The organism is Rhodococcus sp. H36-A4 (genome assembly GCF_027158005.1).
Lineage (GTDB): Bacteria > Actinomycetota > Actinomycetes > Mycobacteriales > Mycobacteriaceae > Rhodococcoides.
In genome coordinates this window covers 572,344-630,014 of sequence record NZ_JAPVLQ010000002.1, presented here as the reverse complement: position 1 = coordinate 630,014, position 57,671 = coordinate 572,344, and the positions used below count along the sequence as shown (strand labels likewise).

At 61.6% G+C, this 57,671-nt stretch carries 57 protein-coding genes, 1 tRNA gene and 1 pseudogene (1 of these 59 running past the window's edge); 15 read left to right on the top strand and 44 right to left on the bottom strand.

Annotation, left to right across the window (positions count from 1 at the left end; translation table 11 throughout):
• Window positions 1-49 precede the first annotated feature (49 nt).
• From O1W68_RS07880 to O1W68_RS07870, 3 genes are all read right to left on the bottom strand, one after another.
• Window positions 50-364, bottom strand: a complete 315-nt coding sequence (locus tag O1W68_RS07880; protein WP_269302426.1) for a hypothetical protein — start codon at window positions 362-364, stop codon at window positions 50-52.
• Between the two features lie 169 nt (window positions 365-533).
• Complete coding sequence (locus O1W68_RS07875) at window positions 534-800, bottom strand: ADP-ribosyltransferase (RefSeq protein WP_269302881.1); 267 nt, start codon at window positions 798-800, stop codon at window positions 534-536.
• Window positions 801-884: 84 nt separating this feature from the next.
• A complete protein-coding gene (locus O1W68_RS07870) occupies window positions 885-1,172 on the bottom strand; it encodes a hypothetical protein (RefSeq protein ID WP_269302425.1) in 288 nt (95 codons plus the stop codon).
• 64 nt (window positions 1,173-1,236) lie between these two features.
• Between O1W68_RS07870 and O1W68_RS07865 the strand changes: the two genes are divergently transcribed.
• Window positions 1,237-2,199, top strand: coding sequence for a site-specific integrase (locus O1W68_RS07865; RefSeq protein WP_269302424.1), 963 nt, complete (start codon window positions 1,237-1,239; stop codon window positions 2,197-2,199).
• A 68-nt stretch (window positions 2,200-2,267) separates the two neighbouring features.
• On the opposite strand, the gene O1W68_RS07860 is transcribed toward O1W68_RS07865, so the two are convergent.
• The 7 genes from O1W68_RS07860 to O1W68_RS07830 form a co-directional block, all read right to left on the bottom strand.
• Window positions 2,268-2,340 (bottom strand) — tRNA-Thr (locus tag O1W68_RS07860).
• A gap of 120 nt (window positions 2,341-2,460) precedes the next feature.
• On the bottom strand, window positions 2,461-3,639 hold the full coding sequence (locus O1W68_RS07855) for an IS30 family transposase (RefSeq protein ID WP_269302423.1): 1,179 nt from the start codon (window positions 3,637-3,639) through the stop codon (window positions 2,461-2,463).
• Window positions 3,640-3,729: 90 nt separating this feature from the next.
• A complete protein-coding gene (locus tag O1W68_RS07850; RefSeq protein ID WP_269302422.1) occupies window positions 3,730-4,917 on the bottom strand; it encodes a DNA polymerase III subunit delta' in 1,188 nt (395 codons plus the stop codon).
• Between the two features lie 73 nt (window positions 4,918-4,990).
• Window positions 4,991-5,512: a hypothetical protein gene (locus tag O1W68_RS07845; protein WP_269302421.1), complete on the bottom strand. Its 522-nt coding sequence runs from the start codon at window positions 5,510-5,512 to the stop codon at window positions 4,991-4,993.
• A gap of 161 nt (window positions 5,513-5,673) precedes the next feature.
• Window positions 5,674-8,673: a type I DNA topoisomerase gene (gene topA / locus O1W68_RS07840; RefSeq protein ID WP_269302420.1), complete on the bottom strand. Its 3,000-nt coding sequence runs from the start codon at window positions 8,671-8,673 to the stop codon at window positions 5,674-5,676.
• Window positions 8,674-8,817: 144 nt separating this feature from the next.
• Window positions 8,818-9,405: a hypothetical protein gene (locus O1W68_RS07835; RefSeq protein WP_269302419.1), complete on the bottom strand. Its 588-nt coding sequence runs from the start codon at window positions 9,403-9,405 to the stop codon at window positions 8,818-8,820.
• 177 nt (window positions 9,406-9,582) lie between these two features.
• On the bottom strand, window positions 9,583-9,786 hold the full coding sequence (locus O1W68_RS07830) for a cold-shock protein (RefSeq protein WP_084345600.1): 204 nt from the start codon (window positions 9,784-9,786) through the stop codon (window positions 9,583-9,585).
• Window positions 9,787-10,218: 432 nt separating this feature from the next.
• On the opposite strand from O1W68_RS07830, the gene O1W68_RS07825 reads away from it, so the two are divergent.
• The 6 genes from O1W68_RS07825 (at window position 10,219) to O1W68_RS07800 (ending at window position 17,574) form a co-directional block, all read left to right on the top strand.
• Window positions 10,219-12,576 (top strand): DEAD/DEAH box helicase, encoded by a 2,358-nt coding sequence (locus tag O1W68_RS07825; protein ID WP_269302418.1) that lies wholly within the window; start codon window positions 10,219-10,221, stop codon window positions 12,574-12,576.
• A 209-nt stretch (window positions 12,577-12,785) separates the two neighbouring features.
• The gene (locus tag O1W68_RS07820) at window positions 12,786-13,922 is read left to right on the top strand and encodes an ABC transporter substrate-binding protein (protein WP_269302417.1); all 1,137 of its coding nucleotides are present in this window, start codon (window positions 12,786-12,788) and stop codon (window positions 13,920-13,922) included.
• Window positions 13,922-14,830 carry an ABC transporter permease gene (locus O1W68_RS07815; protein WP_269302416.1) on the top strand — a complete coding sequence of 303 codons (909 nt, stop codon included), beginning with the start codon at window positions 13,922-13,924 and terminating at the stop codon, window positions 14,828-14,830. The genes O1W68_RS07820 and O1W68_RS07815 overlap by 1 nt, the downstream gene beginning before the upstream one ends.
• Window positions 14,818-15,714 (top strand): ABC transporter permease, encoded by an 897-nt coding sequence (locus tag O1W68_RS07810; RefSeq protein ID WP_269302415.1) that lies wholly within the window; start codon window positions 14,818-14,820, stop codon window positions 15,712-15,714. Before O1W68_RS07815 ends, O1W68_RS07810 begins: the two co-directional genes overlap by 13 nt.
• Window positions 15,715-15,716: 2 nt before the next feature.
• Window positions 15,717-16,793: an ABC transporter ATP-binding protein gene (locus O1W68_RS07805; RefSeq protein ID WP_269302414.1), complete on the top strand. Its 1,077-nt coding sequence runs from the start codon at window positions 15,717-15,719 to the stop codon at window positions 16,791-16,793.
• A 16-nt stretch (window positions 16,794-16,809) separates the two neighbouring features.
• Window positions 16,810-17,574, top strand: a complete 765-nt coding sequence (locus tag O1W68_RS07800; protein WP_269302413.1) for a GntR family transcriptional regulator — start codon at window positions 16,810-16,812, stop codon at window positions 17,572-17,574.
• A gap of 82 nt (window positions 17,575-17,656) precedes the next feature.
• Here O1W68_RS07800 and O1W68_RS07795 read toward each other — a convergent pair whose 3' ends face one another.
• Both O1W68_RS07795 and tmpA read right to left on the bottom strand, forming a co-directional pair.
• Window positions 17,657-18,214 carry an HD domain-containing protein gene (locus O1W68_RS07795; RefSeq protein WP_269302412.1) on the bottom strand — a complete coding sequence of 186 codons (558 nt, stop codon included), beginning with the start codon at window positions 18,212-18,214 and terminating at the stop codon, window positions 17,657-17,659.
• Window positions 18,214-19,338 carry a 2-trimethylaminoethylphosphonate dioxygenase gene (gene tmpA / locus O1W68_RS07790; RefSeq protein WP_269302411.1) on the bottom strand — a complete coding sequence of 375 codons (1,125 nt, stop codon included), beginning with the start codon at window positions 19,336-19,338 and terminating at the stop codon, window positions 18,214-18,216. The genes O1W68_RS07795 and tmpA overlap by 1 nt, the downstream gene beginning before the upstream one ends.
• A gap of 451 nt (window positions 19,339-19,789) precedes the next feature.
• Between tmpA and O1W68_RS07785 the strand changes: the two genes are divergently transcribed.
• On the top strand, window positions 19,790-21,394 hold the full coding sequence (locus O1W68_RS07785) for an ABC transporter substrate-binding protein (protein ID WP_269302410.1): 1,605 nt from the start codon (window positions 19,790-19,792) through the stop codon (window positions 21,392-21,394).
• A gap of 1,383 nt (window positions 21,395-22,777) precedes the next feature.
• On the opposite strand, the gene O1W68_RS07780 is transcribed toward O1W68_RS07785, so the two are convergent.
• The 7 genes from O1W68_RS07780 to O1W68_RS07750 form a co-directional block, all read right to left on the bottom strand.
• Window positions 22,778-24,400 (bottom strand): ABC transporter substrate-binding protein, encoded by a 1,623-nt coding sequence (locus O1W68_RS07780; protein ID WP_269302409.1) that lies wholly within the window; start codon window positions 24,398-24,400, stop codon window positions 22,778-22,780.
• 97 nt (window positions 24,401-24,497) lie between these two features.
• A complete protein-coding gene (locus O1W68_RS07775; RefSeq protein WP_269302408.1) occupies window positions 24,498-25,484 on the bottom strand; it encodes an ABC transporter ATP-binding protein in 987 nt (328 codons plus the stop codon).
• Window positions 25,484-26,602, bottom strand: coding sequence for an ABC transporter ATP-binding protein (locus O1W68_RS07770; protein ID WP_269302879.1), 1,119 nt, complete (start codon window positions 26,600-26,602; stop codon window positions 25,484-25,486). The genes O1W68_RS07775 and O1W68_RS07770 overlap by 1 nt, the downstream gene beginning before the upstream one ends.
• A gap of 91 nt (window positions 26,603-26,693) precedes the next feature.
• Window positions 26,694-27,836, bottom strand: a complete 1,143-nt coding sequence (locus tag O1W68_RS07765) for an ABC transporter permease (protein WP_269302407.1) — start codon at window positions 27,834-27,836, stop codon at window positions 26,694-26,696.
• Window positions 27,829-28,785 carry an ABC transporter permease gene (locus O1W68_RS07760; RefSeq protein WP_269302406.1) on the bottom strand — a complete coding sequence of 319 codons (957 nt, stop codon included), beginning with the start codon at window positions 28,783-28,785 and terminating at the stop codon, window positions 27,829-27,831. The genes O1W68_RS07765 and O1W68_RS07760 overlap by 8 nt, the downstream gene beginning before the upstream one ends.
• Before the next feature lie 323 nt (window positions 28,786-29,108).
• Window positions 29,109-29,456 (bottom strand): Rv3654c family TadE-like protein, encoded by a 348-nt coding sequence (locus tag O1W68_RS07755; protein ID WP_269302403.1) that lies wholly within the window; start codon window positions 29,454-29,456, stop codon window positions 29,109-29,111.
• A complete protein-coding gene (locus O1W68_RS07750) occupies window positions 29,453-29,749 on the bottom strand; it encodes a TadE family type IV pilus minor pilin (RefSeq protein ID WP_269302877.1) in 297 nt (98 codons plus the stop codon). The genes O1W68_RS07755 and O1W68_RS07750 overlap by 4 nt, the downstream gene beginning before the upstream one ends.
• A 183-nt stretch (window positions 29,750-29,932) precedes the next feature.
• On the opposite strand from O1W68_RS07750, the gene O1W68_RS07745 reads away from it, so the two are divergent.
• From O1W68_RS07745 to O1W68_RS07735, 3 genes are all read left to right on the top strand, one after another.
• On the top strand, window positions 29,933-30,079 hold the full coding sequence (locus O1W68_RS07745; protein WP_269302402.1) for a hypothetical protein: 147 nt from the start codon (window positions 29,933-29,935) through the stop codon (window positions 30,077-30,079).
• 153 nt (window positions 30,080-30,232) lie between these two features.
• Window positions 30,233-30,478 (top strand): hypothetical protein, encoded by a 246-nt coding sequence (locus O1W68_RS07740; protein WP_269302400.1) that lies wholly within the window; start codon window positions 30,233-30,235, stop codon window positions 30,476-30,478.
• A 571-nt stretch (window positions 30,479-31,049) separates the two neighbouring features.
• A complete protein-coding gene (locus O1W68_RS07735; RefSeq protein ID WP_269302398.1) occupies window positions 31,050-31,352 on the top strand; it encodes a hypothetical protein in 303 nt (100 codons plus the stop codon).
• Here O1W68_RS07735 and O1W68_RS21530 read toward each other — a convergent pair.
• Window positions 31,299-31,664, bottom strand: a complete 366-nt coding sequence (locus O1W68_RS21530) for a hypothetical protein (RefSeq protein WP_442972299.1) — start codon at window positions 31,662-31,664, stop codon at window positions 31,299-31,301. The genes O1W68_RS07735 and O1W68_RS21530 overlap by 54 nt on opposite strands.
• Window positions 31,665-32,681: 1,017 nt before the next feature.
• Between O1W68_RS21530 and O1W68_RS21595 the strand changes: the two genes are divergently transcribed.
• The gene (locus O1W68_RS21595) at window positions 32,682-32,852 is read left to right on the top strand and encodes a helix-turn-helix domain-containing protein (RefSeq protein ID WP_442972298.1); all 171 of its coding nucleotides are present in this window, start codon (window positions 32,682-32,684) and stop codon (window positions 32,850-32,852) included.
• Window positions 32,853-34,384: 1,532 nt separating this feature from the next.
• Window positions 34,385-34,747: a hypothetical protein gene (locus O1W68_RS07730; protein WP_269302397.1), complete on the top strand. Its 363-nt coding sequence runs from the start codon at window positions 34,385-34,387 to the stop codon at window positions 34,745-34,747.
• 44 nt (window positions 34,748-34,791) lie between these two features.
• Here the strand turns inward: O1W68_RS07730 and O1W68_RS07725 are convergent, their stop codons facing one another.
• The 19 genes and pseudogenes from O1W68_RS07725 to ssd all read right to left on the bottom strand — a co-directional run bounded on the left by O1W68_RS07725 (window position 34,792) and on the right by ssd (window position 48,548).
• Window positions 34,792-35,298 (bottom strand): hypothetical protein, encoded by a 507-nt coding sequence (locus O1W68_RS07725; RefSeq protein ID WP_269302394.1) that lies wholly within the window; start codon window positions 35,296-35,298, stop codon window positions 34,792-34,794.
• 20 nt (window positions 35,299-35,318) lie between these two features.
• Window positions 35,319-36,269 carry a hypothetical protein gene (locus O1W68_RS07720; RefSeq protein WP_269302392.1) on the bottom strand — a complete coding sequence of 317 codons (951 nt, stop codon included), beginning with the start codon at window positions 36,267-36,269 and terminating at the stop codon, window positions 35,319-35,321.
• 1,879 nt (window positions 36,270-38,148) lie between these two features.
• On the bottom strand, window positions 38,149-38,796 hold the full coding sequence (locus O1W68_RS07715) for a hypothetical protein (protein ID WP_269302391.1): 648 nt from the start codon (window positions 38,794-38,796) through the stop codon (window positions 38,149-38,151).
• A gap of 32 nt (window positions 38,797-38,828) precedes the next feature.
• Window positions 38,829-39,218, bottom strand: a complete 390-nt coding sequence (locus tag O1W68_RS07710; protein ID WP_269302389.1) for a hypothetical protein — start codon at window positions 39,216-39,218, stop codon at window positions 38,829-38,831.
• Window positions 39,215-39,430: a hypothetical protein gene (locus tag O1W68_RS07705; RefSeq protein ID WP_269302387.1), complete on the bottom strand. Its 216-nt coding sequence runs from the start codon at window positions 39,428-39,430 to the stop codon at window positions 39,215-39,217. The genes O1W68_RS07710 and O1W68_RS07705 overlap by 4 nt, the downstream gene beginning before the upstream one ends.
• Before the next feature lie 458 nt (window positions 39,431-39,888).
• Window positions 39,889-40,053 (bottom strand): hypothetical protein, encoded by a 165-nt coding sequence (locus tag O1W68_RS07700; protein WP_269302386.1) that lies wholly within the window; start codon window positions 40,051-40,053, stop codon window positions 39,889-39,891.
• Window positions 40,053-40,358 carry a hypothetical protein gene (locus O1W68_RS07695; protein WP_269302384.1) on the bottom strand — a complete coding sequence of 102 codons (306 nt, stop codon included), beginning with the start codon at window positions 40,356-40,358 and terminating at the stop codon, window positions 40,053-40,055. Before O1W68_RS07695 ends, O1W68_RS07700 begins: the two co-directional genes overlap by 1 nt.
• 150 nt (window positions 40,359-40,508) lie before the next feature.
• Window positions 40,509-40,685, bottom strand: a pseudogene (locus O1W68_RS21590) (hypothetical protein); the annotation flags it as partial.
• A gap of 204 nt (window positions 40,686-40,889) precedes the next feature.
• Window positions 40,890-41,105, bottom strand: coding sequence for a helix-turn-helix domain-containing protein (locus O1W68_RS07690; protein ID WP_269302382.1), 216 nt, complete (start codon window positions 41,103-41,105; stop codon window positions 40,890-40,892).
• A 158-nt stretch (window positions 41,106-41,263) separates the two neighbouring features.
• A complete protein-coding gene (locus O1W68_RS21585; protein WP_442972297.1) occupies window positions 41,264-41,515 on the bottom strand; it encodes a MerR family transcriptional regulator in 252 nt (83 codons plus the stop codon).
• Complete coding sequence (locus O1W68_RS07685; RefSeq protein WP_269302380.1) at window positions 41,515-42,510, bottom strand: hypothetical protein; 996 nt, start codon at window positions 42,508-42,510, stop codon at window positions 41,515-41,517. Before O1W68_RS07685 ends, O1W68_RS21585 begins: the two co-directional genes overlap by 1 nt.
• On the bottom strand, window positions 42,488-42,700 hold the full coding sequence (locus tag O1W68_RS07680) for a hypothetical protein (RefSeq protein ID WP_269302378.1): 213 nt from the start codon (window positions 42,698-42,700) through the stop codon (window positions 42,488-42,490). The genes O1W68_RS07685 and O1W68_RS07680 overlap by 23 nt, the downstream gene beginning before the upstream one ends.
• Entirely contained in the window at window positions 42,700-42,999 is a 300-nt protein-coding gene (locus O1W68_RS07675; RefSeq protein WP_269302376.1) for a hypothetical protein, read from the bottom strand. The genes O1W68_RS07680 and O1W68_RS07675 overlap by 1 nt, the downstream gene beginning before the upstream one ends.
• Window positions 43,000-43,227: 228 nt before the next feature.
• Entirely contained in the window at window positions 43,228-44,616 is a 1,389-nt protein-coding gene (locus O1W68_RS07670) for a recombinase family protein (protein WP_269302375.1), read from the bottom strand.
• Window positions 44,617-44,634: 18 nt separating this feature from the next.
• Window positions 44,635-44,796: a DUF4244 domain-containing protein gene (locus tag O1W68_RS07665; protein WP_269302373.1), complete on the bottom strand. Its 162-nt coding sequence runs from the start codon at window positions 44,794-44,796 to the stop codon at window positions 44,635-44,637.
• A gap of 80 nt (window positions 44,797-44,876) precedes the next feature.
• Window positions 44,877-45,458: a type II secretion system F family protein gene (locus tag O1W68_RS07660; protein WP_269302371.1), complete on the bottom strand. Its 582-nt coding sequence runs from the start codon at window positions 45,456-45,458 to the stop codon at window positions 44,877-44,879.
• Window positions 45,449-46,249: a type II secretion system F family protein gene (locus O1W68_RS07655; protein WP_442972310.1), complete on the bottom strand. Its 801-nt coding sequence runs from the start codon at window positions 46,247-46,249 to the stop codon at window positions 45,449-45,451. Before O1W68_RS07655 ends, O1W68_RS07660 begins: the two co-directional genes overlap by 10 nt.
• Window positions 46,243-47,424 carry a TadA family conjugal transfer-associated ATPase gene (locus tag O1W68_RS07650; protein WP_269302367.1) on the bottom strand — a complete coding sequence of 394 codons (1,182 nt, stop codon included), beginning with the start codon at window positions 47,422-47,424 and terminating at the stop codon, window positions 46,243-46,245. The genes O1W68_RS07655 and O1W68_RS07650 overlap by 7 nt, the downstream gene beginning before the upstream one ends.
• A complete protein-coding gene (gene ssd / locus O1W68_RS07645; protein WP_269302365.1) occupies window positions 47,421-48,548 on the bottom strand; it encodes a septum site-determining protein Ssd in 1,128 nt (375 codons plus the stop codon). The genes O1W68_RS07650 and ssd overlap by 4 nt, the downstream gene beginning before the upstream one ends.
• 321 nt (window positions 48,549-48,869) lie before the next feature.
• Here ssd and O1W68_RS07640 point away from each other — a divergent pair, with 321 nt between their 5' ends.
• On the top strand, window positions 48,870-49,703 hold the full coding sequence (locus O1W68_RS07640) for an HAD-IB family hydrolase (protein WP_269302363.1): 834 nt from the start codon (window positions 48,870-48,872) through the stop codon (window positions 49,701-49,703).
• A gap of 394 nt (window positions 49,704-50,097) precedes the next feature.
• Here the strand turns inward: O1W68_RS07640 and O1W68_RS07635 are convergent, their stop codons facing one another.
• The 5 genes from O1W68_RS07635 to O1W68_RS07615 all read right to left on the bottom strand — a co-directional run bounded on the left by O1W68_RS07635 (window position 50,098) and on the right by O1W68_RS07615 (window position 56,301).
• Window positions 50,098-50,853, bottom strand: a complete 756-nt coding sequence (locus tag O1W68_RS07635) for an oxidoreductase (protein ID WP_269302361.1) — start codon at window positions 50,851-50,853, stop codon at window positions 50,098-50,100.
• Window positions 50,854-50,914: 61 nt separating this feature from the next.
• On the bottom strand, window positions 50,915-52,624 hold the full coding sequence (locus tag O1W68_RS07630) for a dipeptide ABC transporter ATP-binding protein (RefSeq protein ID WP_269302359.1): 1,710 nt from the start codon (window positions 52,622-52,624) through the stop codon (window positions 50,915-50,917).
• 23 nt (window positions 52,625-52,647) lie between these two features.
• A complete protein-coding gene (locus O1W68_RS07625) occupies window positions 52,648-53,607 on the bottom strand; it encodes an ABC transporter permease (protein ID WP_269302357.1) in 960 nt (319 codons plus the stop codon).
• Entirely contained in the window at window positions 53,600-54,526 is a 927-nt protein-coding gene (locus tag O1W68_RS07620) for an ABC transporter permease (protein WP_269302355.1), read from the bottom strand. The genes O1W68_RS07625 and O1W68_RS07620 overlap by 8 nt, the downstream gene beginning before the upstream one ends.
• 146 nt (window positions 54,527-54,672) lie before the next feature.
• Window positions 54,673-56,301 (bottom strand): peptide ABC transporter substrate-binding protein, encoded by a 1,629-nt coding sequence (locus O1W68_RS07615; protein WP_269302354.1) that lies wholly within the window; start codon window positions 56,299-56,301, stop codon window positions 54,673-54,675.
• Between the two features lie 482 nt (window positions 56,302-56,783).
• Between O1W68_RS07615 and acs the strand changes: the two genes are divergently transcribed.
• Window positions 56,784-57,671 carry the start of an acetate--CoA ligase gene (acs, locus tag O1W68_RS07610; RefSeq protein ID WP_269302352.1) on the top strand. It continues 1,086 nt past the right edge of the window, so the window shows 888 of its 1,974 coding nt (coding positions 1-888); its start codon is at window positions 56,784-56,786; the stop codon falls past the right edge of the window.

Below are 57,671 nucleotides of genomic sequence, written 5' to 3'. Positions count from 1 at the left end.
TCACCGGTCAATTCACCTTCACCCCGGTGGGCGGCGAGTTCTTGGTGGGTCAGATCAACTCGCCGCGGTCACCCGTCGTCACTGGCGGGTTGCCATGCTCGGCGACCACAGTGTCGAATGCGGTGGTTGCAGTGATCCCGCGGCGGCAGGCGTCGATCAGCCGGTAGCGCAAAGCATTCGCGGCGGCGTTGTCTGTTGTTGCCTGGGTCGACGAGAGCTGCAGAACGTCGGCGTCGTCGGTCCAGAGCAGGCCGAGGTCATCAAGCGTTGCCCATCGTCCTGCCCCGACCCGCTCGCCTCCGTAGAAGCGCTGGTCGCCGATCGGTGTGGCACCGACGTCCGAGGGGTCCGAAAGACTTCCCATTTACCTGACCTCCGTGAGTGTGCGTCCTGGCCGATAAGACGAGCGAGCAGTATCCGGCGACTATCTTCGCCGATCTGCGAGCCATAGATTTCGTATTCGATTCCGCGGCCGACGATGAGCTCGTTCTCCTCGGGACCGTACGTGGTGAGTCCGCGCTCGTTGAGCCTCGTCACTTGCTCGACGACACGTACAGGGCTTCGGTGTTTGCCGGCAGATCGAGCCGCAATTCGATCAGATGCCGATCGAGCGGTAACGTCAGCTCTGATTGCAACGCCGTCGACAGATGAGCGTTGTCGCGGAAGCGACGACCCACCAGTGACTCGACGTCTGTCGATCCACCTCCGAGACCGTAGACAGTCGCATCGACGTCGCGAGCTACGGTCATCGCGGTCGGCGTTCGTGGTGCGTTCTCGATCGCAGTGTCGAGGCCCCGGATCGCGTCGGTCGCACGGAGAGTGCCGACTGTGGTGTCGCCGAACTCGATGCCGTTGCGTAGGCCGGCGTTCGTGGTCTGGAAGCCCTAGACGGTGTAGACGCGGACAGGTTCGGCGGTGGCCTTGTCGAGTGAGCGCGCGTAGTCGTGCCACACGTTGTAGCCGAGCTCGCGTCCGTCGTCCTCGGTGAGTCGTTGAAACGTTGCAGTCGGCGCTGGCGGAACATAGGCATCCTCGGCAGCCAGCCAGCCGGGCGTCGTCGTTGTAATTGGCTTCGGCTGCGAGCCACCCTGCAGTGTTGTCGGATTCGTCCCCGGCCGCGGCCTTCGCAGTAGTTGCGTGCTCGAGCTCGTCCATCTTCGCCAGGACCGCATTGAGGTTGATCGGGCCACCGTCGGACGTCGCACGGACGGCCTCGTTGTACTGCTCGTCCCACTCGTGGGCGAACTCCTCGCGCTCTGGATCGCAACACCACCACCGAGGGGTACGCGCTCACCGCAGACCCTCGCCGGCTACCAGCGCTGCATCGACAAAGTCATCGCGCCAGAATTGAGCAAGGTCCGATTACACGAGGCCACCACCGGCCGAATCGAGACGTTTCTTCAGGCTGTGCGGACCGTGTCGGGGAAGCGAGACGCACGCGGGATTCTCAGCCAGGCGTTCGCCCTCGCGGCCCGACTCGATGCGGTCGACTACAACCCGGCAGCCGATACCAGCCGTGCACCGACCTCGAGTAACTCCGCGCGGGCGCTCACTGTCGCGGACGTGCACGAGCTGCGCCGCAGAGTGCTCGCATGGCAGGACCGAGACTTGGGTGACGGCACGAAGCGATTCGGCCCGGACCGTGCGCACGACCTCGCCGAGATCGTCGACGTAATGATCGGCAGCGGGACTCGGATTGGCGAATGCCTTGCGCTGAGATGGCAGGACATCGACGGCCTGGACGGTGATGGCCCGGTCGCCGTTACCATCTCGGGAACACTCGTCGAGCTTGCCGGCACCGGAGTGTTCCGCCAGGACCATCCGAAGACAAAGAGCGGACATCGGACAGTGACGATCCCCAGCTTTTCAGCCGATGCACTGAGGCAGCGGGACCGCGGTATCCCCTCACCCGAGGGTCTGGTGTTCCCGTCGCGGCTTGGCACCCCTCGGTGGCCGGGGAATGTGCGGACGTCGTGGCGTCAGGTGCGCGGCGACGATTACACGTGGGTGAAGCCGCACTCGTTCCGCAAGACGGTCGGCGCGATGGTCGAGCGAGAGCTTGGCCTGTCGGCCCCGTCAGCACAGTTAGGTCACTCGGGTAGTGCGGTGACGGAAAAGCACTACATTCAGCGCGCGAGCATGGCACCGGACGTCAGTAGCGTGCTGGAAAAGCTGGCGCCGATTCAATCCGTGCCATAAACGTGCGCTGGGTACGAAAAAGGGCAGGACCGAGGTTGTGAAAACTACCTCTGACCTGCCCTCTTGTGAGCCGCCTAAGAGAATCGAACTCTTGACCTTTTCATTACGAGTGAAATGCTCTACCGACTGAGCTAAGGCGGCGTGCCTTTCGGCGTTCGTGAGTCTAACGGAGCATCCCGCTCAAATGAAAATCGCCTGCTTGAACGGCCACTTCACGCTATCTGTCAGCCTGAATGAACCGTTGAAGCGATGGGGGCGGTTTCAAGTGGTTGTTGCAACGACTAACTCGTTGATCACTTTTGCTGGTGATTTCCAGCCTAGTGTTTTTCGGGGGCGGTCGTTGAGTTCAGCGGCGACCGCTTGGAGTCGTTCGGCGGTATGTACGGACAGGTCGGTGCCTTTTTTGAAGTATTGCCGCAGGAGTCCGTTGGTGTTTTCGTTTGTTCCGCGCTGCCAGGGACTGTGGGGGTCGCAGAAGTAGATTGCCATGTCGGTAGCCATGGTGATTTCTGCATGCCGACGCATTTCGAGTCCTTGATCCCAGGTCACCGACTGTTTGAGTACCGCAGGCATCGACTGGATTGCCTCGATCATCGCGTCTCGGACGGCGTTGAGATTGTGTGAGTGCGGTAGGTGCAGCAGCATAGTGAACCGTGACGTGCGCTCGACGAGGGTGCCGATCGCCGATTTGTTGCCGGCACCGAGGATCAGGTCGCCTTCCCAATGGCCGGGTACTTTGCGGTCTTCGACATCGTCGGGTCGTTCGGAGATCAGCGTTTTGTCGGGGATGTGATGAGCGTTGCTGGGTACTCGGCCGTGTTTGCGGCGATGCGCCCGGCCGGTCCGTAGTGCATCGGCGACTTCGGCTTTGAGTTCGCCTTTGGCTTGGACGTAGATGGCGTTGTAGATCGTTTCGTGCGACACGTGCATCTCCGGTCGATCGGGGTAGTCGATCTTCAGTGTCGCCGAGATCTGTTGTGGTGACCACTTTTTGCGGAGTCGGCGGACGACTTCCGTTCGGAGCTCACTGTTGCGGTCGGCGAGTTTCGCGGCCTTGGGTCGGCGGGCGCGTGTGTCCGCTCGCTGGTGTGCGGACACTGATCGGTAGGTGCCGCCGAGGTTGGTGTTGCGTTTGAGTTCGCGGGAGACGACGGATTTGTGACGTCCGATCAGGTCGGCGATGTCGGTTTGGGTTAGTCCCATCGCGGTGCCGATCGCGATTTCCTCTCGTTCGGCTTGCGAGAGGAATCGTCCGCTGGGTTCGGGCCGGGCCCGTTTGGCCCCGCGGACGATTCCGGCCTTCTGATCTATCCACCGCTTGCCGGTGGTGCGGCTGACGCCGGCAGCGGCCGATGCCTGGATCACTGAAGCACCCGAATCTCGCATGGCATGGAACTTAGCGAGTGCTTCTGCACGATTGGGGACGACACGTCGTGGCATCTGCTCCACATCTCCTCAGGTCAGGAGCTGTGTTGCAACGACCACTTGAGATTGCCGGGGCAGCCTGAAAGAACCATTCAAGCGATGGGGTCAGCTCAGCGCCGAACCCAACGACGCCACCATGGCGTACACCGCAAACTTCGGTTTGGCGTTGAGGGCCAGAGACTCACGGCAGAGCAGAATGGCCTCGATACTCTTCAGCAGCGCCTCGGGCGAGGCACCTTTGGCCATTCGTTCGATCTGCTCGGCCATGTCGGGGTGATTGAGCACGGCCGTCGACCCGTACGAGCGGGCCAACGCATCGCGATACAGGCCGGCGAGATCGATCAGTGCTCGGTCGTACGAGTCGCGCACGTTGCGGGTGCGGCGCGACTTCTGCCGCGCTTCGAGTTCTTTGATGACCCCTGCAGACCCACGTAGCGCGCCCGCGGCGCCCTTGCCGGTACCGCCGGCGCCCAATGCGGTGCGAAGCTCCTCCATCTCGGTCCCGTCGAGCGCAGCGCTGATCTCCGCCGCTTCTGTTTCGGCGGCCTTCACCATCTCTTCGGCTGCGAGATAAGCCTGTGTGGGGCGAGCGGCGGCCGATGCGAGCCCCAGCGCACGCGTCCGCCGAGCACGGGCGTCCTCGTCTTTGGCGAGACGGCGAGCGCGCCCGACATGACCGCCACTGATCGACGCGGCCCACTCCGCCGTCTTCTGGTCCAGCTTGTCGCGGGTCTGCAGCACTCCTGCGATAGCCGACGCAGTAGGCGTCACCAAGGGGATGTGCCGGCAGCGTGACCGCAGGGTCACCGACATGTCCTCCGGATCGGTCGACGGCGCACATAGCAGCATCACGGTCCGCGTCGGCGGTTCCTCGACAACCTTGAGCAGCGCGTTGGCGGCGGCCTCGCTGAGCCGGTCCGCGTCCTCGATCACGACGATCTGCCACCGGCCGGTGCTCGGACGTCTCGACGCTATCGAGACGATGTCACGCATCTCCTTGACGCTGATGCTCAACCCTTGCGGGATGATGCGCCGAACATCGCCGTGGGTTCCTGCCATCGTCGTCGAACAGGCATGGCACTCGCCGCAGCCCGGTGAGCCTTCCGACGTGCATTGGAGCGCGGCGGCGAAACACAGCGCGGCCACCGAACGTCCTGAGCCGGGAGGCCCGGTGAAAAGCCAGGCGTGAGTCATGGCGGACCCGGTATCGCCATTGCGTGCACCGACGGCTGCAGTGGTCAGCTGCAACTCGACGTCCTCTTGGCCGATCAGCCGATCGAATACTCCTGCCATGGGTGGTGATCCTAGTCGCCGACTACGACGCCGTAGACGGTCGCGGTACTGCCGGATGGACGGATCACCCGACCTAGATGTCCTCCAGAAGCATTCTCGTCGCCACCCTCAATCTGATGCAGAACGAGCTGAAGTCCTTCTCCATCATCGTCAGCTGAAGTGCTCCGCCGTCGATATCGACCAAGGCCACACAGGAGTCGCCCTCGAACACGAAGATCTGAACTGTTCGCGCGCCTACGTCGATGGAAGTCAAATCGGTGATGCCGGATGTCGTCTCGATCGAATCCAGCGGGAGGCCTGCCGTGACAGTGGCAGTGAACGCAACATCCTCACCCGTCCAGACGCACCCGCCCGACATCGGCACGACCGTCTCCGGATCCACACCTACCGCTACCGTCAGCGTGATTTCATCGAAATCGCATGGGTCGAACTCCGCAGAAGTTACAGACTCGGTCGACGGCGGCATCGCCGAACTCGATTGGCCTTGCCCATGCCACGGGTCCTCGACGACAGCTTTGCCCTCGGCCGATCGAGCGCACCCCGACAACGCGAGCAGACAGCATGCAACTACGGCTAGTTTCGTCCTCACAACCACTTGGACGTAGCGAACGCCCCGCTGGTTCCAGCGTTACCCAGTCGTGCTCGGCCAGCACCCATCCGCTTGAATGGTCCATTCAAGATGGCAGATAGCTTGAATTGCCCATTCACGTTGGCAGAGAACGTGAATGGACCATTCAAGCAAAAAGGGTCGAGCGGCTAACCCTCAGCCGGCGGCGTCTTCTTCGCGACGGTCTTCTTCGCGGCAACCTTCTTCGCCGCGGCTTTCTTCGCAGGCGCCTTCTTGGCTGCAGCCTTCTTTGCCGGTGCCTTCTTGGCCGCAGTCTTTGTTGCGGTGGCCTTCTTGGTCGTCGCCTTCTTGGTGGCCTTCTTCTTCACCGGGCCACGAGCACGCCTGTCCGCCAGCAACTCCGACGCACGATCATCGGTGATGTCTGCGACATCGTCGTCCTTACGCAGGCTGGCGTTGGTTTCACCGTCAGTCACGTACGGCCCGAATCGGCCGTCCTTGATGACCATCGGCGCTTCGCTGACCGGGTCGACCCCGAGCTCGCGGAGGGGCGGCTTCGCTTCACCCTGACGTCCGCGACGCTTCGGTTCGGCGTAGATCTCGAGCGCATCCTCCAACGTGACGGTGAACAGTTGTTCCTCGTCGGTGAGCGAACGAGAGTCGGTGCCCTTCTTCAGATATGGGCCGTAACGGCCGTTCTGAGCGGTGATCTCCTCTTTCGACTCGGGGTCCACGCCGACCACTCGCGGCAGCGACAGCAACTTGAGCGCGTCGTCGAGCGTGATGGTCGCGAGGTCCATCGACTTGAGTAGGGAGCCTGTACGCGGCTTCGGGCCGGTGGCCTTCTTCGCGGCCTTCTTGGCGGGCGCCTTTTTCGCAGCAGCCTTCTTGACTGCAGTTTTGGTGCCGCCGCCACCGTCCTCACCCTGCGGGATGGGAACGATGTCTGGCTCGGGAGGCGTCGGTTCGGCAGGCGGCTCGGGCAGTATCTCCGTCACATAAGGACCGAAGCGGCCTTCTTTCGCGACGATGTCGTTGCCGGTGAGCGGGTCGGCGCCGAGCTTGCGGCCCTCCTGCGGGGTCGCGAACAGCTTTTCCGCGAACTCGAGCGTGAGTTCGTCAGGGGGAAGGTCGTCGGGCAGGTTGGCGCGCTGAGAAATCGGATCCCCATCGGGATCGTCGTCGTTGCGGACCAGCCGCTCGAGATATGGACCGTAGCGTCCGACGCGTACATGAACTTCGCGTCCCTCGCTGTCGTCGAACAGCCTGATCGAGTTGATTTCGCGAGCGTCGATGTCCTCGAGGTTGGTGCCGACCATCTTCTTCAGTCCGCCCGAACGTGCGACAGAACCTTCGGCACCGGTGTCGCCACCGAAGTAGAAGCTGTTGAGCCAATCACCCCGACGTTCGCGACCACCGGCGATGGCGTCGAGATCGTCTTCCATCCCGGCAGTGAAGTCGAAGTCCACGAGTCGACCGAAGTGCGTCTCGAGGAGTGCGACGACCGAGAACGCCACCCACGCCGGCACCAACGCGCTGCCACGTTTGTAGACGTATCCGCGGTCGAGAATGGTCTTGATGATCGAGGCGTACGTCGACGGTCGACCGATCCCCAACTCTTCGAGGGTCTTGATCAGTGAGGCCTCGGTGTACCGAGCGGGTGGGTTGGTCGTGTGCCCATCAGGATCGAGCGCGGTAGCGGTCACCGCATGCCCGGCCTTCAGCGCAGGGAGTCTGGATTCTGCGTCGTCGGACTGTCCGCCTGCCTCGTCGTCGACACTCTCGACATAGGCCTTCAAGAAGCCTGCGAAAGTGATGGTGCGACCCGCCGCGGAGAACGTGCACTCTTCGCCGGTGCCTGCTGTTCCGGTGATGCGCAAAGTAAGAGTCGTGCCGCGAAGGTCCGCCATCTGCGATGCGACCGTGCGCTGCCAGATCAGCTCGTACAAACGGAACTCGTCGGTCTGCAGCGCCGAATGAAGCTGGCCGGGCGTTTGGAATACGTCACCCGCAGGCCTGATGGCCTCGTGTGCCTCCTGCGCGTTCTTGACCTTGCGCGTGTACTGCCTCGGCGACGGATGGACGTATTCTGCGCCGTACAGATCGGTTGCCTGGGCCCGTGCGGCTGTAATCGCGGACTCCGACAGGTTCGTGGAGTCGGTACGCATGTAGGTGATGTAGCCGTTTTCGTACAACCGCTGCGCAACACGCATGGTTCGTTCCGAGCTGAAACGCAGTTTTCGGCCGGCTTCCTGCTGCAGCGTCGAGGTCATGAACGGTGGGTACGGCTTGCGGGTGTACGGCTTGTCCTCGGCAGACGCGACGGTCAGGTCGACGCCTTGAAGTGCGTCGGCGAGCCTGCGCGCACGTGGTTCGTCGAGAACGGTCACGGCGTCGGTCTTGAGCTTGCCGTCGGCTCCGAAGTCTCGACCCGACGCGACACGATTGCCATCGACGTTGACCAGACGGGCACCGAAACTGCGCGGTGCCGCATCGGCTCCGGCGTCGAGTGTCGCCGAGATGTCCCAGTACTCGGCTGTGCGGAACGCCATCCGGTCACGCTCACGCTGCACGATGATGCGAGTAGCGACGGACTGGACACGGCCAGCCGAGAGCTTCGGCATGACCTTCTTCCACAGGACCGGACTGACCTCGTAGCCGTATAGACGATCGAGGATTCGGCGGGTTTCCTGCGCGTCGACAAGATCTTGGTCTAGTTCGCGGGTGTCGGCGGCCGCTGCCAGAATGGCCGGTTTGGTGATCTCGTTGAACACCATGCGTCGAACTGGGATCTTCGGGTTCAGGGTCTCGAGGAGGTGCCATGCAATGGCTTCACCCTCGCGGTCAGGGTCAGTGGCCAGGTAGAGTTCGTCGGCGTCCTTGAGCAGACTCTTGAGCTCGGCGACCTTGCTCCGCTTCTCCGGCGACACTACGTACAGAGCTTCGAAGTCGTGATCGACATTGACGCCGAGCCTGGCCCACGGTTCACCCTTGTATTTGGCAGGCACGTCGGCTGCTCCACGTGGGAGGTCTCTGATGTGCCCGACGGATGCCTCGACCACGTAGTTCGGACCGAGGTACGGGGCAATCTTCTTCGCCTTGGTCGGGGACTCGACGATGACAAGACGGCGCGGCTCAACAGAGCTGCCGGTGGACCCGTCCCCCGTGCCGTTATTCCGTGTTGCCACCTTGTTGCCGAACCTTTCCTATTGCGTTGACTCGAGACACTCCATGTGCATTTTTACCGGTCGAATCCGACATTTTCTTTCGGTCCGCCTGGTAACAGAGTGACATACGCCGTCGAAATTCTCGCAGATCGGCTTCTGAACGCCCTAGTCGGCGTGCGGCCAGCCGGCACGAGCCTCCGCGTTCTCCGGAGGGGGTCCGACGTTCTCCACCAGCCTCATCATGCGCCTACGTCCGGTAATTCTCAGGCCTGGCATCGGACCGCGAGTGCCGATCTGGGTCGGCGCGATTCCGGCACGCATCAACGCCTGCGCGAGCGGTGCATGCGTTTCCGGAGCGTGCGGATCGAGGCCGAGGACGTAACGTTCGCCCTCTGCCTCCGGCCTGCCAGAGGCCAGAACCCAGGCCCTTAACTCACGGGATCCAGGAACCCAGCCGGGTGGCATCGCCTTCACCGCACCCTTCGTCCACAGCGAGGCCAGCGGTGCCAGGTCCGCGACCGAGGCCGTTCGAACCAGCGGGCGATTTTCTTCCGACCGGCCCAATTCGGAGACCAACCCACATTCGGCGATCAGATCTGCGATCGCCTCGGCCCGCCATTCACTGTCGACGACGACAGAGATACGCGCCCCCGCCGCTGACACGACGACCTGTCCGGTCGACGCCAGCAGCCCGCTCAAGTCGGTCACCGATGGAGGCAACGACTCGGCGGAGAAGAAGGACAGCTGGTTCACAGTGTGGACAGTAGGACATAGTCGGTCGAACCGACGCCTCATGTGCGCGTTTCGCCCGACCGGATGACACGCCACCCTCGAAAACAACTCATCCCCCTCTTGTCGTTCGCAAAAAGCGCGAACGTAAGAGGGGGATGACGATTGTCGATTCGAACCCGCGGTGCGGGCGATTGTCGATCAGACCGCGTGGACTCCGGTTGCCTGGGGCCCCTTGGTGCCCTGGCCGACCTCGAACTCGACGCGCTGGTTCTCCTCGAGGGTACGGAATCCGTTGCCCTGAATCTCGGAGTAGTGAACGAAGACGTCAGCGGACCCGTCTTCTGGTGCGATGAATCCAAAGCCTTTTTCGGCGTTGAACCACTTCACAGTTCCCTGTGCCATGCTGTTCCTTCTCTTTCTAACACCGGATGCGGCGGACAGCGCATACAGTCCACCGGGCCGGTTCCGACCGTTGTACTTCCTGAATTCCCCCTCGCGAGGAACCCCTGAAACAACAGAGTTCCCTTCAGGAAACGCTCTGAAAAGCACACCGTCCGCAACATTAGTTCCTGCGAACGTGAACGAACACAGAAGCTGCGACCAAGGCAAGTGAACCACGTTCCCAGCAATCGCAACAGTCGGAATCCGCACTTTCCGAACATTTTGTCGATCTTGATGACCACGGAGCTGACCGACGACACCGTCGCGCGCCTTCACCAGGGGCGACACCGTCCCACTGCAGGTGACCAACCGGCTGACCGATAGCATGAAAACCGCAGGTCGTGACCCTCGCCGCTGTATGCACTTCGTTCGATTTTCAAGTATGGAGAGTACGTGACCCAACCGGTTCCACAGCAGAGCTACGGTCGCGCACTACTGGACCGAGTGCTCGCCGGCACCCCCTCCGGGGAGGATCCGTTGACCCACATCGCGGAGTTGCCGGGGCGGGCATCACAATTCGTCGACTGGCCGTCATGGCTGAAGCCTGAAGTGAGCCGCACGCTGATTTCCCGAGGAATCACCCGACCGTGGAGTCATCAGGCTCACGCCGCGACACTCGCCATCGAGGGTCGGCACGTCGTCTTGTCCACCGGTACGGCGTCGGGAAAGTCACTGGCATACCAGATGCCGATCTTGTCGACGCTTCTCGACGAACCCCGCGCGACGGCATTGTATCTCTCACCGACGAAGGCACTGGGCGCAGACCAACTCCGCAACACCATCTCCCTCACCGACGAGTTACGCACCGAAGCACCGGAATTGGGCGAAGTCTTCCCGAGCTCGTACGACGGTGACACCCCCATCGAGACCCGCCAATGGGCCCGCGCCAATGCACGCTGGATTTTCACGAATCCGGACATGGTGCACATCGGGATTCTCGGCGCGCACGAGCGGTGGGCAAGATTCTTGCGAAACCTGAAATTCGTCGTCGTCGACGAATGCCACTACTACCGTGGCGTGTTCGGTTCCAATGTGGCCCTCATACTTCGGCGCCTTCGACGCATCTGCGCGCGTTACGGTGCCTCACCCACCTTCGTTCTGGCGAGTGCCACGACGGCTGATCCCGGAGCGGCGGCAACCCGTCTCGTCGGCGCTCCCTGCGCGCAGGTCACCGAGGACGGATCACCGCACGGCCCCCGCACAGTGGCACTGTGGGAACCGCCGCTGCTGAAAGCAATCACGGGCGAGAACGGGGCGCCGGTTCGCCGGTCGGCAGGCGCCGAAGCGTCGCGCATCATGGCCGACCTCCTGATAGAAGGCGCTCGCACACTGACATTCGTCCGATCCAGACGAGGAGCCGAGGTCACCGCTCTCGGCACTCGACGACTGCTCGCCGACGTCGATCGAGACCTACCCGCTCGGGTTGCCGCGTATCGTGCTGGATATCTCGCGGACGATCGACGGAAATTGGAGTCGGATCTTTCCGACGGCACTTTGCTCGGGGTCGCCACCACCAACGCTCTCGAATTGGGCGTCGACATCGCCGGTCTCGACGCTGTCATCGTCGCAGGATTTCCCGGGACCGTCGCCTCGTTCTGGCAGCAGGCCGGCCGCTCGGGAAGGCGAGGAGAGGGATCTCTCGTCGTCCTCGTCGGCCGCGACGATCCACTCGACACGTACCTGGTTCACCATCCCGCAGCATTGCTGGACAAGCCCATCGAGGCGACGGTCACCGATCCGACCAACCCGTACATTCTCCTCCCGCAATTACTTTGCGCCGCAGCTGAATTACCGATCACCGCCGAAGAGGCGGTGGAACTGCACGCCGAGTCGGTGCTCACCGCCCTGGCTGCCGACGGGCTGGTTCGCAAACGCCCACACGGATGGTTCATCACACCCGAGGGCCAGCAGATGACTCCGCATGCCGCCGTGAACATACGCGGCGGCATCGGCATTCAGGTCGCCATCGTCGACGGCGGCTCGGGTCGCATGCTCGGAACCGTCGATGGTGGCCGAGCCCCTGCCACAGCACATCCCGGCGCCGTCCACATTCACCAGGGTGAATCGTTCGTCGTCGACGAGCTGGATCTCGAGGACGGAATCGCACTCGTCCATCCGGAACAACCCGACTGGAGTACCTCTGCCCGCGAGAGAACCGACATCGCGGTCACCGCGGTGCACTCGCAGCAGGATTTCGGCGAGGTGACCACCGCACTCGTCCAGGTGAACGTCACCCATCAGGTCGTCGGCTATCTTCGACGTCTGCACTCCGGCGAGGTCCTCGATTCCATCGACCTCGACATGCCCGAACAGACACTGGACACCCGCGCGGTGATGTACACGATCACACCGGAGCTACTCGAGGCCAGAGGGATACCGGCGGAACGATTCCCGGGATCACTCCATGCCGCGGAACACGCTGCCATCGGCCTACTTCCGCTCATCGCAACCTGCGATCGCTGGGACATCGGCGGCGTGTCGACGGCCCTGCACCCGGACACCGGGCTACCCACGATCTTCGTCTACGACGGTTACGACGGCGGTGCAGGATTCGCCGACCGGGGACACAGCGCGCTCCGAGAATGGCTGGCCGCGACGAAAGATGCCATCGAATCATGTGAGTGTCCGACCGGCTGTCCCTCCTGCATTCAGTCACCGAAATGTGGCAACGGTAACGATCCGCTGGACAAGCCTGGCGCGGTCGTGGTGTTGGAAACGGTACTCGGTGCCCTACGGGCGGGCCCCCGCTGAGGTAACTCCTGCCGCGGGTCCCACAGACGACTGGGCAAGCGCTGCAGTGTCAACGCGCGCCAGTTCAGTTGGCTGGTGGACTCGATACGTTCAGTCCTCGTTCACCTCGCAGACTCGATAACTATCTTGGCTATACAACTTGTGCCCGCAAAGTCTGATTCGCGTGGTTGCCACATGGCAACGAATGCGAACTCAGATTGGAGTCCATCGTGCGTAGTACAACGATTCGAACAGCGGGAATGATCTTTTTGGCAGGCACGGTGGCCCTCACCGCAACTGCCTGCACCAAGAAGAGTGATGCTCCCGCTACTGCTACAGCGTCGGCGACGTCGGCTGCCAATCTCGGCGGGATGGACGCCCTGATCGCCGCCGCACAGGAGGAGGGCTCGCTGAACCTTATCGGCCTGCCCCGCGATTGGGCCGGCTACGGCAACCTGATGGACAACTTCAGCGCCAAGTACGGCATCGCGGTCACGGTCGATAACCCGGAGGCCAGCAGCGCCGACTTGGTCAACGCGATCAAGTCCCTCGCCGGCCAGGACCGCGCGCCAGAGGCAGTGGACGTCGGTACTGCGTTCGCCATCAGCGGAGCTGAAGAGGGTCTGTACGCCCCGTACAAAGTAGAGACCTGGGACAGCATTCCCGAGTCGCAGAAAGCCGCCAACGGCGACTGGTACGCGGACTACGGGGGCTACATCTCGATCGGCTGCGACGCGGACAAGGTCGAGGTGTGCCCGGAGTCGTTCGCGGACCTCGCCAAGCCCGAGTACAAGGGCAAGGTCGCACTGACCGGCGACCCCCTCAAGAGCAATTCAGCCCTGATGGCCGTCTGGTCCGCCGCCCTGGCCAACGGTGGCTCCGTCGATGACATTGCGCCCGGCATCGAATACTTCGGCAAACTCAAGGCCGCCGGAAACTACGTCCCGGTCAAGGCCACCGCCGCGACGATCGAATCCGGCGAGACCCCCATCGTCGTCGACTGGGACTACCTGAACGCCGCGAAGACCGAGGATCTGGCGAGCTCCGGTGTGCAGTGGACCGTCGCAGTCTCGGGTGACGCGACCATCGGTTCGTACTACGCGCAGGCCGTCAACGCGACAGCCCCGCACCCCGCCGCAGCGCGCCTGTGGCAGGAATACCTCTACAGCGACGAGGGCCAGAACGGCTACCTCGCCGGATACGCACGCCCGTCGCGTCTCCCGGCTATGGAAGAAGCCGGAACCGTCGACCCGGCACTCGCCGGCAACCTGCCCGCCGTCACTGTGAAAGCCGAATTCCCCACGGACGCACAGTCTACCGCTGCGAAGAACACGATGACGCAGACCTGGGCCGGCGCGGTCGAGTAATGAGAACTACGAGCCCACCGTCGACCCGGATCAAGACGAAGAGCAGTTCGACTCAACTGTGGAGTCGACTGGGACTGGTGCCGTTCTTCTGCTACGTCGCGGTCTTCTTCATCCTTCCCACCGCAGTGATTGCCTACTCTGCCTTCCGAGCCAAGGACGACGGCGGCGTCAGCGCCTTTGGCGTCGCGAATATGACTGCGGCGCTTAGCGGTCCGTATCTGGACGCTCTGTGGAACAGTACGAAGATGTCGCTGATCAGCGCTGTAATCGCGGCAGCGCTCGGCCTCGTCCTCGCGTACGCGGTAGTCACCAGTCGCGGCGGCGTGTTGCAGCGGATGGTCTCCACCAGTGCTGCTGTCCTCGCCAACTTCGGCGGACTGCCCCTGGCTTTCCTCTTCGTCGCGGCGATAGGCAACGCCGGCGTACTCACCTCCTTCGTCCGCGAGCACCTGGGGTTGTCGCTGCGCGAGGACCTAGGACTGGACCTGTACTCGCAGAGCGGCGTGCAGTTCGTATACCTGTACTTCCTGATCCCGCTGATGGTCCTGACCATCACCCCGGCTCTCGAGGGCCTGCGCCCCGAGTGGCGAGAGGCGGCTGAGGGCCTCGGCGCGAAGGGCTGGCACTACTGGCGCTACGTCGCCGGCCCGGCCCTGCTGCCCCACTTCCTCGGCAGCCTCGCACTGCTGTTCTGCACCGCATTCTCCTCGTTCGCAACGGCGGAGGCGCTCACGAACGGCACCTTGTCGATCACGCCGCTGCGCATCGACAGTGCCCTGTCCGGGAATGTTCTTGCCGGACAAGAGAATCTGGGCTCCGCCCTGGCACTGTCGATGATCATAGTCGTAGTTCCCCTGACCCTGCTCTACCAGCTGATGCAGCGAAGGAGTTCACGATGGTTGCAGTGATCGACGCACCCAAGACCAACATCGCCGATGGTGCCGTCGCACCGGGAAAAGGCCGTCGCACAAGCACAAACAGCCCACCCGTGCGCTGTTGGCGCGGCATCGTCCTCGCCATCGCAGCTATCTACTTCCTCGGTCCGGCGCTGGTTGCCTTCTGGTTCACGGTGGATGGCGCCGACGGCCTCAACCTGGCGACATACACCCGAATCTTCTCCGCACCCGGCTTCACCGACTCGATGACGAGTTCCCTGCTGCTCGGTATGATCGCGGTGACGATCACGCTGGGGATTATGGTGCCCACGATGCTGATCGTGCACCTCAGGCTGCCGAAGATGCGCAGCTACGTCGAGGCGTTCTCCTTGCTGCCGCTGGTGATCCCTCCGGTGGCCCTGGTGGTCGGCGTGCGCAGCGTACTCGGCTGGGGCAACGGCAGCGAGTACGTCGAAATCTTGGCGTTCTTCACTGCGCTGCAAGACAAGTCGCTTCCACTGGTGCTCGCACTGATGTATGTCGTCGTCGCCCTGCCGTTCACCTTCCGCAGCCTCGATGCGGGACTTCGAGGCTCGAAGGTGACAGTCCTGGTGGAAGCCGCCCAGAACCTCGGTGCGCGGTGGCCGACGGTGCTCTGGCGAGTAGTACTACCAGCGCTGCGCACGTCGATCCTCAACGTCGCTTTCCTCGCCTTCGCTCTGGTCATGGGCGAGTACACGATCGCGAAAATCCTGATCTTCCCGACCTTCCCGGTCTGGCTCGCCCAGTCCGGCGCAACCGACGGCCAACTGCAAGTCGCACTGTCCCTGCTCAGCTTGGTCTTCACGTGGGCACTGCTGCTTATTGCGGTGGCGGTTGCCGGCAGAACATCAAAAACACGTCTACGAAAGGAATGATGATGACGAACCCCCACGCTCTCCTCGCGACCGAGGGCACAGCCGTCAGCTTCGTCGGCGTGCGCCGCACCTTCGGCAGCGTCAATGCGCTCGACGGACTCGATCTCAACCTCGAGCCGGGCGAACTGGTGGCGCTGCTCGGGCCGTCGGGCTGCGGCAAGACGACCGCGCTGCGGATCCTTGCCGGCTTCGACCGACCCGACGGCGGACAGGTCCGCGTCGACGGCGTCGACGCGTCGGCTCTCCCGGTCAATCGTCGGGACATGGGCATGGTCTTCCAGTCCTACAGCCTCTTTCCCACCATGACCGCCCAGGCCAATGTCGCATTCGGGCTCAGCCTGCGCGGGCGCAGCGAACGCGGAAAAGGCCGCTTGGCCCGCGCCCGCGAGCTCCTCGACCTGGTAGGTCTCGCCGACCACATGCACAAGTATCCGCACCAGATGTCGGGCGGGCAGCAGCAGCGAGTCGCGCTGGCGCGCGCCCTGGCGATCTCACCGCGGGTCCTCCTGCTCGACGAGCCGCTGTCCGCGCTCGACGCCAAGGTCCGCTACCAACTGCGCGAGGAGATCCGCCGCATCCAGCTGGACCTGGGCGTGACCACTCTCCTGGTCACCCACGATCAGGAGGAAGCTCTGGCAATCGCCGACCGCGTCGCGGTCATGCGTGCCGGCAAGCTCGAGCAGTGCGCGCCGCCCAACGAGGTCTACCAGCGCCCGTCGACGCCGTTCGTAGCCGAGTTCGTCGGCACGATGAATCACATCCCCGGCGTTGCCGTCGAACGAGGCACGGTGCAGGTGGGTGAACAAATCCTGACCTGTGACGGCGAATGGCCTGGCATAGGCCCCGTCACCGTGCTGACGCGTCCAGAGGCTGTATTGGTCGACGAGGCTCCCGGCGGCGACACGATCATCACGACAGCAACCTTCTACGGCGCGACGACGCGACTGCGGTTGACTCAGCCGACCGGAAAGGTGCTACTCGCTGACGTCGCAAGCCATCGCGCGGCAATGTTGACGCCCGGATCACGGGTCCGAGTGTCGCTGCTCAACCGCCCGGTACTACTGGCGCCAGCCGAATGATCGGTACGGTGTGACGATGACCAAGGGCGAGGACAGCCTGCCGCTCTACCGCTCGATTGCCACGGACATCCAGACTGCAATCGAACGCGGGGACTTCGCCGACGGATCGACAATGCCCTCGGAGAACGAATTGACGGTGACGTACGGAGTGTCGCGTGGCACGATCCGGCAGGCCTTCGCATTCTTGCGATCCACCGGTGTCGTGTCGTCGCGCCGCGGTGCGCGCAGACAAATCCGGAGCGGCCCGCGCGTACAGTCGATGAGCGAGCTGGTCAGCTTCTCCCTCTGGGCGCGCAGCCTCGGTGAGACACCGAGTAGCCGAACACTGAGCGTCGGAGCAGTGCCGGCGTCCGGCGTTGTTGCGGACAAGCTCGGAGTTCCCGAGGGCGCGAACGTTTTTCACACCCATCGCCTTCGGCTGTTGAGTGACGTGCCGACTATGCTCGAGAGCACCTACTACCCGGAGTCCCTCGCGCCGTTGATCGCAGCGATCGACCTCGACACCCAGTCGATCACCGATCGCCTGGGTGATCACGGCATCGTGTTCGCCGACGCGGAACATGCAATCGCCGCGGTCGCAGCAACTTCCGGGGAGGCTGAATTGCTCGGCCTTGCGCCCGGAGCGCCGCTGCTGCGCACGATCAGGCGGACGACGAACCCGCTCGGCGAGGTCCTCGAGTGCTCGATCGACCTGTACGCCGCTGAATCCGTTGCGTTCGTGGTCCGTAATTCACTGGCCGCCGGAGGGACCAGTCGGGTCGGTTCGCGGCGCGACACCTAGCCTGATAATCGACTGACACAAGGATCCGTTGCCCGAGTTCGACTCGGGTAACGGATCCTTCGTGCTGTGGAGATTGCCGTCACTACTCATGAAGGGTGCAGTCCAGCGCGTCGATGTCAGCCCGGAAGTCGGCTAGCGTGACCACGGGTGCGTCCGGATCCTTGCCGAGGTCGTCGAACTTGCGCAGTTGGCAAGCAGCCTCCGCGAACGGTTCGGCTGCGAACGCCGCCACCTCCTCGTCAGTCATCGATCCGCCTTGTACGGACATGGTGAATTTCGAAGCGTCGGAGAGCTTGTCGTAGTAGGCCGGATCAGTGGCACACAGGTAGCGTTTGGCGGCGACGTGGAGACGAACCGGCTCGGTCACCTCAGGAGCGAACCATGTCGACAGCCACTCGGAGGCGACTGCGTCGTGATGGTTATCGTTGCCCGACATGAGGTCTCGCCCGCTGATCGCACCGGAGAAGTGGCCGACGTCGTGCAGTACCGCCGCCACTACAAGTACGACGGGAGCGCCGGATTCGCGGGCAGCTCGTCCGGTCTGGAGCATGTGCTGCGCCATCGACACTTGCTCACCGAGGTACTCTTGCCCGCCTTCACCGTCGAACAGTTTGGTCAGGGTGTCGTACGCGTGCGTCATCAGTTCTCCTCGAAGGCTTGCAGGGTGCTGAGCAGCCCGTCCAGGTCTGCGTAGGTTCCCTGGAGATGGCGTCCGCCGGTCGCGGCAAATGCACTACGGGCGTGCAGAAGTCGCGTGTTGTCGAAGATCAGGCAATCTCCGGCGTCGAGCTGGAAGTTGAGCTGAGCCTCCGGGTGGTACAGCAGTTCGGCGAAAGATCGGTAGGCGCTGTAGAATTCACGGGCCGTTCCGGACTCCAAGCGCGGCGATACCATCGAGCGGTTGTTGAATCGAATCTCGCGAATTCGGCCGGTCTGGTCGAGGCCGATCATCGGCATCGTCGCGCTCAGGTGCGCGTCGGCGCTGTCGAAGCGGAAGGTCACCGCGGTATTGGTGAGGATGTCGAACGCACGAGGGTTCCTCTCACGCAACATCTTCGCAGCGGCGAAGCCGTCAACGAGGCCGGATTCGCCACCGGTGGCTGCATTGTGGATGCAATGCAGCAACTGGAGCGTCGGCACCGGATCCCGGTACGGATTGTCGGTGTGCGGACTGATCGCAAGTCCGGTGAAGGCGAGGTTGACCGGATTCTCCTCGACTCGGACGTCGAAGATACTCCCGTAGTTGGTCTTCCGAACAAAACCGAAGGTCTCGGCGACAACGAGAACCTGACCTGAATCGGGTGGCACACCGCGCAACAAAGCAAAACCGTCATCAATCACCGCACGCAACGCCGGTGCCGGGTCGACGAGGTACTCGGACCAGTCGTTCCACGCCATCGGAGATGCTTCTTCAGCCAAGCGCCACAAGCGCTTTGCATCCTCGTTGCGCGCATCGGCCAATTGCGGGGGTGTATCGGCCGCGATCAGAGCCTCGACATCGAACACCCCCCGGTGACCGTCCGGAGCGAACTCGACCTCGATACTGCGGCCCACGACCCGGGCACGCTCCACCCGAGTATCCGCAGGCAGGTCGACGATGTTGAACAACTTCTGTCCGTTGACGGCGCGGCTTTCCGGGCACGGGCAACTGTCCCGCAGCCAGATTGCCGCGATCTCGACCTGGGTGTCCCCCACCCTCAGGTACAGGTCTCCGCCCTCGACCAATGCGGATATGCCTAGACTTTCACCAACGTGGCTATACATGTTGGATATCGTGCACGGCTTTCGCCACCAATCGACAAAGCTGCGGTGAACGTCGAGTGTCCGGCACGTGCCTATTTCGAAGTGCCGATCGACCACTGGGAAGTTCGCGCGGGGGACGGCGGTCAGAATCTTCAGCGCCACCGGAACTACTTCGATCATGACGGGCAGGGGGCCGACCCGATCACCATCGGGGTGCACCCAACCCAGGCGGACGCATCAGCAGTAAGAAGGATCGAGGCCATAGGCGTCCTCCTCCAGCCTCTACAACCGCCCCGCCGGGTCGGTGTCCGCGATCCAGGGAGTGGTGCTATCGACTTCCGAAAGCCTTCGTCTCAGTGACAGAGACTGTGGTCTTATTACCGTGATTCAAGTCATATGGTGGTTCGCCTATGGCGAGCGCGACATGTTCCACCGAGACCGTTCGTCTCGACACAATCCAGGAGGTTCTTAGGTGACACTTTCAAGGCAACGCCGGCGCGGTGCGGTGGCTTTTGCCGTCTTGACCAGCGGCCTACTGTTGGCGGGCTGTGCGAGCGGTGGTGGTGGTAGCAGTTCCAGCCCACAGACCGACCCTGGCGCTGTCGGCGTGATCGGGGATCAGGCCGAGGGCGGCACCCCCGTGGAGGGTGGCACGTTGAGCTTTGCCGGTTATTCACCGGTGGCGAGCCTCGACCCGACCAAGACCCAGCCCACTGGCTCAACCGGTGGCACCGAGATGGCAGCGGTCTACGATCTCCTCGTACGCTACGATTCCGCCTCCGATTCCTACGAGCCGCAACTGGCGAAAGCGCTCACCTCGAGCGACGACTTCAAGACGTGGACCCTGGAGTTGCGCGACGGCGTCACCTTCAGTGACGGCACACCACTCGACGCCAAGGCCGTTGTCGCCAGTACCAATCGCTTCAACGAACGCAAGGGCGGCGGCAGTCAAGCATTCACCGCCGGCGTGAAGTCCGTGGAGGCCACTAACGACTCCACCGTGGTCTACACCATGAATCAGTCGTGGTCCGAGTTCCCCTCGCTTCTCGTCTACGGCCACGGCATGGTCGTCGCACCTAGCTCGGATCAGCCCGACGGCACCTTCAAGCCGATCGGCGCAGGTGCTTTCACATTGGAGAGCCTGACCCCCGGCGCAGACGTTGTAATGAAGGCCCGGCCGGACTACTTCAACGGCAAGCCGAACCTGGACACACTGAAGTTCGTCACGATCAGCGACGAACAGCCCAAGGTCGACGCCCTCAACTCGGGCGGCCTCAATATGGCATACCTACGCGACGCCGCAGTCGTCGACGAGGCGTCAGCCAACCTTCCGGGTTACTACGAGACGAGCAGTCTCTCCGCGGTGGTCAGTATCAACCAGCGTGAAGGCCGTCCCGCCGCCGACGTGCGGGTACGGAAGGCGATGCAGCTGGCCGTCGACCCCGTGGCAATCGATCAGCGTGCACGTGGCGGCAAGGGCATGCCCGGCACCGAGATTTTCCAGCCTTGGTCCAAGTGGCACAACGATATTGCACCCGTGGAGATGAATACGGAAGAGGCCAAGGCCCTCGTCGAGGCCGCGAAGGCAGACGGCTTCAGCGGCAACATGACCTACTTCACCCCCCAGACGCAGGCGGCCCAGGCCACCGCACTGACAATCCAGGCGATGCTGGCACCTATCGGTATCAACGTCGACATCGAGTACGCGGCATCGGTCACGGACATCGTCAAGCGCCTGTACATCGACAAGGACTTCGACATCGCCACCGGCGCGCTCAGCATTCAGGACACGGCGCCGTTCCAGCGCCTGTACGGGGCGTTGAACTCCACATCGACGAACAACATCGGCGGCGTCAACGACCCGAAGATGGACGAGATCGTCGCCAGTGTCCAAACCGCAACCACTGACGAGGCGAAGCTCGAGGCTTTGAGCAACCTACAGGTGGAGGTCAACGAGAACGTGCCGTTCCTGGCCCTTGCCTCCGGTGCCAACTTCTTGGCGTGGACCGACAACGTGCACGGCGCAGTGCCGAGCCTGGACGCGATGGTGCTTCTGGACAAGGCCTGGATCGAGTAGTCACCGCTCGACCGTGTCACCTGAACAGTAAGGTGGCATGACCTAGAAAACTGCATGTAGAAGGCCGCCTGCCCGGTACGTCAACGCCAGTTGTCGTACCGGGCAGTCTGCTGTCCCCGCTGTTTGCAGATGGGCGCGCGGGTTCACTTTTCAAGACCGCTTCCAGCGTTGTGAAACCATGGCCGCATGACAGTTCGACCGTGCACCGATGCTTCGCCCGCTCAGTGGCTACTGACTGCGGACCGCGACTGGTCGGACCTAGCTGTCCGCGGGCCGCTCGGATTCGAGGCATACGCGCGCCTGCGTTTCATCCCCGACCCGACCCACCCAAGCCAAGCCAACGCGCGCAGGAATCTGACACGAGGCGTCGACATTCGGGACAGGGCGCACCGATCTGCGCTCAGCGGAGAACGGTGGTTCGATTCCTGTAAGAGTCCGCCAACTGATGGACAACTGCCAGCAACAATGCCAGTACCGTCCCGGGGAGACTCCCCAGCGTTGACAATAATGATGGCGTCGACGCGCCCGCTGAGCAGAAGCCCACTGTCGTGAGGGTCAGCATGCTCCCGGCCACTGTCCAAGACATCCAGGGTCTACCCACGACTGCGGCGGTTGAGAAGAGGGCAACGGTATCGACAACGTCAAGACGAGCGGGAAGTCGAAATGGTCGAGTAGCGGCTGCTCGCAGCTTGCCGAACTCATCGACAAGCCCAATTCGCAGTTTGTAATCTGGTATCGGCCACTTCGCGGCCGACATACCCAGTGCTACGGCGATGATTGCAGGTGCGGTCCACCCGACCCGGATACCTGACATCGCGCAATCGTGTCACGACGTGGTCGGCAGAGCGCCGACGTTCGAACGTGCCTCGCCGCGAATTTCGCACGTTTCCATTACTGCATTCCGCCGGTAGAGGTGGCACTCTTCGAATCGAATACCCACCGGACTGCGGAGTGCCACGGAGGCTTCGCTGGTGCAGGTCTGGTCGGTCCCGACAACTCCAGTGTGTGGGTGATCCATTTCTGCACGGTGGTCCTGGAGGGCACGACTCATTTCCAGCCGATGCGGTGCTGAAACAGCCGATTGCGCGCAGCCGGCGCCACCACCGCAGCAAGGCGGGCGCGTAACGTCGCACGGATTCGTCACTGTCGTCCAGTACAACGAAGTCGGTGAGGTCCAGTCGACAGATCGACTATGACCGAGACGAGTGCCACTCCCTTCGGGGAGAACAAGGCATCAGCGATAAGCAACGAGGGCCTCTCGTTCATCGGGGTACGTAGTACGCACACCGGAACCGGAGGCCCTCGTCATCCACAACCATCCCGGGAGCTACACCTCGTTGGCGCGCTTACCTCTCCCCGGATTTTCGAACTGTCTGTGCGCGCTCAGGACTCGATCCACGCTTTGTCGAACAGCATGATGCCAGTCGCACTGGGCACGACTTCGTGCACGTCCGTCTGCCACGCCCAGAATGCGGCAAGCCCGCTGATGGGCACCGATGGCACAGTGTCGTTCCAGAGGGTCTGAACCTGTGCGATCACATCGCGCGCAGCATCGTCGTCGGGGGCCGCCTGCAGCTCCTTCAACAAGCTATCCATCTCCGGATTCGCATACCCGGCTGTGTTCCTCAACGATGTGCTGGAGAGGACGGACTGCAAACCCGCATCTGGAATCGACTCGTACAGACCGATCCCGGCATGGGCCAGATCGAACTCATGTTTGACATAGACGCTGTTCAGTAGATCCCCAGCATTGTTTGCAAAGGCAATGTCCACAGTGAAACCGACGGCCTGCAACAACGACTGAACGGCTAGGCCGATCGCTTGATCCTTGGGTTCGTTGAGAACGGTGTACTTCAGACGCCCGTCATAGCCGTCGGCCTTTGCCTCGTTCAGCAACTCGGTGGCCTTGTCCGGATCGTAGACAGGGCCGGCAACATCGGTATGCCATTGCGACGTCTCTCCGAACAACTCGGATCCGGGAAGGCCCTGACCCTCTTCGGCTCGCTGGTCTATGAGGTCAGGGTCGATGGCCTGCGCAATCGCTTGTCGTACCCGCACGTCTGCGCCTGGAGAACCCTCGCGGTTGTTGATCAGCTCGGCTCCACCGGCGTTGAGGACATCGACGAATCCGGGGTAGCCGGCTTCTTTCGCCGAGTTGATTGCTGATCCCAGACCACGGATGTAGGCAACGTCGAGTTGACCGGCTTCCAGCGACTCGAAGTTTGCTTGCGGGCCGTTCAACGCCACCATGCGCAAAGTGTCCAGATGAGGGCGCCCGCCGTAATATTCAGGGTTCGCCGTGAACGTGCGCTCCTCCCCGGGGAGAAATCCTGCCTCGACGAAGGGTCCGGCCCCGACAGCGGTGAACTTCTCGCCTTGCTGTGCACCTGGGGCGACGATCATCCCGTGGCCAAACGCCAGCATCGACGGAAACCTAGGCCATGAATTTGCGAGACGGAAGACTACGGTCGAACTATCCTGCGCCTCCATCGATTTCACCGACTGCATCCATAGATCTGCACCATTGCCGCCGCCGGAGTTGTAGCGCTCGATACTCGCGACTACCGCTGCAGCATCCAACGGCGTGCCGTCGCTGAAGCGCACACCATCACGTAGACGCAGAGTCCATGTCATGTTGTCTTCGCTTTGCAGTGATTCGGCGAGCTGCGGTGCGAACTCCCCGGAGTCGGTGTCGTACTTCATGAGCACGTCGTATACGGCGGCGAGTGCCTCGCCGCCCTGGCCGCCGCGGGCTGTGGCTCGGAGAGGGTCCAGCGTCGTGGTGAGAAGTTGTACACCGTAGGTGAGGGTGCCACCGTCCACCGGATCGCCGGCTTCGGATTGGACGTTCACCAGGCCGGTCTCGTACGTGCCACTACCGGAACCGCCCCCCTCACCGTCGGCCCCGCCCGAGCACGCTGCGAGTACAACGCTGGCTCCGACCAGAGCGACCGCGAAGCGGCCGGGTCGTCTGATGGCCCGCTGTCGATAATTCACTGAGATCATATGGGTTCCTTATATGTGCGGGCGGTTCGACGTTTGAGAACGCCAGACAACGACCCTCTGGGACAGTTCGCCGCGAGGGTGCCGGTGAAAGCTGGGGTTACACGTTGTGACAGGCCACGAAGTGGTCTTTGCCAATCTCCCGCAACAGTGGTTCTTCAGCTGCGCACTGATCGGTCGCGAGTGGACACCGGGTCCGAAAACGGCAACCCGACGGTGGGTTCAGGGGGGAGGGCAGGTCGCCTTCGATGATCTCGATCTCGTCCTCCCCATCCCGCGATCGGTTCGGATCCGGAATCGAGTCGAGCAGCAACCGGGTGTACGGATGTTTGGCGGTGTCTTGGACATTTTCGGTGGGCGCGACCTCGCACACCTTGCCCAGGTACATCACCATTATCCGGTCGCTGATGTTCTTCACCACGGCCATGTTGTGGGCGATGAAGATCATCGAGAACTCGAATTCCTTCTTGGTTTTCTCCAGAAGGTTCAAGATCTGTGCCTGCACCGACACGTCGAGGCTCGAGACCGGCTCGTCACAGATCAGTAGCTTCGGCCGGAGCATCAATGCGCGTGCGATACACACACGTTGGCATTGGCCGCCCGACAGTTCGCCCGCCGTCTTCTCCATCACCGCATCTGGATCCAGGCCCACTGCGGTCAACAGATCACGGGTCATGGCTTCGAGCTTGGCCTTGTTCTTGGTCCCCCAGATGCGAGGTCCCTCGGTGACAAGATGTTTGACCTTGCGCCGCGGGTTCAGCGATGAGATCGGGTCCTGCATGATCATCTGCATCTGGTTGCGGGTGATCCGCAGACTCGATGCGGACATGTCCCCGAGGACCATGTCATCGAGCGTCACCTTGCCGGACGTGGGCTTGGGCAACTGTAGGACCGCGCGCCCGGCGGTGGACTTCCCGCAGCCCGACTCCCCGACGATGCCCAGTGTCTCCCCTGGGACGAGGTCGAAGCTGATGCCGGAGACCGCGTGCACGGTCTGCTTGCCTGCAGGGAATTCCACCAGCAGGTTCTCGACGGTCAAGACCCGCTTCTCGTCTTCGCGCATGTGTGCGGTTCCGCTGCCAGCCATTACACAGTCTCCAAGTCCAGCTTGCGTCCGGCCGCGGTGCGCCCGGCCTTCTCGTTGGCGGCCAACGCCGCTGCACCCTCGGCTGTGCCGACGGGGAAGTGACATGCGGCCTCGTGCGGATGCACCGCCGCGGCGGAGTCTTCAGTGGCGACCAGTTCCGGCGGCACCGTAAGACACTTATCCTGTGCGTACCGGCACCGAGTCGCGAATGAACAACCCTCAGCTGGCTTCGTCATATCCGGCAACCCGCCTTCGATGGCCTCGAGGACCGTGTGCGGCGCATCCTCGATTCGCGGGATCGCCGACAGCAGCGCCTCGGTGTACGGATGACGCGGCTGCGCGAACAACTGCCGTGTTGGCGCGGTCTCCACTATTCGGCCCGCGTACATTACGGCGACGCGATCCGTCTGGCCGGCGACGACGCCCAGGTCGTGGCTGATCAAGATCCCCGCCATCCCCGTCTCCTTGCGGAGCGAGTCGAGCAGCTCGAGAATTTGCTTTTGCACTGTCACATCGAGCGCAGTCGTCGGCTCGTCCGCGATGGTCAGGATGGGGTCGCATGCCAGCGCCATCGCGATGACTACACGCTGGCGCATACCTCCCGAGAGCTCGTGTGGGTATTGGTCCACCCGTCGGGTCGGCTCGGGAATCCGCACCTTCCGCAGCAACTCGATCGCCCGCTCTCGGGCCTGCTTCTTGTTCAGGCCCAGATGGGCTCGGATCGACTCGGTAAGGTGCGTGCCGATGTGCTTGAACGGGTTGAGAGCCGTCATCGGGTCCTGGAACACCATCGCGATGTCCTTGCCCCACAGACCCTGCTGCTCCTTGCGGGTAAGTGTCTGCATATCGCGGCCCTGGAACCGAATCTCGCCGGCTACCGTGGTCGCGCCACCGTTCGAGACCAGACCCATGATGGTCTGCCCGAGCACCGATTTTCCGGAACCGGACTCGCCGACCAGGCCCAGGGTCTCGCCCGCGGCGAGGGTCAAGCTCACACGGTCGACGGCGCGCAACTGGCCCCGCTTGGTGCGAAAGTGCGTGGACACATTCTCCACGGTCAACAGCGGTCCCTCCGCCGCATGGTCTGGCGTTCCGGCAGCTGCCGTCGTAGCGCCCATGCCAGGCGTTTCGTGCTTATTCATCGGTGAACTCCCGCTTTGCCATGTAGGGCCAGGACTGAGGCGATACGGACACTGCCCGCTCTCGCCGTCACAGCTTTGCCTGGCGTGAGCCGCCAGTGACCTTCTGCGCCTTCTCGCCGACGATGTTGAACGAAAACACGGTCAAGAACAGGAACATGCCCGGGACCAGTACGACGAATGCATGCTTCTCGAACACCCCGCCCTGGCCCTCGGCGATCATGTTTCCCCACGTCGGGATCGGCGGCTGGATGCCGAGGCCCAAGAAGCTCAGCGATGCTTCCGCGACAATCATCACCGAGATCATCACCATGCCGAGCGAGGCCAGCGGCAGCGCCACGTTCGGCGCAAGCTCGCGCACCATCACCCGCCACCGACTCGCGCCCATCGCGCGGGCAGCGAGGACGAATTCGCGTTGGGAGAACGTCAACGTGTTCGCCCTCGCTATTCGAATCATCGATGGCACCGCAAGCACCGCCAGTGCCAACGCGATGTTGCGCAGGTTCGGTTGGAGCACCGACGCCAACGCGATCAGCAGGATCAACGCGGGGACTGCGAGCAGCGAGTTCGTCAAAATCCCAACGATCGCGTCGACTTTCCCGCCGAAGTAACCGGCGAGGATGCCGATCGCGCCACCGATAATGACGCCGATCAGCACAGCGCCCACCGCGACCACAAGCGAGGACCGTGCACCGTAGATGGACCTCGCAAACAGGTCCAGGCCGAAGTTGTTCGTCCCCAGCGGGTGGCTGGAGAACAGATCCGGCGGGGCGTACCCCTTGGATCCGAGAGTCTTGGAGGTGTCCACGTACTCAGCAAACGGCAACAGCGGCGCGATGATCGCTACGCCGATGATCAACGCCAGCCAGACGCACGAGATCACGAACGTCAGATCGAAATCCGGCCCGAATCGGGCGAGTCCGATCCGACGCGCACCCATGTAGATGCCGGCTAGCCCGATGAGACCGACTACGAGGCGCACGGCCATCACGACGGGTCCAGCGCCGAGCGCGAAGCCGAACGCGATCACACCGATCGCCAGCAGAATACCGCCGCGGACGTACAGCTTTCGGCGTCCGCTCTTGTCTCCGTCGGCAAACGTGACTGCGGAGTCCTTCACGACCGGATCGGCGACGACCACCGCAGCGCCCTGCGCCATCGCGGGTAAGACCTGTTCGGGGTCGTTGAGGTCAGGGTGGGAGAGATTAGACATGGGCTCGTCGGCTCCTCGGGTCGAGATATCCATAGGAGATATCGATGATGCCGTTAGCCACCACGTAGATGAGCGCGATCACCAATACAGCTCCCTGCACCATCGGCATATCGCCCTGCTGAGCGGCCCGCACGATCAGCGAGCCCATTCCCGGCAGTGAGAACAACGTCTCGATGATGACGGTGGAGCCGATCATCGAACCCAGCACCAGGCCGAGCATCGTGATCAGGGAAAACGAGGATGGACGGAACGCATCGGAGATCAGCAGCCTCAGGTTCGAGGTGCCCTTCGCCTTCGATACCAGGATGAAGTTCTCCTGCAGGGTCGTGATCAGGTCGCTACGCAAGATACGCAGGAACATCGCCATTTCCAGCAGGCTGATCGTGACGGCCGGCAGGATCGCGTGGTACAGGTTGTCGGCAAGTCCCCCCTCGGACACCCGTACCCACTGCGAGCGCGGAAACCAGCCGAGGTTGTTGACGAACAGCATGATCAGCAGCAAGCCGGACAGGAAGGTTGGGATCGACAAGACGCCGAATGTAGTGGCACTGATGATCCGGTCGATCAGGCCACCGCTATGACGCGCGGACCACATCGCCAACGGGATCGACACCGCCAGTGCAATGATCAGCCCCATGGCCGCCAACTGCACACTTACCGGCAGTGCTGCGACGATGCGCTCCGTCACGTCCGACTGCGGCGGCACCAGTGAACGGCCCAGATCGCCTTGCAAAGCGGACGAGAGCCAATCCCAGTAGCGGCTGAGGAACGAATTGTCCAAGCCCATTTCGGAGCGTGCCTGGGCGTACTCCTCAGGGGTACGGCCTTCGCCCAGTGCCGCCACCGACGGGTCACCGGGAATCAGCGACACAAGTCCGAACGTGCCGAGACTGACGACGAACAGCACAACAATCAGCTCGCCAATTTTTTTGAACACAGTCTTGGTCATTGCTGGCGTTGCCTCCTTCCTCTGTTCATCCGTGCATCCTCACTTCAATACGATTACTCAGCTGGCCGCGCTTGCGGCAACAAAGTCTTGGGTGGGTATTCGACGGCACCGAGTTGGTACAGCGCCGAACCGTGGAACGACAGCATTCACTGTTCCGTGCGTCTCATTATGACTGCTGTCACACATCACGAAGGCTCAGTCTCACTGTTCGGGACTGCCCACGATCGGTTAGGTCACTAAGGGAACCGAGTCAAGCCAGGCGTCGTCACCGGGCACACCCTCTACGTGATTGCGCCCCCCCATCGACACCTTCACGGACACCTTCACGCCGGCCCAGCTCGTGCCGACGCGACCGCGTCGGCGATCCCGAATCGCCCGAGCGGGAGGGTGATCGTCACGGTGACCACGACGTCCCAGCCTTCTACGACGCAATCCGTCACCTCACCCTTCGAGCGGCCTACGATCTCCCGCGCCGTCGCACACGCACCCCCGACGCCTCGGTTCAACTCCCCGGCTGCCGCGAGAGCAGACAGGTCCGCAGCCGACTGGGCCTGATGCCGGGCGCCGACCGCCGAGCCGACGTGAACGATCGCCACGACGACTACCAGCAATGCGGCCAGTGCACCTGCAGCTAGAACCGTTACTCCGCCTTCCTCGCAGGACCCCGTCATTCCACAGCGTCCGGTTCGATCGCGGCGACCGCTTCGGCACTGACCGTCAAACCCGGCAGCGGAGTATCGGACTGCACGCGGACTGTCACGTACCCGTCGTGCTCGGTGACGGTGATCTGCGCCCCGCCCGGCGCCACCGACTGGGCAACCGATACCGCATCACCCCTGGCCGCCAATCGCGCCGCCTCCCGCGCCGCATCCACACACTGGACATGCATCGACACAGCAAGTATCGCGCCGATACAGGTCACGACGACCGCGACGATGGACGCGACGGCGATAGCCGCCTCCACCGTCACGGCACCGTCGTCGGCTACACAGCTGTATTGAGTGCTCGGTCGATGATTCCGGTCAACGAACCTACGATCGAATCTTCGATCGTCAACCTATGACGTAGACCTACATTCGCGGGTCGGCCCTGGTGCGGGCTTCCCTCCCGCTACCAGAGCCTCAGCGCAACAACGGAAGTAGCCGTCGTGAGCCGTCACCGAAGCATATCCACACCCACCGACAGAACCGCCGCGACCCGCGCCTACGTCCTCGGACTACTCGCCTGCGCCAGCATCTACCCCGCCGTCATCGGCATCTGCCACGCCGCCCTAGCCCTCGGCTGGACCGCATGAAAACCGAACGCGTCAACCTCCACTGCGCCACCTGCCGCGCCTACTTAGTGACCGTGACCGCCCCGGCACCACCCGTTCGCGTCCTCTGCGCCACCTGCAAGCCCCACTGAACACACCCCGCCGACAGGCAATCCGAATAGAGAAGGAACACCCGTGTCCAACTGCACCAACCATTTCTCCGAAACCATCACACAGCCGGAAGGCCAGCCCATCGTTGTCGAGGTCAGCACATGGCACGACGCCGCCAACGTTTCCCGCTTGTACGTGGACGCTGGACGCGAAGAGCTGACGGTGACGACCGCCCGCGCCTTGCTGCACAGTCTCGCCCGTGCCGTGACCGTCCTCGAATCCCTTGAAGGCGAACTTGATCCACGACTGAACGGCCTTCTAAGCATTTAGCCGGATAGCTGGACTCGATCCTTCTGTTTGTCGCTTCACGTCGTTCTCAGGGCACGCCCGACGTAAACCAGCCGCCTCCTGTTGCTTGTGCTGACAATCCCGTGTTCCAGGGCATGGGAGCTTCACCGCCGACTGATCCCCGGTAGTGAGGTCACCTGACAGCCGCTCACACCTTCACGTGTGGGCGGCTAGAAGGCGTGGGTTGCATCGGTCAGCGGGAAAACTGGGAGCGGTCACTGGGAGCATCAGTGACAAGGCGCGTAGCTCCGCTCGGTCGGGGTGAGTCCCGTAGGGTCCGTCTCGACCCGCCAACCCAGACCTACGGAACTGATCGCATGGCCAAGAGAACCCGGTGCACACGGAAGAAACCCCGCCCGTACCCGAAGCCCCGCTGGATGAGCAACGCTCACTACTGGTGGTTGTACAAGCATGACGAGCCGGAACTTTCGAGACTCTGCCTGCCCAATCACCAGCCCGAGCATGATCCGCTCAACGACTACCGAGCGGCCATGGACCGCGATTGATTCAGTCCTAAAGAACTGTGTCGCACGCCGTCACTAGTCTTGCCTCTATGACCTTCGAAAAGATCAACTCAGATAACCTGACTCACGAGCACGTTGGGAAGTATGTAGCGTTTCAGACCCGCTACGAGCTTCCGAACGGGGCGGACGGAACAACGCTTCTGATCGGCGTACTCGACTCCATCACGCACGCGCTGCATGCCACGTCTGCGACGGTGACTCGTGTCAGCATCAGCATTTCCGAAGACGAAACCTTCAGTCGCGATCTGCGCAACACTTCGCTGAAAATAGGCAATTCATTAACCGAGGTTTTTTTGGCTCTCGCAGAACAGGCCAAAGCAGAGACTGCCTGACACCGACCGGCCCGCGCGTTTCACCTGGCGGACCGACACTCTCGTGCTGAGGGTTCGGGCCACCAACCCTGCTTCACGTGTCTTGACCGCGAAGTACGCTTGCGCCGCTGCAACCTCAGGCTTGCGTGGGTCGCCGTTCATCGCCACCAGGTACGCAGCGAACCGCGTTAACGCGAAATCCTCGAACGGACGGCCACCTGTCTTGTTAGTGGATCGACTAAAAAGCTGGTCAACCTCTGCCGCCTGATTGAGCGCACTCTTGCGTGCCCGATCAATAGGGACTTTGAACTGTTGCCAGTTGGCATAGCCCATGTACGGCATCAAGTCCCGCGCCGACCAGAACTCTGTACCATCCGCCCGAACTCGCCGCATCCCATCGAACAGCCCTGAGCGTCACGCAGAGGGCTTTGCTGACACGCGATGGGGTATGCCCCCATCGCCTAGGCGGGCCTTTACCCTACTGACCTGCTCCAACCCGCAGTCGAGGACGGCGTCCGCGTCTACGAACTCCGCATCATTGCCACTGCAATAAAGCCAGTTCGTCCGACCAGCATTGTTCGCTGAACCCTCTGAGAGAGGGTAAGTCTCACCCTCTCTCAGAGGGCTTGACTAGCGCAGGATTCCGACGCAACGTTCAGTCGTGGCCACTGCCCCTGTGGTTAGGTCGGCTTGCACGTCGGCTGCGTCAATGATGGTGAGCGCCATTGCGATACCTTCGAGGCTGGTTGCTGTCTTGTTGACTGCCTGCGTTGCTGTGCTTGGTGGGAGTCCTGTTGGATTTTCGGGTTCTTCCGTTTCGCCGGGTTCAGGCTTGGCCGTTTCGCCGGGTTCAGGCTTGGCCGGTTCAGCGGGTTCAGGCTTGGCCGGTTCAGCGGGTTTGGGCTTGGCCGGTTCAGCGGGTTTGGGTTCCGGCCTGGTGTAGGTTTTCCCGTCTGATCCGGTTACAGGGGTCGCAGTTGCGACCCCTGATGCTTCGAGGTCGCGTCGTACAGTGTCCTGTCCAACCCCGATGGCCCTAGCTATCGATTTGTTGCTCATTGGTGCGGCATGCTTCCCCGTTGCCAGTTCCGCGACAACCTCAGGCCACTCCGTCTTAGACGGCAACCGGAAACCATCCAACTCCCTATCGCAATACTCCTGCCATGACCCATACCCCAACACCAACCAGATACGGCCCGTATACGCCCGCGCCACGTCCCCAGTCGGGTACCGCACGCACCCACAACCGAATCTGCGACGTGCGGATTTCTCTAAACCCTCTGGGAAGGGGTAAGTCTCAGGCTCTCACAGCGTTTGACGTCCCCGCCGTATCAGCGCAACGTTCACAGGGTGACCATCTGGCTTACGACACGAGACGCCGCACAACACGCCCGCTGCCACACTCAAACAGTCCTGTGCGCGGCCCGATCCGGCGAGTTGACCGGCCACCAACGTAGAGCACCAAACGGTTCCTGGCGGTTCAAACTTTCGGACGTGGACGACTGGCCACAAGGCGCTTGAAAAGACAAAAATCGCCCCCACTCTCGGCATGTGAGTGGGGGCGATTCTTAACTGAGCCTTGCTACACGCAATATGACGGACCGTACCTGTAAGATACCAACTACCTGCTTCTTAGGGGTCCAGTCGGAAGAAAGCCCCCGACGTGGAGCCCGGATAGGAGGTGATGGTCCCGTGCAGGAGTCTGATCAAAAAGAGAAGACCCCGGTCAACCTGGCTGAAGTCGTTCAAGCAGCTGCCAGTGTGGCCGGGGTGATACTCCAAGCGGTTCAGTTGTTCGTTAACTGATTACCATCGGGCGGGGCGCTGGTTGCACAGCGTCTCGCCCTTGTAACTGTCGCAGCCTGCGGTGGCTACTGACCTGCACATTACCCGCAGTGCGAGTACCCGCGCAACAGGGTGCGCACATTGCGTAACGGTTGCGCACCGTGTTACTGGGTCGCGTTCCGCTACCGCCTGTTCAACAAGGCGCTCGACTTCGCACGCCGATTCATCTGCATCTGCTTGAGCATCAACTCAAGCTGCTTAGGATCAGCAACCGTCACGTTCTCCAAGTTGATCGAGAAATCACGGCTACCACCATCGCCCTCAGGCGGAAGCTGCAAACCGCCAGCGAAATTCGCCAGCTGGTCAGGACTGTTGAAAATCGGTTCCGGCTTGTCGGACAGGTTAATTGCTGTGCCGCCAGACTCAAGCCAGCCGCCCGTCCCGAACTTCTTCGGTGCCCGCCTGCCGCAGTTCCTCAACCCAAGCGGGCATCGACTCCTCAGCACCGGGAGTGAACCCAAGCTACGCCTACGCCGCCCCAAAGAATGTTGACCACGGGACATAGCCGAAACTGCCGAATCCCATCAGAAGGGGACACACGCTGTCCGACCAGCGTTGTTCCCTGAATCCTCTGAGAGAGACTGAGTTTCAACCACTCTCAGGATTTGACCTGAACACGTTTCCCCGCATCGTCCGCCTGCGACTATCCGGCTGACGACGGTCGACGTCGCAGAGAATGCCCGCCGCCACATTCAAACAATTCTGATTGCCGCGCGGACGGGTGACCTCATCGGCCCAACGCACGACGCCGAACGGTTCGTGGCGGTTCAAGCCTGACGACCGTTGGAAGGGCCTTCGGAGCGAGGACTGGACCGGCGCCTCCTGGTGCGGAAACCTGCCTCAGCGCGTCGCGCGCTACTCGACTAATTGGCAAATTGCCTGCAACGTGGCATCTTCGTGTGATGCCACGCCGAAGTCGCGAACAGCTGCTCGAAGCGCTAGACGAGCAGATGCAGTTTCTTAAACGGTCCGCCAGGGACTACGACACCGGCCACCTAGTTGAGGCCAAGCGAATGGCCGTCACGCTTCGCGTCTTATTCCACAACTCATCGATGTCACACTCGCTCATCAACCAACTCGACCTCCATAGAACACTAACGTGGGTTGACTCAGCGGGCACTCATGACCGCCGAAACTTGATCAGCAGTTCAACTCTCTCCCACATCCAGATGCGAACTCTTGGCGACGGTGCACTTCAGGTTGAGCACGTGGCTGGCCTAGGCGACCGGCCGCCCGGAGACATACTCGTGGACGGCAAGAAGGTACCCCGCAACGCTCGCATTGCGTTCGAAGTTTGGTGGGACGAGAAGGTTGTCCGCGATACGGACGGGTCCGGTTTCAGTCGACGCGGACTAGTCTTGGCTCTCTCAAATCACGAGGGCGGCGCACACGTCGACCCCAAAGTAAAAGTGGCTTACGCCCGACTAGCCAACAGCGAAGCATTCGGATGGTCCGTTTCCGACCTGAGCGGTGAACGCCCGATGGACAGCAATCCCGTCTTCCCCGCAATTCGGCAGATCACATGGGAGGTGCTCACGTCTCTCCATCAACAGGAGCACTTGCTGATCTAACAGCAACGCCCGAGGGCATTGGATCAGCCCGAGCAATCGGAGAACTAAATAGTCAGCTGTGCGTACGCGTCTCTAGTCCGCTTCAAACACATCAGAATCGTTAAAACCAAATGGGACCCTGCGGTAACAACCAGAGCCGACCACCATGGATTTATAGAGCCGTCAGAGTCAGCCGAAGCACTCGCCGACACCGCCAGCACCGTTGCGCCCAAACCAATTATCACAGCGTAAATTAGATTCGCAAACAGCTGATCGAGCAGAGTCATCAATACCCCACCACGAACAATTCTTGGGTCTGCCGCGACTTGAAGTCGGAGTTGAAAAACATAGATTATTAGTCCGAATAGCAGCGCTGTAAGGATTGACACGCCCGCGATGATATCGCCTACAGATTTAAGATTCACAGGGATCCATGCCACCAATATTCCACCTGCAATCGGCATTAGGTAGAGCAGAAAGTAATCCCAGAAGTGACGCTTTCCAGTTGCGTCGTCAATAAGCGTATCGAAGTGCTCGACTATGGCATCTCGAACACTAATTTTACTACTCATTGGTCCGCCTTCCTTAGATGCTAAAGTCGATGTGTAAGATCGGCTGGTGACCACACACCTGCTGAGTGTGAATATTCCCATTCTACTCCGACATTTTTGAAAAGAGAAGTCGCCTCGTCCAGGCAAAACCTCAAAACCGCCCTCGAATTTTTCGGCGCCTGGTTACTGTCGCTAAGCAGATAGCTGATGCTAGGCGTCTTCTCTCGGCCCAGCACAAAGGTCTTGCGAGTGCTACCAGAGGACAAGGCTACAACAACCTCGTCTGGGTCGTGACCGTCCGGAAACGCCAATAACTTGCCGCGGTTAATATTTTTGTTTCGCAAAGCTTTCCAGAGTGCGTTCGGTAGGTGCTCCCCCTTCGGCGGAGTGAGAACATGCTGCAAGTCGCCGACCACTTTGCCAACCGTCTTATTTGTCACATCGGCAGAGTGCCCGTGCAAAGTTGCACTTACTCGCTCTAGTTGTGCATGCTCAAGCCATGCTTCTTTTTCCACTAAGCTAGTGAGTTGCATAGTATAATCGGGGTAGGTCGTTTGAAAATCTTCTTTAAAGAGCTTTACTAAATCCGACGACCCGCCCATTCCGCCTGATCGCTCAATAAATAGCAGCGCCGAAGTGCCCATTTTGGGAACCAAAAGAACGCCGTGAGTCAAAACTGCATTAGCATTTTTCTTCACGAACCGTTGAATTACGCGATGGGTGTCAATGTCGCGAGTTTCACCCTCTTCTCCAAATTTCCCAGACAACGTTTGAATTCCTAAAGTGCGCCCAACCGGCTCAAGCTTCGAAATTGCTGCATACTTTTCGGCGGAGCGGTCGACCAGGCGTGTTGAGTCCAGCCCCTTCGCGAACCCGTGAAAAAGAAAGAGCATGTCGCGCCGATCCGGGAGCTCAGCAACGTTCAAAAACTTATTTCTAGAATTGCGTTTCTGATATGTAATTTTTGTAACAGTCAAGGTGCGGCGCGGCACAATTCTCCGATCACGAAGGGCATAGTCTTTTGAAGACTACAGCCCAGAACAGATTCAACGTCCCATTAGCCATCAAAGCGCAGGACGCAGATTCATTCGATCGAATGAACGATGGAGCTATCCTGGCTGACAGCCCGTGCACCGAACGATTCGGGGCACCAAGCTGGACAACTTCCTTGGCGGAAAAAGCCGACGGAGGGAAATAGAACGCATTGCCTGAGGGACGACCACGACTCGACAAGGGGGGCCTCCCCCACCCTATTGATTGCTGGGGCTGAGAGCCACGCTGAGGGCTTTCCTCCTCCCCCTGCGTGTTACCAGTCCCGTAGGTGCTTAGAATCGCTCTTGAGGGCACGGTTGCCCCTACTGCTGTTGCATCCGTAGTGGGCTGGTTGTAGTGGTCCTAGGTTGTGTCCGCCTTTGGACACTGGGGTTATATGGTCTGCCGTGAATGAGCCTGGGTCTGGGAAGGCTAGGTCTGGGTCTATCCATCCCCCACAGAGTGCGCATATGTCGTTGGTTCTTTTGAGCCGTGCCCGTCTAGCCCTGTAGGTTCGATGCCCAGTTCTTCCTGCCATGCCTGGTATCGCCTCCCTTGTGGGTTGTTGTATGGCTACGGCTTGGCCCGTGGGTTACCCGCACTGTTGGTTACCCTGTTGGTTGGGCTGGTGTTGCGGCTGGTATGTCGTAGAACAACGTGAGTCTTCCGGCGCTGAATGCGTGGTGCCTATTGTCTGGCTTGCCTGCCGCTTCGAGTCTTTCGGTGCCTCTTGTCAGGGAACGTGCAAGGCTTGCGTTGCTTCCGTTGCGCACATAGTTGAGTAGTCCATGCTTGGACAGTTTCTCTGCCAACTGCCATAGGCGTTCCGTCATTGGTGGTACTCGCTTCCGTTGGTGCCCCATTGGTGTTACCGCCCTACTCGTGTTGCCTCATCGGTGGCTTGGGCTAGGTGGCGTTGAATGGTGGTTGCCCATGCTTTGATTGCTGGTTGTTCGCGGCGGTCGCTTTGGTCTGCCGTTTGCGGGTTACTGTTCTCGACACGTTCGAGTTGGTTAACCGTTGTGGTTGTGTCTGGTGGTGGGGTCGCTGCGTGCCCGGTGCCCGCCATGCCTACTACCGCTAGTGCCCCTACTAGCCATGCCCTCTGGTTCATGCCTACCCCCCTTGTGTGTGGGTGCCCCTCTGGTTGTTTGACCTGGCGATCTTGTGTAATTTGGCCGGCCGAAATCCGTAGGTCACGCCCGGTGAATTCGGTAGGCACGCTCAAGCACGACGCGCCAGCGTTCGTCCAGCGTCCAACGCTGGTAGGACTCAACCCGCATGCGTTTACCGTGGGTACGTGCCAAGCCTTGAGCTATGCGTATTGCGTCCTCGGAACCCACGCGACCGCTTCCCTTGGCCTAGCTGACGCCATGCAACGCAAGTCATCCCTCAAGCCTGAGTCCGGTGAGTCAATGTCCAACGCAAACAAGGTGTTCAGTCCTGGTCAGTCGATAAACCGCCCTGCGGTCAGCGGTCACGCGCGCTGTGTCGCGTTACGGCTGGTGGTCTGCCCGATCGGAGCGCCCGTCACCGCGACGTGGCTTGATCCGTGGCACTGATGTGTCCCTACCTGCACGCCGGTCGGCTAACTCGTCCAACCCTGTCTTGGTCTGCCTCACGGGCGGTTTGCGCCCCTCAAGTTCCCCAAGCACGTCCACGAATTGACGACTGAGCGATGCGATTTCGCGGGCGCTTTTCGTGTCCACGATTGTTTGGGCGAGCAGATCACGCAGGGCTGTGAGTGTTGCGGTTGTGTCCCCGCTTGCGGCTGCCGTTACTAGGTCGAGTGGTTTGGTGCGGGCCATTGCGGCGCCTCCCTTCTGTCCCGTGCGCGGGTCATCGCAGGGTCGCTGCTTCCCGCGCCTTTGCTGCTGCCGCTCGAATCTTGTAGGTGTCTACTGCGCCATCGCGGCTGACGAATTGGGTTGGTGCTCGTACTCCGAAGAACATGTTGTGTTGTAGGCCGCTGGTGGGTGGGATGGCGCGGTGGGCTGCCAGCTTCTTTGCGGTGCCGGGGGCTGCCCGTTCCACGTCGGTGAGTACGTCGTCCCAGTTCTTGTGCGCTGCCCGCAGGGTGATTGCTCGGATCATGGACTCATCGTTGGAGAATCGTGCACGGTCGAGTGCGGTGGTCGCTGCTTCTGGGTTGTCGAGTTGGTCGGCGCGTTGGAGGGCGTCCCGGTGGCTCATGATGGTTGCTGGGTCGGCGGCTGTGGGTCCGAACAGTCGGCGTGCGGACGTTGTGCGTCCGGTGTCTACGGCTGCCTGGTAGGTGGCTTCATGCTTGGCCATCTGTTGCTGTGCTTCGAGGTAGAGGGTTGCCGCTTCTATGTCGCGGCCTTCCTTGGTCAGTGATGTGGACGCGTCGATTTCGGAGAGCCGCGCCTGGTAGTCGTCACGGATGCCTGCCACCGCTTGCACGTTGATGTATGGCGCCCGTTCTGCCGCGCTGGTCGTGTCGATTGTGGGGTCGGTATTTGTCATGGTGGTTGTCCCTTGTTCTGTGGTGGTTGTCGTTAGAAGGTGCCGCGTACTGCCTCGGCTGCGCCCTCTCGCGCGGACTGCCCAGATGGCACGCTGAAACCTGCAAGTCCGCTGCGTGCTTGCCGTCCGATGTATCCCGCCGTCCTGCGCTGTGTTTGTGCCCATGCCTTCATGGAGTCGGCGTGCGCTTCGAGTTCTGCGCGGGTATTGCCTTTGAGGAGTTCGGAGTTGACGCCGGTTTCGCGTGCCACCGCATCCCTGAGGAGTGTGTGCTGTGCGCCTGCTAGGTCGGCTTCGCGGGCAGTGAGTGTGCCGCGTGTGGTGTCGAGGTCTGCCTTGACGGCTTCGAGTTCACGCCTGAGCCCTTCAACCTCGGGGTCTACTTCCGTGGTTACCTCTTCGGTCTGGATCGGTGTGCTCATTCGTTGTCACCTTCTTCGAGAATGTCGGCGAACCCAGCCAGGCGTTCGTTGATGTTTTCGGCTATCCCGTGTGCGCCGTCAACGTCTTCGGCCAGTTCGCGGTAGCAATCCATCAATAGTTCGGTGCGTGCGTACAGTGTCCGCACAAGTGAGGTCAATTCCTCATTACTAAAATCATTACGGTCGGTGCTGTTAATCTCAGTGATGTGCATTGTGTTTGATTCCCTTTTCTTCGGCACCGGCATTATTGACGGTGGTTTGCGTTTCTGTTCGGTATAGTTTTTGGCCGTTGATGACGATTGCCCCACCGTATTTGCGTGGACGCGTCTGTCGTGGCATTGCAGCGGGTGTGGGCATCAGTCGTCCAATAGGTTGTCGATTTCGCGGATTAGCCGGATGAACTCTGTTCGGGGTGCGGATATCCGTATTTTTGGGCTATCTACGATGAGTGCGTCGTCGCCTGTCACGCTTGCCCTGGTGCACCATTCGTGGGTATATCCGTAAGTGCCGTCCAGCGCGTCCTGTAGTGCGTCTCCCAGCCGCCTGAGGCCTGCGCCACGGAGGGTTTTATAGCAGCGTTCGGTTCCCCAGCGGTCAGCTAGAGCTACGTTGAATCGCCGCCCGCTGGTACCGATACCACTTCCCAGCTGCCGTACTGACCATCGCGTGTTCACTGTTCCGCCCCGGCGAGTTCGGCCAGCGCGTAGGTGAAGCGGATGATTCCGCCGTCCTTGATTACGGTATTCAGTTCCGCATTGAATGCTTTGTTGTCGCCGCGTTTGACTGCGGTTATTGCTGCGGTGGCGCGCTGTCGATCTTTCTCACTGATTCTCATCACAGTCCCAAATCATCATGGATGGTCAATTTTATTTCGGTCTTTTTGTCGAGCGGCATCAGTAATCCCACGAAGTGATTGCCGATGGTTATTCGCATTGGTCCGTCTTTTGTGTCCGAGAATTGGACTAGCATTGCATCGGACTTCGACCGTGCCGGTTTTCGGAAGTCCGCTAGGTACGAGGCGTTGGTTCGTGCCTGCGTTTGTGTGTTGCCGTACTTGAACCGTTGGAATAGTCCGCGCCAGTCCGGCCAGCCTTCGAGCGTTTGCAGCGTGAGGGTGGTTGTCGATGCCGGTAGCTCCACGACCATTCCAGTGCCGACTAGATCGAGTTCGACTGTTGCGGTCGTTCGCTCTGTGCGCGGTAGGGCTTGCCGTGCTGTCTTGACTGAGGCCCGTAGCGATTGGAGTTCGGAGTGCGCGAGTACGAACGGTGGGTGGTCGGCCTCTGGGGTGTATTCGGCTTCTATTCGCGTTACGCAGAGCCGGAAGCGGTCTGTTGATACCGCTAGAAGGTGGTTGCCGCTGCGTTCGATTAGGACGCCGCTGATCGGTAGCGTTTTGTCTCGGGCTGTGAAGGTCGCTGCTTCTTCGATCAGTGTTTCGAGGTCGGATAGTTGAACGGTTATCATGCGGGTGCTCCGGCTCTGAATAGTGAAATGATTCGGCTACGGCGTTCTTCGGTGAGTGGCGGGGCGGATTCAACAAGGTTTCGGACGTAGGCGCTCAGTTCGTCGCTGAGCGTCTTTTCTGCGGTTGCTGACATTCATCCTCATGTGGGCATAAAAAATGCCCCCAGTGGTCAGCTAGGGGCTTGCAATCAATATGTTCAGTAGTCAGGAGGGAGGGCGTCCCACATTCTCATGCAATCGCATTGCCTGAGTCGCTGCACATTCCCGCAACGAATGCGTGTCGTAAAGTACCAATCCTCTGATGCCTGCCTGCCGGTACGCGGTCACCTCGCCGCGCGTACGCCATTTGCGTAGCGTGCGTGGGCTTCGATCTATCAGTTCCGCCGCCTGCTGTTCGGTGATCCATTTGATTAAATCCATGTCCACCTCCTGAGGCGGTCTTGATTGAGGCCAGCTTGGCCCCGATTTCTGGGCAAATAAAGTGGGTGAAGGTGGAGCGCACGGACTGGGAAATGGTCGGCGCGCGCTCAACACCTTCATACCAATTACATTACTTACCTGAACGGCAGAGACGTTTCTCAGAACAACGTCCAATCCTCCACCGGATCACTCGCGACTCTGCCACGACCAGGACCGGCCACGACGGCACGATTCCGATACCGCGCCGCCGCCGTCCGCTTCGCTACCCGCAAGGAAGACCTGTCATAGACCACGCGACCATCCCGCCGCCTGCCGGTACGGACAAGGCCCTGCCTGGACCATTCACGGAGCGTCCGCTGCGACCGCCCCACATACCGTTCAGCATCAAACCTATCGAGCCACACCGTCATCAGTCGGCCTGGTACAGGCCACGTGCAACCATGCTGGCGTTGTGGGGTGACTGCTCTCTGATCCACGCACGCAGTACGGCTGTTTTGCTGTTGACGTCTGGGTTGCGTTCTAGCTGCGCAGCCTTTCGGGTCAGTTTCCATGTTGGAATTTTCTTTTGGTTTGCGGCTTCTCGATCTTGTGCGCTCACCCATTCCGGTACGGGGTGTTCCGCATCGAATGCAACATGCGGGGAGTTCCTTTTTGTCACCCACCGATCCGGCATCACTTGAAGTTTCAAACCTGCGTCACCCAATGTTTGTAGGTCTGCTTTCGAAAGTTCCGCGGCTGGCAGCTTGCGTAGGTATTCGATGTGAATAGCATCGGTCCCCGTGTCGGTGTTGGCAGAATCTCCGTTCTCGTCCTCAGCCGCCGCGCCAGCGGCAGTAGCCTCTTCGATTACGGCTGACTGATCATGGAGAGGGGAAGAATCCTCACTCGGCACGTCACGCTCTCTTACTGTGGGTAGTGGGGTGTTATTCTCTTGTTCTTCTAAGTGTTCTTCTATGTTGCTCAATTTTTGAACACCTACCTGCTCAATTTTTGAACAAGTACTGCTCAATTTTTGAACACCTCCCGCAACAACGATTGGCTGAGAAAGCGCAATCTTGTCGGCATCGGAGAACGGGGAGGACTGAACCCGGTAGTTGGTGTTCACCAAAACGCCATCCTCATTGTTGACCGGCTGTCGGATCAAGTATCCGGCAGCCTCAGCGCCGTTCAGCGCCTGGTCCACCGTGCCCCTTGCCATCCCGGCGTCGCGGGCAATCACCGACTTATTGAGCAACCCGTAGCCCTCAGCGTGGGTCAGTAAGTGACACATGACGCGAAACGGTCCAGGCTTCAATGTCGAGGCCTTGCGTAGAAAATCCCAGCTGAGTTGTGTGAACTCGTCTGTCAGTTTCTTATCGTGGTGCTTAATCTCGAATCTGTATTCAGGGCTCGTGCGGTCCGTCATCGTTGCGGATTTCCTTCTCATGAGTAGTGAGGGCGTCGTTGATCTGGTCTGCCAGTTCGCGCAGAGCTTTCGGTGACAGGTCGATCCGCACGTAGCGGCCACTGTCTTGCAGTCGGGTTATATGGAACTTGTAGGCGGTTCGGCGTCCAGGGCGGACCTGAGCCTTACGCGTGACCGACACATCGGACATCAGCGGTTCACCAGCCGCTCGACAACTTTGCGCCGTTCGAGCTGGAACCTGAACTCGGTTATTGTCAGTCGGCTGTAGTTCCGTACGGCCCACTCGGGAACGGGCAGACCGTCCCATTCGTCTGCTGTTGCGTCCTGTGCCTGCGTCCACGCCGCTGGGTCTATGTAGCCCGGTTCGTGGACCCATCTTCCGAACGCCGGGTTGTAGCGGAACCCGCTGTTTTTCAGTTCTTGTAGTTCCATGCCGGTGAGCGAGGTAATGGGGCGCTGACGGAGTTGTTCGAGCCTGTCTGTGGACACCTGTGTGTTTCCTGTCGTACGACAAGTGGCCCCGGCGAGGGTCACACCGGGGTGGAGCTTGCAGATTGGGGAGTTTGCCGATCTGAAGGCTATCGAACACACGTTCACACAGTCAAGCAAAGTGTCAACATTGACACTGTGCCACAACGGCTTTCACACCCGCTCGGGTGTTTAGTTCATCGGGAGCATGGAGTCACCTAGGGGGGGGCACAGACAAGTTCCCGCGCCTCAGACCAGCCACTCGATGCTAATGAACTCAGAACTGAACGGCTTATTGCGTGAGCCAAGAGGAATCGGCTCAACCACGACACTCATCAACTCAGCAACGACCTTCCCGCGCAGATCAGGCCCTAACTCGGGCCACCGCTCAGCTACATTCTCACCAGAGAGAACCAACTCAGACAGCGGTGAACTAGTCCTAGCCGAAGCCAACTCGCGATCCACGGCGCCCATCTTCTCGTGAATCAACTCATTCGCCGCACGCATCTGCCCCCGATCCATGTCACCCTCAGCAAACGCAACCCCGACCGCTTGAAGCCGCGAACGGTACCCATCTCGCAAAGCTTGAAGGGCTGGCACGTCCACACCGTCACTTGGCCTGTCAACGATCAATCGCGCATCGGGACGCGACAAGCGTCCAACCACAAGCGCGGACACCACACCATCGAGCATTTCAGCGTTCCTGCTCAAATGCGCCTGTTTACTGCACTTATAAACGGATATGGCAGGCCTGCCCTTGTAACCTGGGCTCCTACCTATCGTCATTGGCGCCCCGCACTTCCCGCACGTGTAGACGCCCGACCCCTGCCAGCGCCGCTCATAGGACACCCCTCGAAACTTGCTCGATTCTGCGAGTACCGCAACCATCGCCCGCCAGTCCTCGGCATCAACGATCGGTTCCCATTTCCCAGTCCCGACAATCTCACCGCGATACTCAGCCAGACCAGCCAACGCAGGACGGTGCAGGGTTCGCCGAACCGTCGTAGTGATCCACGGCTTCCCCGAAGTCCCAGTAAGCCCACGCCCGTTCCAATCGCGGGTCACCGAACCAATGGACGCACCACCAAGCAACCGCGAAACGGCATCGCGGATAGCATCCGCCTCTTCTACCTGGTGAGTCATTCCGTCGCTCTCAAAGCCGAACCGTCTGCGTCCGCCCCTGAAAGTGCCTTCCGCCGCGCGCCGCGAGTGCGAAGCGGTCTGTCTTTCGATCATGTGCCCGACTTCGTGTCTGGCAGCAACGGCCAACATTCCTGCAACCATCTGTCCCGCTGAGGTAGATAGGTCGATGGTGCCTGATCGAACCGTCTCGATCCTGACCTTGTGTGTCGTGCAGATTTCCACGAACCGCTCTAGGTCGGAGAGACTTCTGTGCAGCCTGTCCGTGTGCCAGGCCACCACTGCGTCAGCCTTACCGGCAATCAAGTATTCGAGCATCGCTTCATAGCCAGGACGGCGTTTGCCTGAGTAGGCCGAAATGTCGTTGTCGCTGAATGTCTCGACAACAGTCCAGTCCAGGCGCTCAGCTAGCGCCAGGCACTCAGCATGTTGCTGTGCAACACCGTGGCCGTCGCCAGCAACGTCGGCTGAAATCCGCGTATATAGAATTGCCCTCACAGGCGGCACTCTACGTCATCACTTGACAAACGAATCGCCCGTCACCACGGTGTAGAGAATCGCTCCGAACGCGGCAGCGGCGATCGTGCCGATTGCGTACTCTGCCGTCGACATTCCATCGTCCTCGGCCGCGGCCAAGATCAATCTCATCTGAAACTCTCGAACCATCCTGTGCACCATGCCAATTCCTTCCCTCGACCTCCGCGACGGCGGTTCCGCCTCGGAATCCTCTGTGTCTCGTCACAGCGATCCTCGTGTGCTCACAGCAGTCCCCCACCCAGTACGTTCCCGGCGAGTCCGATGACGACGGGGACGATCCCGAGGCACACGAACGCCGGCAGAAAGCACAGGCCGAGCGGCCCACTGATCAACACCCCTGCACGTTCGGCCGCGGCTGCCGACGAATCCTCGGCCTGTGCACGCCGCGCCTCTGCGAGCTCGGAAATCCCCTGCGCCAAAGAGGCTCCCGATCTCGCGGATCTCCGCGCCATTCGCGCCAGCGACTCGATGTCGGGCCTAGCGGCCACGGGCTCCCACGCTGCAACCGGATCCGCGCCCAGCGCGAGCAGGTCTGCGGTGGTCCGCAATGCCCGCGCGAAGGGCTCCTTCGTCGAGTCGGAAACCGCAGCAGCTGCGACGCCCACCGGAAGTCCACCGCGCAAACATGCCGCCAACAGATCGAACGTGGTCGCAACCGAATGGGGGTCGGCAATGTCGGCGTCGTCTCCGCTCGTCTCGTCGTGAGGCTCTTTGGACGCAATACGAAAGACGTAGGAGGGTGCTGCCGGAATCACGACGAGAGACGCCGCCGCGCACGCCGCCGCCACCCACATCACCGGCATACCTTTTCGGTGATCGCATCGGTCCACATCAGCCCGGCGCACGCCAACATCGAGCCGAGTACCAAGAGAACTCCGCCCAGGCCCCCACCGAACAGCACACCGATCGGCGACGCCCCCATGAATTGACCAAGGATGACCCCGAGGACCGGCAGACCCGACAACACCGTTCCCGTCGCACGCGCACCCGCCAAGCTCGCCTCGGTTCGATCGCGAAACCGACTCCTGCCCAACAGGTCCTGCCGCGCTGCGCCGAGCAGGTCGGCAAGCCCCAATCCACGGGTGTCCGCAATGTGCCAGGCTGCGGACAATCGCGAGAGTTCCACGCGCACCGGCGAATCCTCGACGAGCAAGCCCGCACACGCATCACCGCCGAGACGCGCACGCCCGGCCGCGGTTCCGAAGGCGAGAGCCACGCTTCCGGTGCAATCGGCGGCAGCACTCGCACAGGCCAGCGCAGGATGCGACCCGACTCGGAGCTCACCGATGACGACGTCGAGTCCAGCGACGAGCGAGTCGAGTTCTCTGCGATGCGATCTACGCCGCTGAGCCTTCTTCCTCCGACGGACCACCGTTGCGCCGACGACAATGGCGGCGCAGAGCGCATGTAGGCCACCCGCCAACACGGCAAGGGCGAGCCCCACCGCTACCGTCGACGCGAGAACCATTGCCCGAGAGCGCGTTCGATCTACACGGTCGGTTTTTCCGACCAGCAACGAAGGCACTCGGACTCGTGGGCGCGGTAGCACCAGAAGTGCTGCCGCACAGGCGAGAGCACCCAGCGCGGTCACAATCGCGCCAACCGTTGCTCGAGGAGTGCGTCCAGCCGTTCTCGGCCGCGGTGCACACTGCCGTCCACACTCCACGCGGACACCATCTGCACGCGACCGGAATCATCGGGAACGACGACGGCGATCTCCCGCAACCGACGCCGGCCATCGAACGAGCGATGCACATGCAGGACCACTTGTACCGCGGCCGCGAGTTGACTGTGCAGAGCTGCACGATCCAAACCACCCAGTGCAGCAAGAGCTTCCAGGCGTGCGGGCACCTCGGCGGGAGAGTTGGCGTGAATCGTGCCCGCTCCGCCGTCGTGACCGGTGTTGAGCGCGGTGAGCAGGTCGACGACTTCTGCGCCGCGGACCTCTCCGACAACGAGCCTGTCCGGCCGCATGCGCAGCGCTTGACGGACAAGCTGCCGAACGGTGACCTCACCGACGCCCTCGACGTTGGGCGCCCGAGCAACCATGCGTACGACATGCGGATGCGACGGCGCCAACTCGGCAGCATCCTCGACGCACACGATGCGTTCGCTGCGCGCGACCTCGCCCAGCATGGCAGCCAACAACGTGGTCTTTCCCGCGCCGGTGCCGCCGATGACCAGAAATGCCAAGCGCGCCTCGATGATCCGCTTCACCAGATCGAGAGCACTCGGTTCGAGTGCTCCACGGTTTGCCAAAGCTCCGAGCCCCTGGGTGGTCGGACGCAACACGCGCAGCGACAGACAGGTACCGCCTCGCGCGACGGGCGACAGCACCGCGTGCAGTCGGACACCGAAGGTGCCGTCGCCCACTCCGGGTAGCTGCCCGTCGACCCACGGTTGAGCGTCGTCGAGCCGTCGGCCCGCGGACAGTGCCAGCCGCTGCGCGAGACGTCGTACCGCGGCCTCGTCGGCGAAACGGATGTCGGTGCGCTCGAGTCCCGCGCCGCGGTCGACCCACACTTCGTCCGGTGCCGTGACCAGGACGTCGGCGACACTGGCGTCGAGTAGCAGCGTCTCCAGCGGCCCGGCACCGGTCAACTCGGTCTGCAGGACTCGCAGCGCCGCCAAGAGATCGGTATCGCTCAGTACCCCGCCCGCTTCGATTCTGATGGCTGCAGCGACCAACGCGGGCGTCGGTTCACCTGCTGTGTGGACGAGACGGTCGCGAACACGGTCCAACAACTCCGGCGTGACGACGGCGCTCATGCCGCCCACCTCCTCGGCGCCGGCTTGCGAGCGAACGTCGCGAGGATCGACTCCGCGGCATCGGTGAGAGGCGATCGACGTCCTAGCCCCAGCCCTCCACGTTCGATCCGCTGCGCCAATCCCGGTTCGGGTCGCATAGTGGCCAGCAGCGGCAACCGGAGGGCGTCGGCGATGTCGGTGCCGCGCAATCCCCCGGGCGCGGGCCCTCGCACGACGAGTCCGACATTCGAATTACGGCCGCGGAGGTAGCCGAGAAGGTTCTCGGCACCCGCGATTGCGCTGATCTCGGCGGGGACGACCAACACCACCAGGTCTGCGGCGTCATGGAAGACGTCGGTGTGCGGACCGGGGTGCCGTGGAACGTCGCACACGACCAGATCTCCGGATCGGCGTCCGGCGTCGACCACTGCGGCACATGCTGTCGCATCCAGGCCCGAAGATCCCGAGTCCGCCCGGCCGGCCGACAGGACGGCCAGCGAATCGCTCGACGGCAACGCACTGTGTAAGGCGTCGCCGGAAATTCGGCCTGCCTCGACGACAAGTCCGGACCATCGCAAGCCAGCCCGATCCTCCCAGCCGAGCAGAAGATCGAGTCCTGGGCCGTAGCTGTCACCGTCCACCAACAGCGTTCGAGATCCGGCCGCGGACGCCGACAGTGCCAACGCCACGGCGAGCGTCGACGTTCCAGCACCGCCTCTGCCACCGACGACAGTGATGACTCCGCCGTCGCCCTCGGTCCGGTCGTGTTCTGTTCCGAGGAGCCCGATCAACGTTGCTTCGTCGTGCGGAAGTCCCAGGACGTGTGATGCTCCGACGGCAGTGGCAGCACGCCATTGCTCGACGCCCGGTTCTCCCCGGCCCAACACAAAAATCGCGTCGCGGCGGGGCAGTCTTCGGGACGAGGCCTCGCGAGCGTGGTCGACGTCGAGGAGTATCGCGTCGGCTTCATCCCACTCGATCCTGCTCGGCGGAGTCCCCGAACCAGCGTTACCGACTGGTAAGTTCCTTTCCAGCACAGCGCATTCGGCGGCCGCTGCGATCCTGAGTACTTCGTCGCGCAGTACCGGGTCGCCGGTGGACAACACGATCGGGCGCCGAGCCGGCGACTTGTCCTGGAATTCCATGGGTGCGAGCCTGCAGCGAATTGTGCTCGGAGAACACAGCGTTCATGCCGAATGGGGATAACTCGCAAGGTGTGGATGCAATTCTGCACACCCGTACCAATTCGCGACTTTCTCCTACAACGAGGACGACCCTCGCCAGGGGGGAGGAGGCGAGGGTCGTCGAGTTCAGCCCCGGGGGGTCGGGCTGAACTTGCCCGAACGAATCCGGACAGGTCGATACTACACCTGGCGAAGACGGTGTTTGCAAGTTCAACATTCGTTCTTACTCAGTGAGACAAACCGGGAAATCGCCGAAAAGTCGGACGCTCTATTCTTGAGACCGTGACCACCAGCGCCGGCATCGACAACGCCGAAACCCATCGCCCAGTTGGAATAATCGCCGCGTTCTTCGACCTGGACAAGACGATCATCGCCAAGTCGAGCACGCTCGCCTTCAGTAAACCGTTTTTCGATCAGGGACTGATAAACAGGCGAGCCGTACTCAAAAGCAGCTATGCGCAATTCTTGTTCCTGTTATCCGGTGCCGATCACGACCAAATGGAGCGAATGCGCGCCCATATCGCCGCAATGTCCGCCGGATGGGATGTCGAACAAATTCGATCGATCGTTGCAGAAACATTGCACGACATAGTGGATCCGTTGGTATTCGCCGAAGCGGCCGACTTGATCGCAGACCACAAACTCCGCGGACACGACATCGTGGTCGTCTCCGCATCCGGTGAGGAGATCGTCGGTCCGATCGCCGAAGCACTCGGTGCAGACTTCAGCACCGCCACGCAGATGGAGGTCGAGAACGGCCGATACAACGGAACCGTCGCGTTCTACTGCTACGGTGAGGGCAAGGTCGAAGCGATGAACGCACTCGCGGAGTCCCGAAATTACGACCTGTCAAGGTGTTTCGCGTATTCGGACTCGATCACAGACCTCCCCATGCTGCATGCCGTGGGCAATCCGACTGCCGTCAATCCCGATCGTGCGCTTCGCAAGGAGGCCGCGTCGCTCGGCTGGCCGATTCTGACTTTTTCCAATCCGGTCTCACTTCGATCACGTATCCAAGCACCATCGGGCACAACCGTGGCGGCAAGTGCCGCAGTCTTTTTCAGTGCACTGCTGGCCGGGACGGTTACTTACGGATTGTTGAAAAGAAAACGGTGACGCACCCCTTGCTGTGAGCGCCGTCACGGGGTACAAATGACTTACGGAAGAACGGAAGGCCAAGATCGAACCGGAAGAGAAGGTTCCCTCTCCCAACCGCGATTCCCAGCACGGACACCAGGCACCCACGCTGAGCTCGCCGCTGACATGGCAAAAGCGCTGTGGGTCTGCGAGATTCGGGAAGTAGCAGCAAGAACCCTGCACCGGTTGCAGGGATGACCTCCTACCTCACCGGACCATCGCCGAGGCCATGCGATCCTCGTGATCGTGACAGCCCACCAATGCACGCTTGGTTACCCGGCAGTCCGTGCTAACGGGCGGCGAAGTCGACTCAGGTCGGCGGCGCCGCCCTTTTGACTGCGCCGACACAGTCCTCCGTACGCCGGGCAAGGTGTTACTTGTTGGAGACTGCAGCCTCAGCGATCGACGTCGCTTCCATCGCCCCGGCCTCGAGTGCACCGCAGCAGAGAATGACCCAGCTGCCGACACCGGTGGCAGTACCGGAAGCGAACCCCGCCGCTCCGTCTCGGTAGGCCTGAGATCGGCGGAGCCAACTCACTTCGGGTACTCCGAGATTGTGCGGGTCCAAACCCGAAGACGCGGCCACGAGCCGAGACGCTGCCCGGGCGACGACACCATCGGCCGACTCGAAGGGCTTCAACGTCAACAGCTCACCGTGCACGATCGCCGCGATGACCGGCGCCGGGGCGGAAGATCCACCGGTGACCAGCTGGGCCAGGAAGTCCAGACGCTCACCGATCCCGCCGTCCGAACGTGGTCGCCCGAGTGCGGACTGGTCCTCGACCAGGTCTGCCGCGGCAAGCAGATGGAGTCGAGCGAGCGCCTGAAGCGGCGCGCTCTTCCACGTCGTCAGCATGATCGACAGCGCATCCCCGTCGAGCGCCGCACCTACCCGCAAAGCACCTGCCAGAATCGGGTCGCCGTCCTCACCTTCGCGCGGGAAGTCCATCGATCCGCCTTCGAGGGCGGACGACGATCGAGCAGCGCGCACTGCGGCTTCTGCGGCCGTGGCAGGCCAGCCCCGGCGGTTCGTCTTGTGCCGATGTACTGCTCCGAGTGCGTCGCGGGCTCGCTCGGCGGCGTCGATGACACCGGGGAGTTCGAGCAGCGGGGCGAGAGGGTCCGTCACGATAGGCGACGGTACCCCCTCGCAGGCAGGAGCGGACTCGCCGGACTGCCCCAGCCGACCGTCATACGCCGAGCTGGACCGAACCGCCGGGGATGGCGGCGAGCAGGCGCTGCGTGTACTCCTGCTGCGGGTTGTCGAACACCTCGTCGGTCGTGGCCGCCTCGACGATCTCTCCCGATCGCATGACGAGCACGTCATCGGCGATCTGTCGCACCACGGCAAGGTCGTGCGTGATGAAGAGATATGTCAGACCGAGCTCGGCCTGCAGATCGTTCAACAAGGAGAGAATCTGCGCCTGAACGAGAACGTCGAGAGCCGACACGGCCTCATCGCAGATCACCATCTCCGGCGAGAGAGCCAGCGCGCGCGCAATAGCTACGCGTTGGCGCTGGCCACCGGAAAGCTCGTTCGGGAATCGGCGCATGACCGAAGTCGGCAACGCCACCTTGTCCAACAGGTCACGGACCCGAGCTTCGCGCTCTTTCTTGCTGCCGACCTTGTGAGTCCGCAGCGGCTCCTCGATAGTGCGGTAGATCGAGTACATCGGATCCAGCGACCCATAGGGGTTCTGGAAGATCGGCTGTACACGACGTCGGAACGCGAAGGCATCCTTGTTGTTCAAGCCCGCGACGTCACGTCCGTCGAACTCGACGGACCCGGCCGTCGGCTCCAAGAGACCCAGGACCATCTGTGCCACAGTCGATTTACCGGATCCTGATTCACCGACGATGGCGGTCGTCGTGCCTCTTGCAACGGTGAACGAGACGTCCTTGACGGCAGTGAACACCGTCGACTTGAATGGACTGCCACCACGAAGCTTGAACTCCTTCGTCAGCTTGTCGACCACGAGAACAGTATCTTTTGCCGGTTCGAAATCGCCTTCACCGTGGACAGTTTTCTCGGCGGCGACCTCCTCGGCAGCTTGCTTCGCATGCGCGACGATGTCCCCACGCACCACCGAGGACTTCAGCCGTTGCGACGCAAGCGATGGCGCCGCAGCGACCAACTTCTGGGTGTACGGATGCTGCGGATTCTGCAGAATCTCGAGCGCCGGGCCGGATTCCACGATTCGACCCTTGCTCATGACGACCAGATGAGACGCCCGCTCGGCAGCGAGGCCGAGGTCGTGGGTGATGAGTAGAACCGCTGTGCCCAGTTCCTTCGTCAGCCCTTCGAGGTGATCGAGAATCTGACGCTGGACCGTGACATCGAGAGCGGAGGTGGGCTCGTCGGCAATCAGCAGTTTGGGTCGCGCGGACAATCCGATTGCGATCAACGCCCGCTGGCGCATACCACCGGAGAATTCGTGCGGGTACTGATTGACACGCTTCTCCGAGTCAGTCAGCCCAGCCTCGTCGAGGAGTTCGACGGCACGGGCTCGTGCCGCTTTTCCCTTGGCGATTCCGTTGGCCGCCAACGCTTCTTCGATCTGGTAGCCAATTTTCCACACCGGGTTCAGGTTCGACATCGGATCCTGCGGAACCAACCCGATCTGGCTTCCGCGGATCGCGACGAAGTCCTTCTCCTTCGCATTCGTCAAATTCTTTCCGTCGAACCAGATCTCGCCCGCGGTCACCTTGCCGGTGCCCGGTAGGAGATTGATGATCGCGTGTGCGGTCGTGGATTTGCCACTGCCGGACTCGCCCACGATCGCTACAGTCTGGCCGGGATAGACCGTCAGGCTGACGCCGCGAACAGCTGGTACCGCACCGGAATTGGACTGAAACGACACCTCGAGATCCTTGATGTCGAGCAACGGCTGCTCACTCATCGCAACTTCTCCTTCGTGTTCGCTCATCGCTTCCGGGCCTTGGGATCGAGGGCGTCGCGCAACGCATCGCCCATCATGATGAAGCCCAACACTGTGATCGCCAGTGCGGCAGCGGGATAGAACAGAATTGTCGATCCCTGACGAAGGGTGACCTGGGCTGCGCTGATATCGCCACCCCAGGACACTTCGGTGGGCGGCAAACCGATTCCGAGGAACGACAGGGTGGCCTCGGCGACGATGAAGGTGCCGAGCGAAATCGTCGTGATGACGATGATCGGCGCCATCGAGTTCGGCAGGACATGCCGAATCAAGGTGCGCACCTTCGATACTCCAAGAGCGCGAGATGCCATGACGTAGTCGTTGCTCTTAGCCGACAACACCGCTCCACGCGTGATGCGGGCCATCTGCGGCCAGCCGAACAACGCCAGCACCACGATGACGGTGAAGATCGTCCGGTCGGTGAACAACTGCATGAGCACGATCGCGGCGAGGATGAGCGGGACACCGAAGAAGATGTCCGTCAACCGTGACAGCAGAGAGTCGGCCCAGCCGCCGTAGAAACCCGCGAAGGCACCGAAGAGAACTCCGACCATGACTACCAGGAACGTAACGCCTACACCGGTGACCACCGACGCCCGCGCTCCGAAGATGACACGGGAGTAGATGTCGCAACCTTGACGGTCGAACCCGAAAATGTGACCGGTTCCGGGGCCCTGCATGCTGAACGCCAGGTCGCAGTACCGCGGATCGGTATTCGTGAACAGGCTCGGAAACGCTGCGACCAAGATGACCACGAAGATGATGATGGCCGAGATGATGAAGAGCGGGCGCTTGCGCAGACTGTGCCAAGCATCCTTCCAGATACTCGTGGGAGCCTCGTCGATGTTCACGACGTCGGTCTGGCTGACGTCGACAACTTCGTCGGATTCCACGAAGCGTGCTTGACGGACCTCACGTCCGCCTTCGGGAGTCGTGTTAGGCATAGCGGATCCTTGGGTCGAGCGCGGCGTACAGGAGGTCGACGACGAGATTCGCGATGAGGTAGACCACGATCAGGACCGTCACGAACGAGACGACCGTGGGCGCCTCGCCCCTGATCACAGCCTGGTAGATGGTGCCACCGACGCCGTTGATGTTGAAGATGCCCTCGGTGATGATCGCGCCACCCATGAGTGCAGCAAGATCGGCACCGAGAAACGTGACGACGGGGATCAACGAGTTGCGTAGCACGTGGACGTTGACGACCCGAGCGCGTGAAAGACCCTTGGCTGTCGCTGTTCTGACGAAGTCGGCGCTGAGATTCTCTGCCACCGAGGTACGGGTCAGCCGGACCACGTAGGCGAACGACACCGAACCGAGCACGAACGCCGGCAGCAGCAGGTTCTTGAAACTCGTGTTTCCACCGACGGTGGGAGGCACTATGCCCCACTTGATCCCGATGAAGAACTGTGCAAGGAAGCCGATGACGAAGATCGGGACGGCGATGATGACGAGGCTGACGAGGAGGACCGAGCTGTCGAACAGCTTGCCCTTACGGAGACCGGCGATGAGACCGAAGCCGACACCGAAGACACCTTCGATCACGAGTGCCATGGCAGCAAGTTTCGCGGTGATCGGGAACGCTTGCAGCAGAACCTCACTGACCGGGCGACCCGAGAACGACATACCGAAGTCGAAGGTGAAGATGCCCTTGAGATAAAGCAGATACTGCACGATGAACGGCTGGTCGAGGTTGTAGCGAGCGCGCAGCTGGTCGGCCACCGCGGGGCTGATCGCCTTGTCTCCGGCGAGCGCAGCAATCGGGTCCCCTGGGAGCAGGAAGACCATTGCGTAGATCAGGAATGTGGCCCCGATGAAAACGGGAACCATCTGAAGTATTCGGCGTCCGATGTACCAGAGCACCGGATCACCTCCTTAGGAGGAAGGAGGACGTCACAGCGGTATTCAGCGTGGGCGTCGTACGAGGCAAGCGAGGCAAGCAGCCGAGCAGGGCAGTAGGCAACAGGCCTACTGCCCTGCTCGGCTGAATCAAGAGCCGTGAGAGAAGATCAGTTCTTCTCGATCTGGCTGTAGATCGGGACTCCGTCCCAACCGATCTTGACGTTGGTGACATTCTCCGACCATCCACTGGCTGCGTTGCGGTACCAGGTCGGTACTGCAGGCAGATCGTTCAGAAGGATCTCCTGTGCCTGGTTGATCAGGTCCTGCGCCTTGTCCTTGTCGGTCTCGCCTGCAGACTCACGCAGCAGACGATCGAACTCGGGGTTGGAGTACTCGCCGTCGTTGGAGCTGCCACCGGTCTGGTAGTTCTGAGCAAGGAAACCGTACTGCTGCGGGTAGTCACCCTGCCAGCCCGATCGGAACGCCGTCGGGATGGTGCGGTTGGTGGCTTCGGTCCGCAACTGCGCGAACGTCGGGTAGGGAGCGCCCTGTGCCTCGATACCGAGGGTGTTGCGGATGCTGTTGCTGACTGCGTCGACCCATTCCTGGTGTCCGCCATCGGAGTTGTAGGCGATGGCGAAGCTGCCGGACCACGGCGCAATGGCGTCGGCCTGCGCCCACAGCGCCTTGGCGCCGTCCTTGTCGTAGTCGACGTTGTCGACGTCACTGAGATCCCCGGTCCAGCCTGCGATGGCGGGGCTGGTGAAATCCTGTGCAGGCGTGCGGGTGTTGTTGAAGATCTGCTTGGTGATCTGATCGCGATCGATCGCCTTGGAGATCGCCTGACGACGCAGCACACCCTCTTCGCCACCGAAGTGCGGCAGACGGCCCGGGATGGTGAAGGTTTCGATGCTCGCGGACGGCTGATTGACCGTACGGCCGGGCAGATCCGACTCGAACGTCGTCACTGCACTGGACGGGACCTGATCGAGGACGTCGACGTTGTTCGACAAAAGATCCGTGTACGCGGTGTCGAGGTTGCTGTAGAGCATGAAGTTTATGCCGCCGTTGGCGGGCTTGCGATTGCCGTCGTAGTCCGGATTGGTCACCAGATCGATGCGGACGTTGTGCTGCCACGCACCTTCCTGCGCAAACTTGTACGGTCCGTTGCCGATCGGGTTCTCCCCGAACGCTGCTATGTCGGCGTATGCGACCTCGGGCAGCGGGTAGTACGCGGCGAAGCCGAGGCGATCGGGGAACGCTGCCTCGGGCTGCTCGAGCTCGATGGTGAACGTCTTGTCGTCGACGACCTTCAGGCCTGACATCGTCTGGACCGTCGGGTTCTCGGCAGCGACCTCGTCGTAGCCGAGAATCGGGTCGAAGAACGAGCCTTGCAGCTGCGCATTGGTGGACAGCGCGCCGTAGTTCCAGGCGTCGACGAAGGATTTCGCTGTCACCGGCGTGCCGTTGGTGAACTCCCAGCCGTCCTTCAACGTCACGGTGTAGTTCTGGCCGTCGGCGGAGTCGATCGAGTCGGCGACCTCGTTCTCGATACCGCCCTCGGGGGTGTACGAAACCAGTCCGGCGAAGACCGAGTCCACGACTCGCCCACCGGTGTTTTCACTCGTATTGGTGGGAACCAGCGGATTCTGCGGCTCACCACTCCACGCGTTGATGATTGCAGCGCCGTCACCGGATCCACCGCCGCTGGTCGAATCACTCGATGAGCACGCCGTCACCAGCGCCGCTCCCACGACAACTGCTACCGCAGCTGTCGCGATGCGTGTTTTGCGCAAGACAAATCCTCCATCTTTGGTTTGACCACAGTGTCAGCCATGGTCGACCCCGGGGCGTCACGCCCACGGGGTATGTGGGGCGACCGCCGGCCACAGCTCGATGAGCCGAAGCAACGATCCAATGGTTGAAACTTTAGACACACCCTGAAACGAACCTGTGAACTCCCCCAGAAACACGAGACCCCCACACGGGCCCGCAACATGTTCGAAACGATTCGGCAACCGAATTCCCACGAGGTGAGAGCCATCTCCCCGCCAGCCCCTCCGATCGTGCAGTGTGGAGTACCGCCCACCGCTCGAAACCTACCGATCACCGCAGATCAGAGGGTTGCAGGCGGATGCAACGATGCGACAGCCCTCACATGTGACTACCCTCACAAGGGCTCGCGCGGAGGCTGCAGAGCAACTGTTCAGCTCGTTCGTGACGGCACGGACAACTGCCCGAGCGCGAAGAGAACCACGACGAAAGAGAGCCATTCGAGATGACGACCAGTACCTCCGGTGACCACGACATTGCCGCCGAGGAGACCTACCCGCCGTCTGCAGAATTCGCCGCGCAGGCGAACGCCACAGCGGATCTCTACGACGTCGCCGCCAAGGACCGCCTCGCCTTCTGGGCCGAGCAGGCACGCCGACTGCACTGGCATACCCCGTTCACCGAAGTGCTCGACTGGTCCGATGCCCCCGTCGCCAAATGGTTCGCCGACGGAAAGCTCAACGTCGCCTACAACTGCGTCGATCGCCACGTCCTCGACGGCCACGGTGAGCAGGTTGCCATTCACTGGGAAGGCGAACCCGGTGACAGCCGCGACCTCACCTACGCCGACCTGCTCGCAGAGGTCAGTCAAGCGGCCAATACCCTGACCGACCTCGGACTGGTCTCCGGCGACCGCGTCGCCATCTACATGCCGATGGTCCCCGAAGCCATCATCTCGATCCTCGCCTGCGCCCGCCTGGGCCTGATGCATTCCGTCGTCTTCGCCGGCTACTCCGCCACGGCACTGCGTTCACGCATCGACGACGCCGAAGCCAAACTCGTCATCACCACGGACGGGCAGTGGCGCCGCGGTAAGCCCGCGCCGATCAAGGACACCGTCGACACCGCCGTCGACGGCGCACAAGGCAGTGCCTTCGAGAACGCTGCCGCGTCGGTCGAACACGTGCTGGTCGTCAAGCGGACCGACTCCGAGGTCGCCTGGACCGAAGGCCGCGACATCTGGTGGCACGAGAGCGTCGCTCAGGCTTCGAAAGAGCATGAGGCTCAGCCGTTCCCGGCCGAGCACCCACTGTTCATTCTCTACACCTCCGGCACTACGGGTAAGCCGAAGGGCATCGTGCACACTTCCGGTGGCTACCTGACTCAGACCTCG

Coding starts and splice junctions, on each gene's coding strand:
- O1W68_RS07765 (WP_269302407.1), bottom strand. CDS start 27,836: ATGTCTAATCTCTCCCACCCTGACCTCAACGACCCCGAACAGGTCTTA.
- O1W68_RS07815 (WP_269302416.1), top strand. CDS start 13,922: ATGAGAACTACGAGCCCACCGTCGACCCGGATCAAGACGAAGAGCAGT.
- O1W68_RS07830 (WP_084345600.1), bottom strand. CDS start 9,786: ATGGCACAGGGAACTGTGAAGTGGTTCAACGCCGAAAAAGGCTTTGGA.
- O1W68_RS21585 (WP_442972297.1), bottom strand. CDS start 41,515: ATGACGGTGTGGCTCGATAGGTTTGATGCTGAACGGTATGTGGGGCGG.
- O1W68_RS07685 (WP_269302380.1), bottom strand. CDS start 42,510: ATGACGGACCGCACGAGCCCTGAATACAGATTCGAGATTAAGCACCAC.
- O1W68_RS07755 (WP_269302403.1), bottom strand. CDS start 29,456: ATGACGGGGTCCTGCGAGGAAGGCGGAGTAACGGTTCTAGCTGCAGGT.
- O1W68_RS07735 (WP_269302398.1), top strand. CDS start 31,050: ATGACCTTCGAAAAGATCAACTCAGATAACCTGACTCACGAGCACGTT.
- O1W68_RS07770 (WP_269302879.1), bottom strand. CDS start 26,602: ATGGGCGCTACGACGGCAGCTGCCGGAACGCCAGACCATGCGGCGGAG.
- O1W68_RS07725 (WP_269302394.1), bottom strand. CDS start 35,298: ATGAGTAGTAAAATTAGTGTTCGAGATGCCATAGTCGAGCACTTCGAT.
- O1W68_RS07775 (WP_269302408.1), bottom strand. CDS start 25,484: ATGGCTGGCAGCGGAACCGCACACATGCGCGAAGACGAGAAGCGGGTC.
- O1W68_RS07880 (WP_269302426.1), bottom strand. CDS start 364: ATGGGAAGTCTTTCGGACCCCTCGGACGTCGGTGCCACACCGATCGGC.
- O1W68_RS07710 (WP_269302389.1), bottom strand. CDS start 39,218: ATGAGCACACCGATCCAGACCGAAGAGGTAACCACGGAAGTAGACCCC.
- O1W68_RS07870 (WP_269302425.1), bottom strand. CDS start 1,172: ATGCGGTCCTGGCGAAGATGGACGAGCTCGAGCACGCAACTACTGCGA.
- O1W68_RS07760 (WP_269302406.1), bottom strand. CDS start 28,785: ATGACCAAGACTGTGTTCAAAAAAATTGGCGAGCTGATTGTTGTGCTG.
- O1W68_RS07660 (WP_269302371.1), bottom strand. CDS start 45,458: ATGCCGGTGATGTGGGTGGCGGCGGCGTGCGCGGCGGCGTCTCTCGTC.
- O1W68_RS07705 (WP_269302387.1), bottom strand. CDS start 39,430: ATGCACATCACTGAGATTAACAGCACCGACCGTAATGATTTTAGTAAT.
- O1W68_RS21530 (WP_442972299.1), bottom strand. CDS start 31,664: ATGGGCTATGCCAACTGGCAACAGTTCAAAGTCCCTATTGATCGGGCA.
- ssd (WP_269302365.1), bottom strand. CDS start 48,548: ATGGAATTCCAGGACAAGTCGCCGGCTCGGCGCCCGATCGTGTTGTCC.
- O1W68_RS07665 (WP_269302373.1), bottom strand. CDS start 44,796: ATGGTGCACAGGATGGTTCGAGAGTTTCAGATGAGATTGATCTTGGCC.
- O1W68_RS07780 (WP_269302409.1), bottom strand. CDS start 24,400: ATGATCTCAGTGAATTATCGACAGCGGGCCATCAGACGACCCGGCCGC.
- O1W68_RS07680 (WP_269302378.1), bottom strand. CDS start 42,700: ATGTCCGATGTGTCGGTCACGCGTAAGGCTCAGGTCCGCCCTGGACGC.
- O1W68_RS07625 (WP_269302357.1), bottom strand. CDS start 53,607: ATGCCTAACACGACTCCCGAAGGCGGACGTGAGGTCCGTCAAGCACGC.
- O1W68_RS07715 (WP_269302391.1), bottom strand. CDS start 38,796: ATGACAAATACCGACCCCACAATCGACACGACCAGCGCGGCAGAACGG.
- O1W68_RS07805 (WP_269302414.1), top strand. CDS start 15,717: ATGACGAACCCCCACGCTCTCCTCGCGACCGAGGGCACAGCCGTCAGC.
- O1W68_RS07855 (WP_269302423.1), bottom strand. CDS start 3,639: ATGCCACGACGTGTCGTCCCCAATCGTGCAGAAGCACTCGCTAAGTTC.
- O1W68_RS07690 (WP_269302382.1), bottom strand. CDS start 41,105: ATGGATTTAATCAAATGGATCACCGAACAGCAGGCGGCGGAACTGATA.
- O1W68_RS07650 (WP_269302367.1), bottom strand. CDS start 47,424: ATGAGCGCCGTCGTCACGCCGGAGTTGTTGGACCGTGTTCGCGACCGT.
- O1W68_RS07795 (WP_269302412.1), bottom strand. CDS start 18,214: ATGACGCACGCGTACGACACCCTGACCAAACTGTTCGACGGTGAAGGC.
- O1W68_RS07810 (WP_269302415.1), top strand. CDS start 14,818: ATGGTTGCAGTGATCGACGCACCCAAGACCAACATCGCCGATGGTGCC.
- O1W68_RS07700 (WP_269302386.1), bottom strand. CDS start 40,053: ATGAGAATCAGTGAGAAAGATCGACAGCGCGCCACCGCAGCAATAACC.
- O1W68_RS07800 (WP_269302413.1), top strand. CDS start 16,810: ATGACCAAGGGCGAGGACAGCCTGCCGCTCTACCGCTCGATTGCCACG.
- O1W68_RS07850 (WP_269302422.1), bottom strand. CDS start 4,917: ATGGCAGGAGTATTCGATCGGCTGATCGGCCAAGAGGACGTCGAGTTG.
- tmpA (WP_269302411.1), bottom strand. CDS start 19,338: ATGTATAGCCACGTTGGTGAAAGTCTAGGCATATCCGCATTGGTCGAG.
- O1W68_RS07630 (WP_269302359.1), bottom strand. CDS start 52,624: ATGAGTGAGCAGCCGTTGCTCGACATCAAGGATCTCGAGGTGTCGTTT.